This window comes from Pseudomonas sp. ABC1, assembly GCF_013395055.1.
Classification (GTDB): Bacteria; Pseudomonadota; Gammaproteobacteria; order Pseudomonadales; family Pseudomonadaceae; genus Stutzerimonas.
The window spans coordinates 3764423-3820695 of the sequence record NZ_CP058349.1 but is presented as its reverse complement, the minus strand read 5'-3'; the positions used below and the strand labels follow the sequence as shown (position 1 = coordinate 3820695).

General features: G+C 63.8%; 56 protein-coding genes and 1 riboswitch (2 of these 57 running past the window's edge). Of the genes, 37 read left to right on the top strand and 19 right to left on the bottom strand.

Annotation, left to right across the window (positions count from 1 at the left end; translation table 11 throughout):
• The 5 genes from HW090_RS16845 to HW090_RS16825 form a co-directional block, all read right to left on the bottom strand.
• A protein-coding gene (locus tag HW090_RS16845) for an RND family transporter (protein ID WP_179114613.1) crosses the window boundary here: on the bottom strand, window positions 1-50 show its beginning. Its footprint begins 2329 nt before the window's first position; 50 of the gene's 2379 nt are visible here — the first part of the coding sequence; the start codon lies at window positions 48-50; the stop codon falls past the left edge of the window.
• Window positions 51-69: 19 nt separating this feature from the next.
• The gene (locus HW090_RS16840) at window positions 70-1032 is read right to left on the bottom strand and encodes a YCF48-related protein (protein ID WP_256930690.1); all 963 of its coding nucleotides are present in this window, start codon (window positions 1030-1032) and stop codon (window positions 70-72) included.
• A gap of 230 nt (window positions 1033-1262) precedes the next feature.
• Window positions 1263-3926: an aminopeptidase N gene (pepN, locus tag HW090_RS16835; protein ID WP_179114612.1), complete on the bottom strand. Its 2664-nt coding sequence runs from the start codon at window positions 3924-3926 to the stop codon at window positions 1263-1265.
• A 50-nt stretch (window positions 3927-3976) separates the two neighbouring features.
• The gene (locus HW090_RS16830; protein WP_179114611.1) at window positions 3977-4825 is read right to left on the bottom strand and encodes a DUF2797 domain-containing protein; all 849 of its coding nucleotides are present in this window, start codon (window positions 4823-4825) and stop codon (window positions 3977-3979) included.
• Window positions 4825-5100, bottom strand: coding sequence for a YeaC family protein (locus HW090_RS16825; RefSeq protein ID WP_179114610.1), 276 nt, complete (start codon window positions 5098-5100; stop codon window positions 4825-4827). The genes HW090_RS16830 and HW090_RS16825 overlap by 1 nt, the downstream gene beginning before the upstream one ends.
• Before the next feature lie 880 nt (window positions 5101-5980).
• Here HW090_RS16825 and HW090_RS16820 point away from each other — a divergent pair.
• The 4 genes from HW090_RS16820 to pabB all read left to right on the top strand — a co-directional run bounded on the left by HW090_RS16820 (window position 5981) and on the right by pabB (window position 10468).
• Window positions 5981-6517 carry an ATP-dependent zinc protease gene (locus HW090_RS16820; RefSeq protein ID WP_179114609.1) on the top strand — a complete coding sequence of 179 codons (537 nt, stop codon included), beginning with the start codon at window positions 5981-5983 and terminating at the stop codon, window positions 6515-6517.
• A 5-nt stretch (window positions 6518-6522) separates the two neighbouring features.
• Window positions 6523-8049 (top strand): inactive transglutaminase family protein, encoded by a 1527-nt coding sequence (locus HW090_RS16815; protein ID WP_179114608.1) that lies wholly within the window; start codon window positions 6523-6525, stop codon window positions 8047-8049.
• A 3-nt stretch (window positions 8050-8052) separates the two neighbouring features.
• On the top strand, window positions 8053-9036 hold the full coding sequence (locus HW090_RS16810; RefSeq protein WP_179114607.1) for an alpha-L-glutamate ligase-like protein: 984 nt from the start codon (window positions 8053-8055) through the stop codon (window positions 9034-9036).
• Between the two features lie 85 nt (window positions 9037-9121).
• Window positions 9122-10468 carry an aminodeoxychorismate synthase component I gene (gene pabB, locus HW090_RS16805; protein WP_179114606.1) on the top strand — a complete coding sequence of 449 codons (1347 nt, stop codon included), beginning with the start codon at window positions 9122-9124 and terminating at the stop codon, window positions 10466-10468.
• Between the two features lie 73 nt (window positions 10469-10541).
• Here pabB and thrH read toward each other — a convergent pair whose 3' ends face one another.
• Entirely contained in the window at window positions 10542-11159 is a 618-nt protein-coding gene (gene thrH / locus HW090_RS16800) for a bifunctional phosphoserine phosphatase/homoserine phosphotransferase ThrH (RefSeq protein ID WP_179114605.1), read from the bottom strand.
• Between the two features lie 139 nt (window positions 11160-11298).
• On the opposite strand from thrH, the gene HW090_RS16795 reads away from it, so the two are divergent.
• From HW090_RS16795 to HW090_RS16785, 3 genes are all read left to right on the top strand, one after another.
• Entirely contained in the window at window positions 11299-11919 is a 621-nt protein-coding gene (locus HW090_RS16795; RefSeq protein ID WP_179114604.1) for a phosphoadenosine phosphosulfate reductase family protein, read from the top strand.
• A 384-nt stretch (window positions 11920-12303) separates the two neighbouring features.
• Window positions 12304-13329 (top strand): YjgN family protein, encoded by a 1026-nt coding sequence (locus HW090_RS16790; RefSeq protein ID WP_179114603.1) that lies wholly within the window; start codon window positions 12304-12306, stop codon window positions 13327-13329.
• Entirely contained in the window at window positions 13329-14345 is a 1017-nt protein-coding gene (locus HW090_RS16785) for a M48 family metallopeptidase (protein ID WP_179114602.1), read from the top strand. The genes HW090_RS16790 and HW090_RS16785 overlap by 1 nt, the downstream gene beginning before the upstream one ends.
• 30 nt (window positions 14346-14375) lie before the next feature.
• Here the strand turns inward: HW090_RS16785 and cysB are convergent, their stop codons facing one another.
• Together cysB and HW090_RS16775 are read right to left on the bottom strand one after the other, a co-directional pair.
• Window positions 14376-15350, bottom strand: coding sequence for an HTH-type transcriptional regulator CysB (gene cysB / locus HW090_RS16780; protein ID WP_179114601.1), 975 nt, complete (start codon window positions 15348-15350; stop codon window positions 14376-14378).
• Between the two features lie 159 nt (window positions 15351-15509).
• Complete coding sequence (locus HW090_RS16775) at window positions 15510-16451, bottom strand: putative 2-dehydropantoate 2-reductase (RefSeq protein WP_179114600.1); 942 nt, start codon at window positions 16449-16451, stop codon at window positions 15510-15512.
• Between the two features lie 203 nt (window positions 16452-16654).
• Between HW090_RS16775 and HW090_RS16770 the strand changes: the two genes are divergently transcribed.
• Window positions 16655-17731: a 3-deoxy-7-phosphoheptulonate synthase gene (locus HW090_RS16770; protein WP_179114599.1), complete on the top strand. Its 1077-nt coding sequence runs from the start codon at window positions 16655-16657 to the stop codon at window positions 17729-17731.
• A gap of 495 nt (window positions 17732-18226) precedes the next feature.
• Here HW090_RS16770 and HW090_RS16765 read toward each other — a convergent pair whose 3' ends face one another.
• Window positions 18227-18520 (bottom strand): GNAT family N-acetyltransferase, encoded by a 294-nt coding sequence (locus tag HW090_RS16765; protein WP_179114598.1) that lies wholly within the window; start codon window positions 18518-18520, stop codon window positions 18227-18229.
• Window positions 18521-18720: 200 nt separating this feature from the next.
• On the opposite strand from HW090_RS16765, the gene HW090_RS16760 reads away from it, so the two are divergent.
• Complete coding sequence (locus HW090_RS16760) at window positions 18721-18975, top strand: Lpp/OprI family alanine-zipper lipoprotein (RefSeq protein WP_179114597.1); 255 nt, start codon at window positions 18721-18723, stop codon at window positions 18973-18975.
• 71 nt (window positions 18976-19046) lie between these two features.
• Here HW090_RS16760 and HW090_RS16755 read toward each other — a convergent pair whose 3' ends face one another.
• From HW090_RS16755 to HW090_RS16745, 3 genes are read right to left on the bottom strand one after another with little or no spacing between them, the layout of a single operon-like run.
• On the bottom strand, window positions 19047-19994 hold the full coding sequence (locus HW090_RS16755; RefSeq protein WP_179114596.1) for a L,D-transpeptidase family protein: 948 nt from the start codon (window positions 19992-19994) through the stop codon (window positions 19047-19049).
• Between the two features lie 29 nt (window positions 19995-20023).
• Window positions 20024-20305: a hypothetical protein gene (locus HW090_RS16750; RefSeq protein ID WP_179114595.1), complete on the bottom strand. Its 282-nt coding sequence runs from the start codon at window positions 20303-20305 to the stop codon at window positions 20024-20026.
• A gap of 43 nt (window positions 20306-20348) precedes the next feature.
• Window positions 20349-20954: an arylesterase gene (locus HW090_RS16745; RefSeq protein WP_218673549.1), complete on the bottom strand. Its 606-nt coding sequence runs from the start codon at window positions 20952-20954 to the stop codon at window positions 20349-20351.
• Between the two features lie 10 nt (window positions 20955-20964).
• On the opposite strand from HW090_RS16745, the gene HW090_RS16740 reads away from it, so the two are divergent.
• Window positions 20965-21651: an ABC transporter ATP-binding protein gene (locus tag HW090_RS16740; protein WP_179114593.1), complete on the top strand. Its 687-nt coding sequence runs from the start codon at window positions 20965-20967 to the stop codon at window positions 21649-21651.
• Window positions 21648-24152 carry an ABC transporter permease gene (locus HW090_RS16735; RefSeq protein WP_179114592.1) on the top strand — a complete coding sequence of 835 codons (2505 nt, stop codon included), beginning with the start codon at window positions 21648-21650 and terminating at the stop codon, window positions 24150-24152. The genes HW090_RS16740 and HW090_RS16735 overlap by 4 nt, the downstream gene beginning before the upstream one ends.
• 83 nt (window positions 24153-24235) lie before the next feature.
• Here the strand turns inward: HW090_RS16735 and greB are convergent, their stop codons facing one another.
• Window positions 24236-24709 carry a transcription elongation factor GreB gene (gene greB / locus HW090_RS16730; RefSeq protein WP_179114945.1) on the bottom strand — a complete coding sequence of 158 codons (474 nt, stop codon included), beginning with the start codon at window positions 24707-24709 and terminating at the stop codon, window positions 24236-24238.
• A gap of 315 nt (window positions 24710-25024) precedes the next feature.
• Between greB and HW090_RS16725 the strand changes: the two genes are divergently transcribed.
• Together HW090_RS16725 and HW090_RS18025 are read left to right on the top strand one after the other, a co-directional pair.
• A complete protein-coding gene (locus HW090_RS16725; protein WP_179114591.1) occupies window positions 25025-25495 on the top strand; it encodes a Dps family protein in 471 nt (156 codons plus the stop codon).
• Window positions 25496-25733: 238 nt separating this feature from the next.
• A complete protein-coding gene (locus tag HW090_RS18025) occupies window positions 25734-26348 on the top strand; it encodes a cold shock domain-containing protein (protein ID WP_179114590.1) in 615 nt (204 codons plus the stop codon).
• Window positions 26349-26398: 50 nt separating this feature from the next.
• On the opposite strand, the gene HW090_RS16715 is transcribed toward HW090_RS18025, so the two are convergent.
• Both HW090_RS16715 and HW090_RS16710 read right to left on the bottom strand, forming a co-directional pair.
• Window positions 26399-26608 (bottom strand): SlyX family protein, encoded by a 210-nt coding sequence (locus HW090_RS16715; protein ID WP_179114589.1) that lies wholly within the window; start codon window positions 26606-26608, stop codon window positions 26399-26401.
• 1 nt (window position 26609) lies between these two features.
• A complete protein-coding gene (locus HW090_RS16710; RefSeq protein WP_179114588.1) occupies window positions 26610-27029 on the bottom strand; it encodes an HIT domain-containing protein in 420 nt (139 codons plus the stop codon).
• A gap of 280 nt (window positions 27030-27309) precedes the next feature.
• On the opposite strand from HW090_RS16710, the gene HW090_RS16705 reads away from it, so the two are divergent.
• The 3 genes from HW090_RS16705 to HW090_RS16695 all read left to right on the top strand — a co-directional run bounded on the left by HW090_RS16705 (window position 27310) and on the right by HW090_RS16695 (window position 31372).
• Complete coding sequence (locus tag HW090_RS16705; protein ID WP_179114587.1) at window positions 27310-28575, top strand: OprD family porin; 1266 nt, start codon at window positions 27310-27312, stop codon at window positions 28573-28575.
• Window positions 28576-28738: 163 nt separating this feature from the next.
• A complete protein-coding gene (locus tag HW090_RS16700; RefSeq protein WP_179114586.1) occupies window positions 28739-30454 on the top strand; it encodes a proline--tRNA ligase in 1716 nt (571 codons plus the stop codon).
• A 9-nt stretch (window positions 30455-30463) separates the two neighbouring features.
• Window positions 30464-31372, top strand: coding sequence for a hypothetical protein (locus HW090_RS16695; protein ID WP_179114585.1), 909 nt, complete (start codon window positions 30464-30466; stop codon window positions 31370-31372).
• Window positions 31373-31569: 197 nt separating this feature from the next.
• On the opposite strand, the gene HW090_RS16690 is transcribed toward HW090_RS16695, so the two are convergent.
• Window positions 31570-32022, bottom strand: coding sequence for a TlpA disulfide reductase family protein (locus tag HW090_RS16690; protein WP_256930689.1), 453 nt, complete (start codon window positions 32020-32022; stop codon window positions 31570-31572).
• A gap of 190 nt (window positions 32023-32212) precedes the next feature.
• Between HW090_RS16690 and arsC the strand changes: the two genes are divergently transcribed.
• From arsC to leuA, 4 genes are all read left to right on the top strand, one after another.
• On the top strand, window positions 32213-32566 hold the full coding sequence (gene arsC, locus HW090_RS16685; protein ID WP_179114943.1) for an arsenate reductase (glutaredoxin): 354 nt from the start codon (window positions 32213-32215) through the stop codon (window positions 32564-32566).
• Window positions 32563-33168 (top strand): NAD(P)H:quinone oxidoreductase, encoded by a 606-nt coding sequence (gene wrbA / locus HW090_RS16680; RefSeq protein WP_179114584.1) that lies wholly within the window; start codon window positions 32563-32565, stop codon window positions 33166-33168. The genes arsC and wrbA overlap by 4 nt, the downstream gene beginning before the upstream one ends.
• Window positions 33161-33571, top strand: coding sequence for a DUF2069 domain-containing protein (locus tag HW090_RS16675; RefSeq protein WP_179114583.1), 411 nt, complete (start codon window positions 33161-33163; stop codon window positions 33569-33571). Before wrbA ends, HW090_RS16675 begins: the two co-directional genes overlap by 8 nt.
• A gap of 269 nt (window positions 33572-33840) precedes the next feature.
• The gene (leuA, locus tag HW090_RS16670; protein WP_179114582.1) at window positions 33841-35508 is read left to right on the top strand and encodes a 2-isopropylmalate synthase; all 1668 of its coding nucleotides are present in this window, start codon (window positions 33841-33843) and stop codon (window positions 35506-35508) included.
• Between the two features lie 37 nt (window positions 35509-35545).
• Here the strand turns inward: leuA and rarD are convergent, their stop codons facing one another.
• Window positions 35546-36445: an EamA family transporter RarD gene (rarD, locus tag HW090_RS16665; RefSeq protein ID WP_179114581.1), complete on the bottom strand. Its 900-nt coding sequence runs from the start codon at window positions 36443-36445 to the stop codon at window positions 35546-35548.
• A gap of 349 nt (window positions 36446-36794) precedes the next feature.
• On the opposite strand from rarD, the gene HW090_RS16660 reads away from it, so the two are divergent.
• From HW090_RS16660 to HW090_RS16635, 6 genes are all read left to right on the top strand, one after another.
• Window positions 36795-39023, top strand: a complete 2229-nt coding sequence (locus HW090_RS16660; protein WP_179114580.1) for a TonB-dependent receptor domain-containing protein — start codon at window positions 36795-36797, stop codon at window positions 39021-39023.
• Window positions 39024-39163: 140 nt separating this feature from the next.
• Window positions 39164-39757, top strand: a complete 594-nt coding sequence (locus HW090_RS16655; protein ID WP_179114579.1) for a PepSY-associated TM helix domain-containing protein — start codon at window positions 39164-39166, stop codon at window positions 39755-39757.
• A 9-nt stretch (window positions 39758-39766) separates the two neighbouring features.
• The gene (locus tag HW090_RS16650; RefSeq protein ID WP_179114578.1) at window positions 39767-40276 is read left to right on the top strand and encodes a DUF2271 domain-containing protein; all 510 of its coding nucleotides are present in this window, start codon (window positions 39767-39769) and stop codon (window positions 40274-40276) included.
• 9 nt (window positions 40277-40285) lie between these two features.
• Window positions 40286-41149: a DUF4198 domain-containing protein gene (locus HW090_RS16645; protein ID WP_179114577.1), complete on the top strand. Its 864-nt coding sequence runs from the start codon at window positions 40286-40288 to the stop codon at window positions 41147-41149.
• A complete protein-coding gene (locus HW090_RS16640; RefSeq protein ID WP_179114576.1) occupies window positions 41149-42705 on the top strand; it encodes a sulfite reductase flavoprotein subunit alpha in 1557 nt (518 codons plus the stop codon). The genes HW090_RS16645 and HW090_RS16640 overlap by 1 nt, the downstream gene beginning before the upstream one ends.
• Before the next feature lie 198 nt (window positions 42706-42903).
• The gene (locus HW090_RS16635) at window positions 42904-43458 is read left to right on the top strand and encodes a DUF4136 domain-containing protein (RefSeq protein ID WP_179114575.1); all 555 of its coding nucleotides are present in this window, start codon (window positions 42904-42906) and stop codon (window positions 43456-43458) included.
• Window positions 43459-43499: 41 nt separating this feature from the next.
• Here HW090_RS16635 and HW090_RS16630 read toward each other — a convergent pair whose 3' ends face one another.
• The gene (locus HW090_RS16630) at window positions 43500-44444 is read right to left on the bottom strand and encodes an SdiA-regulated domain-containing protein (protein WP_179114574.1); all 945 of its coding nucleotides are present in this window, start codon (window positions 44442-44444) and stop codon (window positions 43500-43502) included.
• A 129-nt stretch (window positions 44445-44573) separates the two neighbouring features.
• On the opposite strand from HW090_RS16630, the gene HW090_RS16625 reads away from it, so the two are divergent.
• The 7 genes from HW090_RS16625 (at window position 44574) to uca (ending at window position 53340) form a co-directional block, all read left to right on the top strand.
• Entirely contained in the window at window positions 44574-44867 is a 294-nt protein-coding gene (locus HW090_RS16625) for a hypothetical protein (protein WP_179114573.1), read from the top strand.
• Window positions 44868-45047: 180 nt separating this feature from the next.
• Window positions 45048-45150: riboswitch (guanidine-I (ykkC/yxkD leader) on the top strand.
• A 58-nt stretch (window positions 45151-45208) separates the two neighbouring features.
• Window positions 45209-46276: a putative urea ABC transporter substrate-binding protein gene (locus HW090_RS16620; RefSeq protein ID WP_179114572.1), complete on the top strand. Its 1068-nt coding sequence runs from the start codon at window positions 45209-45211 to the stop codon at window positions 46274-46276.
• Window positions 46277-46348: 72 nt separating this feature from the next.
• Entirely contained in the window at window positions 46349-47164 is an 816-nt protein-coding gene (locus tag HW090_RS16615; protein ID WP_179114571.1) for an ABC transporter permease, read from the top strand.
• Window positions 47161-47967, top strand: a complete 807-nt coding sequence (locus tag HW090_RS16610; protein WP_179114570.1) for an ABC transporter ATP-binding protein — start codon at window positions 47161-47163, stop codon at window positions 47965-47967. The genes HW090_RS16615 and HW090_RS16610 overlap by 4 nt, the downstream gene beginning before the upstream one ends.
• Entirely contained in the window at window positions 47964-48695 is a 732-nt protein-coding gene (locus HW090_RS16605) for an urea amidolyase associated protein UAAP1 (RefSeq protein ID WP_179114569.1), read from the top strand. The genes HW090_RS16610 and HW090_RS16605 overlap by 4 nt, the downstream gene beginning before the upstream one ends.
• Before the next feature lie 136 nt (window positions 48696-48831).
• Entirely contained in the window at window positions 48832-49467 is a 636-nt protein-coding gene (locus HW090_RS16600; RefSeq protein ID WP_179114568.1) for an urea amidolyase associated protein UAAP2, read from the top strand.
• Between the two features lie 225 nt (window positions 49468-49692).
• Entirely contained in the window at window positions 49693-53340 is a 3648-nt protein-coding gene (uca, locus tag HW090_RS16595) for an urea carboxylase (RefSeq protein WP_179114567.1), read from the top strand.
• A 71-nt stretch (window positions 53341-53411) separates the two neighbouring features.
• On the opposite strand, the gene HW090_RS16590 is transcribed toward uca, so the two are convergent.
• Window positions 53412-53648, bottom strand: a complete 237-nt coding sequence (locus HW090_RS16590) for a glutaredoxin family protein (RefSeq protein WP_179114566.1) — start codon at window positions 53646-53648, stop codon at window positions 53412-53414.
• Window positions 53649-53790: 142 nt separating this feature from the next.
• Here HW090_RS16590 and minC point away from each other — a divergent pair, with 142 nt between their 5' ends.
• The 4 genes from minC to HW090_RS16570 form a co-directional block, all read left to right on the top strand.
• Window positions 53791-54525: a septum site-determining protein MinC gene (gene minC, locus HW090_RS16585; RefSeq protein ID WP_179114565.1), complete on the top strand. Its 735-nt coding sequence runs from the start codon at window positions 53791-53793 to the stop codon at window positions 54523-54525.
• 80 nt (window positions 54526-54605) lie between these two features.
• Window positions 54606-55421 carry a septum site-determining protein MinD gene (gene minD / locus HW090_RS16580; RefSeq protein WP_179114564.1) on the top strand — a complete coding sequence of 272 codons (816 nt, stop codon included), beginning with the start codon at window positions 54606-54608 and terminating at the stop codon, window positions 55419-55421.
• Entirely contained in the window at window positions 55418-55672 is a 255-nt protein-coding gene (gene minE / locus HW090_RS16575; protein WP_179114563.1) for a cell division topological specificity factor MinE, read from the top strand. The genes minD and minE overlap by 4 nt, the downstream gene beginning before the upstream one ends.
• Window positions 55673-55762: 90 nt before the next feature.
• Window positions 55763-56273, top strand: partial view of an RluA family pseudouridine synthase gene (locus tag HW090_RS16570; protein ID WP_179114562.1) — the 5' portion only. 125 nt of this gene lie beyond the right edge of the window; only the first 511 of its 636 coding nucleotides appear in the window; its start codon is at window positions 55763-55765; its stop codon lies off the right edge, out of view.

Genomic DNA, 56273 nt, shown 5'->3' with positions numbered 1-56273 from the left:
AAGATCAGGCGCTCGAGGAACGTGGCCTTGTCCTGGTGATGCTGGCTCATGCGGTTGCTCCCCGAGGAATTATTGTTGTGTTCTGTCCAGGCCGCTCGCTGCGGCGGTGCGCACACCGCCCTGCCCGACCAGGATCAGTTCGCCCGCGCGAGTGTCGACGACACCGGCCAGGGAGCGGCGGTCAGGGCGGTGGATCACACTGAAAGTGTGCCCCCGGTCGCTGCTGCTCAGCACCGACCCGGCATGACCCACGACCACGATACGGCCATCGGCCAGCAGGTTCGCACCAGAGAGCCCCGAGGCGAACGGCGCACCCTCGTCCGTCACCACGATGGAGCGCCAGGAAGCGCCGGCGTCGCTGGAAAACAACAGGTTGCCACGCAAGCCGTACACCAGCAGTTCGCCCGGCTGCCCGGTGGATTGCACGCCAAACAGCGAGCCCTCATAAGGCAGTTCGATGGACGTCCAGCTCTGCCCGTCATCCGTCGAATGGAACAGCGCACCCATTTCGCCGGCGATGAACAGGCCAGCCCCCTCGACCCTTGCGATGGCGTTCAGGTGATAACCGTCTTCATTGGCCAGGCGCTCGTCGATATCCAGCCAGTTCTGGCCGCCATCGCGGGTTTCCAGCAGGGCGCCGTAGGCACCGATGGCGATGCCGTGGTGGATATCCTCGAACCAGACGTCGAGCAGGGGAGCTTCGCGCTCCACGTCTTCGAACTGCAAATTCCAGGTTTCCCCGCCATCGCTGCTGGCAAGAATCGAGGCGTCATGCCCGACCGCCCAGCCGTGGCGGGCATCGACGAAGTCGACTGCGGTCAGCATCTGCCGGGTCGGCACCTTCGCCTGCGTCCAGTGCTGGCCGTCGTCATCGGAATAGAGAATATGGCCACGATCCCCAACGGCCACCAGGCGGTCGCCCGCACGCGCGATATCCAGCAGCAGGCTGCTGACGGCCTTGCTCGATTCGATGGCGTACCGAGGATGAATGTCCAGCGCGAGGACATTCCGGTGAAAGGCGAGTAGCAACATGCAGCACGCCATACCAGCGGCCATACCAGCGGCCATACCAGCGGCCATACGCCATGTGCCGCGACGCCATGAGACGACCTGCATACATACCCCCTTTTATTCTTGTCAGGTAAGGCCTGCGTAGAGCAGGCCCGGCCATGCTAGCCAGCTTACGGGAGCACTGACAATCGACGGGGCGTTATCTTTTGTAGCTGCAAGCGAGAAACCTGATGCCCGCTTGCAGCCAGGGGCTATGAAGCCAGGCTCTTGCTCACCACCTCATAGACATCGCTGGACAGCTCGCCCGAGGCCTGGATGCGCTCCAGTTCGGCCTTGAGCAGAACCTGGCGCGCCGTGTCGTACTTGCGCCAGCGGGTCAGCGGCGCCAGCAAACGCGCGGCGATCTGCGGGTTGAGGGCGTTGAGGGTGATGATCTGGTCGGCCAGGAAGCGGTAGCCACTGCCATCGGCCTGGTGGAAGTTGACCAGGTTCTGGTTGGCGAAGGCGCCGATCAGCGCACGCACCTTGTTCGGGTTCTTCAGGGTGAAGGCCGGATGCTGCATCAGCGCCTGTACCCGCGCCAGGCCACCGGGCTGTGTATTGCCGGCCTGGACGCTGAACCACTGGTCCATCACCAGCGGATTGTCCGCGAACTGCTCGGCAAAGTCCGCCAGGGCGGCATCGCGCTCTGCCGCGAAAGGCGAGTTGACCAGTACCGCCAGCGCGGTCAGGCGCTCGGTCATGTTGTCGCTGTCACGGAACTGCTCGACAGTCGCCTCCAGCACCTCGGCACGCTCGCTCAGTATCAGGTAGGACAAGGCGATGTTCTGCAACGCACGCCGGGCAAAATGACCGGCCTCGGCGACATAGGCCGTCTGCCGCGAGATTTCGCGATTGGCCTGGTAGCGTTGCCACAACGGCTCGAACAGCGCCTCGGCAATCGCCTTGCGGGCGAATTCACGGGCGGCATGGATGGCATCGACATCCGCCACATCGCTGATCTCGGTCAGGTAGGCCTCGCTCGGCAGCGACAGCACTTCCGCCACCATCGCCGGGTCCAGCGCCTCATCCGCCAGTACCGTGCGCAAGGCATCGAACAGACGCGGATCGAGGCTCAGCGCCTCGCCAGCACGGTATTGGCCGATCAGTTCCTGCAACACCTGCACCGCCAATTGCTGCCCTGCCTCCCAGCGGTTGAAACCATCGCTGTCGTGCTGCATGAGGAACAGCAACTGGTCGCGGCTGTAGGGGAACTCCAGCTTCACTGGCGCCGAGAAGCCACGCAGCAGCGAAGGCAGCGGACGCGCCTCTACGTCGACGAAGACGAAACTCTGCTCGGCCTCGGTCAACGCCAGCACCCGCGTACCGTTCACCGCGTGCGCCTCACCCTCGAGGCGCAGCGGCAGTTCACCGCCCTGCTCGTCCAGCAGGCCCAGGGCGACCGGGATGACGAACGGCAGTTTCTCCGTCTGCTGCGGCGTGGCCGGGCAGCTCTGGCGGAAGGTCAGCCGGTAGCGGCGATTGCTGGCGTCATAGTCTTCACTGACCTGCAGACGCGGCGTGCCAGCCTGGCTGTACCAGCGCTTGAACTGGGTCAGGTCGACGCCGTTGGCGTCCTCCATGGCCCGCACGAAATCGTCGCAGGTCACTGCCTGGCCATCGTGGCGTTCGAAGTACAGGTCGGAGCCCTTGCGGAAGCCCTCGGCGCCCAGCAGGGTCTGGATCATGCGCACCACTTCCGCGCCCTTCTCATAGATGGTCAGGGTGTAGAAGTTGGAAATCTCCATATAGGACTCGGGACGCACCGAGTGGGCCATGGGCCCGGCGTCCTCGGCGAACTGATGGGTGCGCAGGTAGGCGACGTCCTCGATGCGCTTGACCGTCGGCGAGTTCATGTCGGCGCTGAACTGCGAATCGCGCAGCACCGTGAAGCCTTCCTTGAGCGACAGCTGGAACCAGTCGCGGCAGGTCACGCGGTTGCCCGACCAGTTGTGGAAATATTCGTGGGCGACGATCGCCTCGACCCGCTGGTGCGCCGCGTCGGTGGCGGTCTCGGCGCGCGCCAGCACGGCACTGGAGTTGAAGATGTTGAGGCCCTTGTTCTCCATGGCGCCCATGTTGAAGTCGTTCACAGCGACGATCATGAAGATATCCAGGTCGTATTCGCGACCATAGGTTTCCTCGTCCCAGCGCATCGACTTCTTCAGGCTGTCCATGGCGTGCTGGCACTTGTCCAGGTTCTCCGGCTCGACATAGATACGCAGCGCCACCTCGCGACCGCTGGCGGTGACGAAGCTGTCCTCCAGCGCCCAGAGGTCGCCGGCCACCAGCGCGAACAGGTAGGCGGGCTTGCGGAACGGGTCTTCCCAGGTCACCCAGTGACGGCCACCCTCTTCCTCGCCGCTGGCGATCGGGTTGCCGTTGGACAGCAGAACCGGGTAGCGCTGGCGCTCGGCACTGACCGTGGTGGTGAAGCGGCTCATCACATCCGGGCGGTCGAGGTACCAGGTGATCTTGCGGAAACCCTCCGCCTCGCACTGTGTGCAGAACATCTTGCCGGACTTGTACAAACCCTCCAGCGCGGTGTTGTGCTCCGGATGGATCAGCACCGTGCTGTCGATGACGAAGGCCGCCTGGGTCGGCTGCAACGTCAGGCCGTCGTCACTCAACTGGTAGTCACCCTCGCTCAGCGAGCGGTCGTCGAGGGCCAGCGATTGCAGCTCCAGTTCCTGCCCATGCAGTGTCAGCGGCGGCAGCTCGGTGCCCTCGCACTCTGGGTTGCGACGCATGACCAGTTGCGCATGCACCAGCGTCCTGTCCTCGAACAGTTCGAAGGTCAGGTGGGTTTCATCTATCAGGTAGGCCGGTGCCTGATAGTCCTGCAGGCGAATGACTTTCGGTTGTTCGGTGTGCATGGGTGGCCTCTTCGGGACAGCTTCAGGTCTCGAGCTGCAAGTGGATGTGGTCAGCTTGCAGCTTGTTGCGACTCGCTGCTTATCGCTAATTGGTAAGCGGTGTATTTACGGATATTGATGACGCCGCAGTCGAGTATCAAGTACTGCCCCTTGATACCACGCAACACGCCTTCGATCACAGGCGTCTTCTCCAGGTCGAGGCTGGTGATCTTGGTCGGGTAGGCCTCGACCGGATAGCGGATTTCCAGCACCTCGGCCGTCGGCAACGGCTGGATGGCCTGCAGGCCGAAACGCTGTTGCAAGGCGAGGATGCCCTCGCCGCACTGTTCGAACAGGTTCTCGCGCACGGCCGGCAAGTCCAGCGGCTCGGCATCGCCCTTGAGCAGCGCGCGCCAGTTGGTGCGGTCGGCCACCTGGCTGCGCAGCAGGTCTTCCACCAACCCTGACTGCTGCCGCGTGGCGACGCGCAGGATCGGCAACGCCTGGCTCGCGCCCTGGTCCAGCCAGCGCGTCGGCAATTGCGTGGCACGGGTGATGCCCACCTTGATGCCGGATGAATTGGCGAGGTAGACCACATGGTCGGTCATGCAGAAGTCTTCGCCCCACTGCGGATCGCGGCAGGTGCCCAGGGCATGGTGGCACTTCTCCGGACTGACGATGCACAGGTCGCACTGGGGCAGCTTCTTGAAGCAGGGATAGCAATAACCCTGGCTGAAACTCTTGTTGGTGCGGCGGCCACAATGGGTGCAATGGATCGCCCCCAGGTACTCCAGCCGCAGGCGCTGGCCGATCAACGGATTGAGCGGCACGCCGGCATCGTCCAGCGGCAGCACGTACTGCGCCGACTCGCCCAGTTGCACGCGCATCTTGGCAAGTCGGCCACGGCCCAGTTCGATCATCAGTGGCGGGTTCCCGAAGCCGGGGTGAACAGGCTGGTGTCGATGGCGGCCTTGGCCTTGGTCTGGGAGGCACATTCCTGGCCACCCAGGTAGCCGGTGCGTTCTTCCTCGGGCAGGTTGCGCAGTTCCCAGGCGATCATCGCCTGCATGCAGGTTTCCTTCTGCTCGGCGGTCAGCTTGCGGCCATCGCCCCATTTGCCCAGCTCTACCGCACGCTTGAGGTTCTCGTAGATTTCAGGGGTGATGTTCTCGATTGCTTCGATAAAAGTCGACATGGCGGGCTCCCGGGAAAACGAAGCGGCATTCTAGCGGAAAAAAGCAGCGACACACTGCCTGGCACCGGCCACGGGCGGCCAAGCACGCTGTATCGTTTGGACTTTTTTGCGTACACCCGTGGCAGGTGTGGTGGCTGAGCCACCGATTGCGCCCTTACGGCGCCTCCCTTTCTTTGCTCGTGCAAAGAAAGGAAGCAAAGAAACACGCCCCCCAGTCATACGGCCCCTGCGCTCCGCTCCGGGGTTCCTTCACTCCGGCATCGCTCCGGGGGCCGGCGTACAAGGGCCGTCCTGGCCCTTTACGCCTCTCGTGGCATCCATGCCACTCGCTCCCCTACGCAATGCCTGCGTTCAGCCTTCTGAAAGGGGGGGGATGCTGCGTCTGTAACATCCTCTACCGTTTTAATATGAATATAAACTTCAATCAAGTTGGTTTAATTCGATCTTCCAGTCACCGCCCGCTTCACCACCCCCATCAGGAGGCCGAGCGGAATCGTCGTGTAAGGGGTTGAGCGGCAGGGATGCCGCGAGAGGCGCGATGGGCCATGGATGGCCCTTCGCGGCGTGCCCCTGGAACGGCGATGGAGCGAGGGAACCCCGGAGCGAAGCGCAGGGGCCGTATGCTGGGGGCGCATTCTCTTTGGTCACTTTCTCTTGTGCGAACAAGAGAAAGTGACTCGGCGTAAGGCCGAAATCGGTAGAACAGATAGATACATGGGCGGCGGGTGTACGCCAAAAGGCCAATCCAGTTTCAACCTCCATATGCGCAATCGCCCTGTGGCCTGCCACTCGTCGCTACTGCTAGAATCCTCGGCCATCCAATCCATGGGCCGCCGAGTGCGTGCCCATGACTCCCGCCCCTCGAAATATTCCCGGAACCATGAGAGCCAGACACTACCCCCTGCTCCTCAGCCTTCTTCTAGGTTCACTCGCCCATGCCGCGACCGAAAAAAGCATCTACGGGCTCAATGAGCGTGTCGCACTGCCCGATTTCGATCTGGAAGTCGCCGCGAAACTCGACACAGGCGCCCAGACGGCCTCGTTGAGTGCACGGGATATCGAACGCTTCACGCGCAAAGGCGAGCGTTGGGTGCGTTTCTACCTGGCCGTCGACGATGCACACGCGCACCCGATCGAACGCCCGATGGCGCGTATCAGCAAGATCAAGCGCCGGGCCGGAGACTTCGATCCGGACGAGGACAAGACCTACACCGCACGCCCGGTCATCGAGCTCGAACTGTGCATGGGTAAAACATTACGCACGGTGGAAGTGAACCTCACCGACCGAACCGCTTTCCAATACCCACTTCTGATCGGCTCCGATGCCCTCACCCGCTTCGGTGCACTGATCGACCCGAGTCTTACGAATGCAGCCGGCAAGCCTGACTGCACCACCGCATCCGACGCTGACGAGTAATATCCATGCGCTCTCTTACACTGCATCTGAAAGTCCTGATTTTCCTGCTCGTCACCCTGGGCGTGGCGATCACGGCCTACCAGATATTCATACTCGGCATACCCGTCACCGAGGACGAAACCGATGACCTGTGGAATATCGACGCCAAGATCGAGTTCCAGGCCAGCCCGCGCGAGCCGGTCAAGCTGCAGATGTACGTGCCGCCGCTCAACCAGGAGTTCGTCAGCCTCAACGAGAGCTTCATCTCCAACAACTACGGCGTCAGCATCAACCGTGCCGACGGCAACCGCCGCGTCACCTGGTCGGCCCGTCGCGCCAGCGGCAAGCAGACCCTCTATTACCGTCTGGTACTGACCAAGCGCTACAGCGGTGAGCAGCCCAAGCCCAGCGGCCCGATCTTCCGCGACAGCATCCCGGTCGAAGGCGCCGAGAAGATTGCCGCCGAAGCGCTGCTGTCGCCGATCCGCCAGCACTCGGCGGACGTCGAGACCTTCATCAGCGAAGCCATCAAGCGCGTCAACAACGCCAATGACGACAACGTGAAGCTGCTGCTCGGCGGCGACAACTCGGTCAGCAACAAGGCCCGCGTCATCGAACTGCTGCTGTCCATCGCCCACGTGCCGATGGAACGCGTACACACCGTGCGCCTGGTCTCCGAACTGCAACAGTCGCCGGAACTCTGGCTGCGCAGCTTCAACGGCAACAACTGGCTCTATTTCAACCCGGACAGCGGCCAGAAGGGCCTGCCCGCCGACCGCCTGGTCTGGTGGACCGGCGACGAGCCGCTGTTCAACCTCGAAGGCGGTCGCGCCGCACAAGTGACCTTCACGCTGAACAACAGCGAGATGAACGCTATCCGTTTGGCCAAGCTGACCGACGAGAACACCGACGCCGACTTCCTCGAATACTCCCTGTACGGCCTGCCGCTGCAGACCCAGATGACCTACCAGGTCATGATCATGATCCCCATCGGCGTGCTGGTGATCCTCATCCTGCGTAACCTCGGCGGCCTGCAGACCCTCGGCACCTTTACCCCGGTACTGATCGCCCTGGCCTTCCGCGAGACGCAGCTCGGCTTCGGTATCGCACTGTTCACCGTGATCACCGCCCTGGGCCTGTCGCTGCGCTCCTACCTGGAACACCTCAAGTTGCAGATGCTGCCGAGGCTGTCGGTGGTACTGACCTTCGTGGTGGTGCTGATCGCCGTCATCAGCCTGCTCAGCCACAAGCTCGGCCTTGAACGCGGCCTGTCGGTGGCGCTGTTCCCGATGGTGATCCTGACCATGACAATCGAACGCCTGTCCATCACCTGGGAAGAGCGCGGGGCCGGGCATGCCTTCAAGGTCGCGGTGGGAACGCTGATCGCGGCGACCCTGGCCTACCTGCTGATGAGCATTCCGCAACTGACCTACTTCATCTTCACCTTCCCGGCCGTGCTGATGGTCATGGTGGGCTTCATGCTGGCGATGGGTCGTTATCGCGGCTATCGCCTCACCGAACTCTTCCGTTTCAAAGCCTTTTTGAAGGACTGAGCCATGTTCGGCCTGATCAAGACCTGGAAAGCACTCGAAGCCAAAGGGATCATGGGCATCAACCGCCGCAACGCGGACTACGTGCTCAAGTACAACAAGCGCAGCCTGTATCCGATCGTCGATGACAAGATCATCACCAAGGAACGGGCCATCGAGGCCGGCATCCATGTGCCGGAGATGTACGGCATCATCGAGACCGAGCGCGATATCGGCAAACTCGCCGAGATCGTCAAGGACCACACCGATTTCGTCATCAAGCCGGCCCAGGGTGCCGGTGGTGACGGCATCCTGGTGATCGCCGACCGCTTCGAGGGCCGCTACCGCACCATCTCGGGCAAGATCCTCAGCCATGAGGAGATCGAGCACCAGATCTCCAACATCCTCACCGGCCTCTACTCCCTCGGCGGCCTGCGAGACCGTGCCCTGATCGAATACCGCGTCACCCCGGACCCGATCTTCAAGAGCATCAGCTACGAAGGCGTACCGGACATCCGCATCATCGTGCTGATGGGCTACCCGGTGATGGCCATGCTGCGCCTGCCGACCCGCCAGTCCGGCGGCAAGGCCAACCTGCACCAGGGCGCCATCGGTGTCGGCGTCGACCTGGCCACCGGTATCACCCTGCGCGGCACCTGGCTGAACAACAAGATCAGCAAGCACCCCGACACCACCAATGCGGTGGATGGCGTGCAACTGCCCAACTGGGACGGCTTCATGAAGCTCGCCGCCGGCTGCTACGAACTGTGTGGCCTGGGCTACATCGGCGTGGACATGGTGCTCGACCAGGACAAGGGCCCGCTGATCCTCGAACTCAACGCCCGACCCGGCCTGAACATCCAGATCGCCAACGACTGCGGCCTGACGCACCGCACCCATGCGATCGAAACACGCCTGGCCGAGCTCAAGGAAAAGGGCCTTCAGGAAACACCGGAAGAACGCGTGAAGTTCTCCCAGGAACTGTTCGGCCACGTACCGACGAACGCCTGACGTCGACCGCCCACAGGAGCAGGCCTGCCTGTTCCTGTGGGCGGTCCGATGACACGCCACCAGGGCCGAACCTGCCTCCCCCACCATGTCCCTCTGCACGATCCACCCCATCCCCTACCGCAGCGATCCCTGTGAATCGTTCGAACGCATCCGCCAGGCACCAGGCGCCATCCTGCTGGACTCCGGTCGCCCGCAAGCCTTGCGTGGGCGCTACGACCTGCTCAGCGCCTGGCCTCGACAACAACTGCGGACAACCCCCGGCGAGCCCGCCAGCGCCTACTTCCAGCGCCTGCGCCTGGCCCTGGCAACGCTTGGCCCCGCCGAGTTGCCGCCGGGCTTTCATTCGCCCTTCGCCGGCGGCCTGATCGGCCTGCTCGCCTATGACTTCGGCAAACGCCTGGAGCACCTGCCCGCCAGCGCACTGGACGACCTGCACTTGCCTGACGGACAAATGGGGCTGTACGACTGGGCACTGGTCAACGATCACCAGGAACAGGCCAGCGCCCTGGTGTTCCACCCCGCCATCGACAGCGACGAGTGCCAGCGCATCATTCGCCTCTTCGAAGACAGCCCCCAGGCACTGCCCGGACAGGATGACTTCCACCTGCGCGCGCCCTTCCAGGCGGACCTGCCGAAAGACGACTATCGCCAGGCAATCCAGCGCATACAGGACTACATCCGCGCGGGCGACTGCTACCAGGTGAACTTCACCCAGCGCTTTCGCGCACCCTGCCAGGGCGACCCCTGGCAGGCCTACCGGGCCCTGCGCCAGGCCTGCCCGACGCCCTATGCCGGTTTCGTCAGCCTGACGAGTGGCGCCATCCTCAGCGCCTCCCCGGAGCGTTTTTTGCGCTTGAGCCAGGGCCAGGTGGAAACACGCCCGATCAAGGGCACCCGCCCACGCAACCCGGAGCCACAGGCTGACGCGGCGGCGGCCAGGGAACTGCTGGAAAGCCGCAAGGACCAGGCCGAGAACCTGATGATCGTCGACCTGCTGCGCAACGACCTGGGGCGCAGTTGCGAGATCGGTAGCATCCGCGTGCCGGAACTCTTCGCCCTGGAGAGCTACCCCAACGTCCACCACCTGGTCAGCAGCGTGGTCGGCCAACTGCGCGACGGACTGGATGCGCTCGACCTGCTGGCCGGCAGCTTTCCCGGCGGCTCGATCACCGGCGCACCGAAGATCCGCGCCATGCAGATCATCGACGAGCTGGAGCCGACCTGCCGCTCGATCTATTGCGGTTCGTTGCTGTACCTCGACGTGCGAGGCGAAATGGACAGTTCCATCGCCATCCGCACCCTATTGGTCGAAGACGGCCAGGCCAGTTGTTGGGGCGGCGGCGCCATCACCCTCGACTCCGAATGGCAAGCGGAATACCAGGAGTCAGTGGACAAGGTGAAGGTGCTGATGGAGACGCTGGAAGGGCTTTGAGCGGTGAAGCGAGGCCCGCCATGAGCGCCTGAGGGGTTATCCCAGGCGGCCCTTCGGCGGTTTCGATGATTGCTTACAGTTCCAGCTTACGGTTCGACGCCTTGATGAACTCGCGCTTGAGGTCTTCATAGGTGTGTACGGCTGGGAACTGCGGGAACTCGTCGATGACGTTCTGCGGCGCGTGGAACAGGATGCCGGCATGCGCTTCGGAGAGCATGGTGGTGTCGTTGTAGGAGTCGCCCGCGGCGATCACGCGGTAGTAGAGGCTCTTGAAGGCCAGCACCGACTGGCGTTTCGGGTCCTTCTGGCGCAACTGGTAGGACACCACGCGATCGCTCTCGTCGGTGATCAGGCGGTGGCAGAGCAGGGTCGGGAAACCGAGCTGGCGCATCAGCGGCTGGGAGAACTCATAGAAGGTGTCGGACAGGATCACCACCTGGAAACGCTCGCGCAGCCAATCGACGAACTCCACCGCCCCTTCCAGCGGCTTCAGCGTGGCGATGACTTCCTGGATATCCGAAAGCTTCAGCCCATGCTCGTCGAGAATGCGCAGGCGCTGCTGCATCAGCACGTCGTAATCAGGAATATCCCGGGTCGTCGCTTTCAGCGATTCGATGCCGGTTTTTTCCGCGAAGGCGATCCAGATTTCCGGAACCAAGACACCTTCAAGATCAAGACAAGCGATTTCCACAGGCTGCTCCTATCAACGGATACGAATGAGGCGGCAACTCTATCCGCTCGCCACGAGCCACGCAATGAAAGGTCAACAGCCACGGGCGCTTTTGCTACCATCGCCCACCTCACGCACACGAGCCCCTGGAGCCTTTGCAATGGACCTCGACCTGGAACGGATCAACGCCGAATTCGCCAACCAACCGGAAAAGCTCATCGCCTGGGCGCTGTCGCTGGGCAAGCCGGCGATCTGCACCACCAATTTCCGGCCTTTCGAAGCGGTCATCCTGCACATGGTCACCCAGGCCCAGCCGGACCTGCCCATCGTCTGGATGGACAGCGGCTACAACACCGACGCCACCTACCGCTTCGCCGATGAAGTCGCGCGCAAGCTCGACCTCAACCTGGTCACCTACCTGCCCAAGCGCAGCCGCGCACACCGCGAAGCCCTGGAAGGTCCGGTGCCGGGCCTGGACGATCCGCGCCACGCCGCCTTCACCGAAGAGGTCAAACTGGAACCCTTCGCCCGTGCCCTGCGCGAAACCGCGCCAGGCGTCTGGTTCACCGCACTGCGCGCCACCGACACTGCCGTACGCGCGCAGATGGATCCGGTCAGCATCAACCCGGACGGTCTGATCAAGGTCGCCCCGCTGCTGCCCTGGACCTCCAAGGACCTCTACCAGTACCTGACGGCCCACGACCTGCCGAACAACTTCGACTACTTCGACCCGACCAAGGGCGAAGAGAACCGCGAGTGCGGCCTGCACCTGAGCCATTGATGTTCCGGAGTCTGGCTGCCTGGCCGCCAGACTCCAATAAACGATCTATTGAATGAACTACCGAAGTTGCCGATGCAACTTCGCTGATGGCAATACATCGACTTCGCAACAATAGCCAATTGCCACTCAATCAATTGCTGAGCAAGTTCCGCCGCGCAATCTCGCGAAGTTCCGTAGGCACCGGCTGACACTTGAGCCCTGCCCTCACTGCGCGCGACGCCCTGCATGCCGCCGTCCTTGTGACGACAACCCTCTCTCCACCCCACTCAGCACTGCCGGATAAGCCCTTGTAATTATTGTGTTTTTAAATAATTAGATTTGTAACAGCATGCAATTATCATTAAGATCCGTCGCCTTCTTTTACTGAACTTCCTGGGGTCTTCAATGAGCGATGCGGGCAATACCGTGCCGAACACGACATATAACGAGAAAACCGAACGGCCCCTGGCCTTCAGCTTTTCCGGAGAGGGTTTCGAATTCTTCCGTATATGGATCGTCAACCTGGCGCTGACCATCGTGACACTGGGGCTTTATTCGCCCTGGGCCAAGGTGCGTACCCATCGCTACTTCTATGGCAACACCCACCTGGACGGCAGCAGCTTCGAATACCTGGCCGACCCGATACGCATCCTCAAAGGCCGCCTGATCGCCATCGCCTGCCTGGTCGTCTATGTCGTCGCCGAACGGCTCCTGCCGCTCCTGGCTCTGGCCCTGGCGTTGATCTTCGCCCTGCTGATGCCCTACATCATCGTTCGCGCGATCGCCTTCCACCATTACTACTCGGCCTGGCGCGGCATCCGTTTCGGTTTCAACGCCCCCATGGGTGGCGCCTACAAGGTGTTCCTGCTCTGGCCGCTGCTGGCGACCCTGAGCCTCGGCCTGCTGTTCCCCTATGTCCTGTGCCTGCAAGAGCGCTTCATCATCGGCCATAGCCGCTACGGCAAGCAGCACTTCGACTTCTCGGCCAAGCCGGGCGCTTTCTACCGCGTATTCCTGATCCTGATCGGCATCATCCTGCTCGCCGCCGTGGCGGGTGGCATCCTCAGCCTGCTGTTCGCACCGCTGATGGTGGTGGCGATCACCGCCGGCTACCTGTTCGTCTTCGCCCTGGGCAGCGTCCTGCTGGTCAACCTGCGCTTCAACCACATGACCCTGGGCGAGCAACGCTTCCACGCCAACTACCAGGCCGGCTCCTACGCCTGGCTGATGCTGAGCAACACCCTGTGCCTGGTCCTGACCCTGGGGCTGTTCTACCCGTGGGCGCGCGTGCGCACCGCACGTTATGCCGCCCAGCACGTCAGCATGACGGTCACTGGCGACCTCGATGAGTTCGTTGCGGCCAGGCAGCAGGAGCAATCCGCCCTGGGCAGCGAAATGAGTGATGTCTTCGACGTGGACCTGGGTCTCTGATGCGTATCGCCGGGCACTTCATGGACGGCGTCAGCTCGGCGCGCCAGCCGGCCACGCTGCTTGTCGAGGGCGTGCAGGCACGCCTGCTGGACGCGGATGGCCAGCCGTTGCACACGCCATTCCCCGCCACGCAACTCAAGTGCTCCTCACGGGTCGGCAGCACGCCGCGCTTCGTCTATCTCGCCGGCGATGCACGCTTCGAAACCCAGGACAACGACGCGCTGGACGCCCTATTGGAGGCGCACAAGCCTGCCACCGGCCTGGCGCATCGCCTGGAGTCGAAACTGCGCTATGCCGTCCTGGGCCTGCTGCTCAGCGGAGCGTTCATCTTCAGTTGCGTGCAATGGGGCGTTCCGGCGCTGGCCAAGGTAGCGGCGTTCGCCCTGCCGGTATCGGTCAACCAGCAAGCGGATCGCCTGGTCATGCAACTGCTCGACCGGCAGTTCTTCGAGCCCAGCACCCTGCCCGCCGCCGAACAGCAGCGCCTGCTACAGGTCTTCGCCCCGGTCATTCAGGAACACGCGCCCGAGACACCTATCGACGTGCAGTTCCGCGATGCGGAGAAGACCATCGGCCCTAACGCGCTGGCATTGCCGGCCGGTACCGTGGTGTTTACCGACCAGTTGATCCGGCTGGCCCAGCACGATGAAGAACTGATCGCTGTGCTGGCCCACGAGGCAGGCCATGTCGCCAATCGCCACGGCATGCGCAGCTCGCTGCAAGCCTCGGCTGTCGGCGTGCTGGCCGCGCTGGTGGTGGGGGATGTGTCGTCGGTGTCGTCAGCGGTGACCGCGTTGCCATTGATCCTCACCGAACTGGGCTACTCGCGGGGCTTCGAGCAGGAAGCCGACCGTTATGCATTGGAGACGCTGGAACGGCATGGGATAGCCAGCCAGCGCTTCGCCGACATCCTGCGGCGGCTGGACGGGAACGAGGAAGAGGCCGGTGTCGGCGCTTATCTTTCCAGTCACCCGCCCACGGTCGAACGCACGCGACTGATCGAACAGCAGAAGTGAACATGGCGCCCTCGGGCGCCATGTTCGTTTTCAGTGTTCGGGCAGTTCGACGCCCTGGAACAGTTCTTCCAGCTCCGCCTTGTTACGGCACTGGATGGCCTGCGCCAGTATCTTGCGCTCCAGATGAGGCGCGAAAGCCTCGATGAAATCGCACATGAAACCGCGCAGGAAAGTGCCACGACGGAAACCGAGCTTGGTCACGCTGGACTCGAACAGGTCGCCGGCATCGAGCATGACGAGGTCGGAATCGAGCTTCGGGTCCACCGCCATCTTGGCCACGATGCCAACGCCCAGCCCCAGGCGCACATAGGTCTTGATCACGTCGGCATCCGCCGCGGTGAACACCACCTTGGGCGATAGGCCGCGCTGACTGAAAGCCTCGTCCAGCTTGGAGCGGCCGGTGAAACCGAAGACATAGGTCACGATCGGGTGTTCGGCCAGCGCCTCCAGGGTCAACTTGCCCGCCTTCGCCAGCGGGTGGCCCTGCGGGACGATCACACAGCGGTTCCAGCGGTAGCACGGCATCATCACCAGATCGCCGAACAGTTCCAGGCCTTCGGTGGCGATGGCGAAGTCGACGGTGCCGTCTGCCGCCATCTCGGCGATCTGCGTCGGCGTACCCTGGTGCATGTGCAGGGAAACGTCCGGATACTGGCGAATGAAATTACTGATCACCGGCGGCAGCGCATAACGCGCCTGTGTATGGGTGGTGGCGATGCTCAGGGTGCCCTTGCGCTCGTTGGAGAACTCCTGGGCGATCTGCTTGATGCTTTCGCACTTGCGCAGGATTTCCCCCGCGGTATTGATGATCCGCTCACCGGCCGGCGTCACGCGGGTCAGGTGCTTGCCACTGCGGGCGAAGACTTCTACGCCCAGCTCGTCTTCCAGCAGACGGATCTGCTTGCTGATGCCGGGCTGGGAGGTGAACAGGCTCTGAGCCGTGGCCGAGACATTGAGGTCATGGTGGGCCACCTCCCAGATATAACGCAGTTGCTGAAGCTTCATAGGTCATCCTCAAAGGAATGGCATCACGACGAACGCCACGACGCTTATAACTTTATTGTTTATCAGAAACCTATTCTAGTACTTTTTATAAGATCGCTAGAAATCCCGAGGCGCCGGCATACCAGGCGCGCCCAGCGCGCACCACGGGAGTTGTACCGATCAGCGCGACGAGATGAACAGCAAGGCCCGGTAGAGCGCTTCGGTCCTCGGCATCTCGAGCCCCAGCCGGGCCGCCTCTGCCAGTGGAGCGGCATAGATGGCGTCGAGTTCCATCGGCCGCCCCTGGGCATGGTCGTGGTACATGCTGGGCAGGTATTCAGGCATGTAGCGGGTGGTCTTGAGCATCTTTTCCACCAGTCCTTCCGGCAGGGCATGCCCGGCGGCCTGGGCGACCGCCACGACCTCCTCCATGATCGACGCCACCAGCGCGACACCGTCCGGGTTGTCCATCAAGGCCTTGGTACTCGCCCGCAGCAACACGGAAAGCCCGTTGTAGGGCGCATTCCAGACCAGTTTCTGCCAACGCGCCTGCTCCAGGCTGGCAGCGGCATGGCTGTCCAGCCCGGCCTCGCGGAACATCGCCACCCCCTCGTCGATCACGGCCTGCCGTGCCGATGCGGATGCCGGCCCCGAGTGATAGCCGAGGCTGATCGCACCGAGCGACTGATGCTCGATCACACCCGGCGCATCGCGGTGTACGCAAATGAAGCAGAGGCCGCCGATCAGGTGCAGGGTGTCCGGCAACAAGGGCCGCAGGGCCTCCTCCACCCCAAGACCGTTCTGCAACAGCACGACCTTCGCACCCGGCGCTGCCGCCTGCGCGATCAAGGGCGCCAGGGCGGCATTGCTGGTGGTCTTGGCCCCCACGAACAGCCAGTCGCAGGCAGGCATGTCGGCCACGTCGCGATACGCCTGGACGCTCTCCAGATGCAATGCGCCATGGGGCACGCTGTGGATGCGCAGGCCATGCTCACGCACGGCCTCGTATTCACTGCGCAGCAGGAAGTGCACATCGAACCCGGCTTGCGCCAGCATCAACCCATAGAAACCGCCAATGGCGCCAGTGCCGAGGATGCCAATGCGGGGACGAGATTCATGCATGCGGAACTCCAGTTCATGTCTGTAGGGTGATCCTGCCGGTGGCTTCCGAGGCTGCCAGCCGACAATCAATGCCCACAGCTTATCAATGTCATTGTCGTGCCAGCGAGTACGCGCTAAGGTTCGTCTCCCCGTTGCGCTCACAGCCCTGATCCGCCGCACCGGGATAGCTGGCGGATGGCATCCGTGACCTGATTGAGAACATGATGGCTGATTTACCGATCGACGACCTCAACGTAGCCTCCAACGAGACCCTGATCACCCCCGAGCAACTGAAGCGCGAACTGCCCCTGACCGCCAACGCGCAGAAGACCGTCTCGGATGGCCGGCAGGTCGTTCGCGATATCCTCGACGGCAAGGACCACCGTCTGTTCCTGGTCATCGGCCCATGCTCCATCCACGATCTGAAAGCGGCCCATGAGTACGCCGAGCGCCTCAAGGTCCTCGCCGAACAGGTGTCCGACACCCTGTACCTGGTGATGCGGGTGTATTTCGAAAAACCACGCACCACCGTCGGCTGGAAGGGGCTGATCAACGACCCCTACATGGACGACTCCTTCAAGATCCAGGACGGCCTGCACATCGGCCGCAAGCTGCTGCTGGAACTGGCGGAAATGGGCCTGCCCACCGCCACCGAGGCCCTCGACCCGATCTCCCCGCAATACCTGCAGGACCTGATCAGCTGGTCTGCCATCGGCGCACGCACCACCGAATCCCAGACCCACCGCGAGATGGCCTCGGGCCTGTCTTCGGCGGTCGGCTTCAAGAACGGCACCGACGGCAGCCTGACCGTGGCCATCAACGCCCTGCAATCCGTCTCCAGCCCGCACCGCTTCCTCGGCATCAACCAGGCCGGCGGCGTGTCCATCGTCACCACCAAGGGCAACCGTTATGGCCATGTGGTGTTGCGCGGCGGCAATGGCAAGCCCAACTATGACTCGGTCAGCGTCGCGGTCTGCGAACAGCAACTGAACAAGGCCGGCATCAGTCCCAACATCATGGTCGATTGCAGCCACGCCAACTCCAACAAGGACCCTGGCCTGCAACCGCTGGTCATGGACAACGTGGCCAACCAGATCATCGAAGGCAATGAGTCGATCATCGGCCTGATGGTCGAAAGCCACCTGGGCTGGGGCAACCAGCCGATTCCTGACGACCTGTCGCAGTTGCAGTACGGCGTGTCCATCACCGATGCCTGCATCGATTGGGCGACCACTGAAAAGGCCGTACTGGGCATGCACGCCAAGCTCAAGGATGTCCTGCCCCGCCGCCAGCGCGGTTGATACCGGGTACGCTTCCGGCTCATCGTTCCTGTGCGAATGCCAGGTGGCGAGACGGGGCACGCGTGAATACATCCCTGTAGCTCTTCGCCGCCATCCCTGGCGGCGAAGGCCCCGTCCCGCCACCTGGCATCCGCACAGCCGTCTTATGCGGTGACTGTAGGAAAAAGCCCGCCAGCCTTAGCCTTGCACACCTGGGCTCCCGCCTACGCGGGAGCGACGGGGTGAGCTTTTCCCTGGGTCACTTCGGTATTGACTGCGAGCCCGACCAGCCCCTTGGAGCAACCTTCGCCGACAGGACGTCGGCGAAGAGCCCCATGGATGGGTTCATGCGTGTTGCGTAGAGGGGCTGGTCGGGTTCGCGATGCGCGAACGACAGGTCAAGCGTGCGAGATCGAGTCGGCAGAACAAGCCTCGAACCGCACATCCAGAGGCTTTACAAGCCTTTCAGCCCGCCAGAGGTAAAAGACGTAGCGAACAGCGTGCTTTCCTGTCGCCTCAGTCGCCCTCTTCGCTCCGCTGCTCTGCCCGCCACAGGTCATCCATATAGCGCTCCACATAGGAGCAGGATGCGATGACCTCGTAGCCTTCGCGCTGCGCATAATCGAGTGCGTGCTGGGCAAGGCTGGCGGCGATTCCCCGGCCGCGCAGGGCGTCGGGAACGAAGGTGCGGTAGATATCCAGAGTCCGCTTGCCCAGGTCCATGTAGGCCAGGTAGGCACGTTGCCCCTCCACCGTGACCTCGAACTGGTGCGCGGACTTATCATGATGAATGGCTGACGTATCGCTCACTTCCAGTTCCTCCGGTGATTGTTATTGTTCTCTGTGATTGCATCCAGACTGGATGGCGCGTACTGCGACTCTAATCAATTGACCGGGATCACGCACTTATACGCCTGGCTCAGTTTACTTGTCCGAACTTACGGGTAGTATGTGGGCGCAAACTTTCGATGGCGGAAGTTGCTATGGATTTCCACTTCAAGGGGAACACGATGAACAACGTTCTGAAATTCTCTGCTCTGGCACTGGCAGCTGTCCTGGCTACCGGTTGCAGCAGCAGCATCACCAAAGAAAGCGAAGCTCGCCTGACCGCAACCGAAGACGCCGCCGCCCGTGCCCAGGCCCGTGCCGACGAAGCCTACAGCAAAGCCGACCAGGCCCTGACCGCCGCTCAGAAAGCTCAACAGAGCGCTGACGAAGCCAACGAGCGCGCCCTGCGCATGCTGGAGCGCGCCAGCCGCAAATAAGCGGTTGCCGCCTGACGAAAAAGCCGAACCCAAGGGTTCGGCTTTTTCGTATCCGCCATGAGCTAGCGCACCTAAAACAGCGAGTCACCTTCCGGTTCCAGCACGGCCTGTACATCAGCGATCTCGATGGGCAACCCATCCTCTCCCGCGATGATGCCGCGAATCACCTCCCAGTCGAGGCGCAGGTTGCGCGTCATGGCTTCCTCGCGCAGCAAGGCATTGGCCACCTTCGCATGCTTGTCCAGCAAGGACAATTCGCCCTCACCCGGCAAGGGCGCATGCACCTCCAGGTAGACACGCCCGCCACTGATACCGAGCTTGTACGGCTCGTCGATGATCCGCACCGGCGTACCGACCTTGACCATCCGCGCCAGCTCCAGGACGTTCTCGTTGAGCATGCGGAAGCAACCATGGCTGACCTGCATGCCAATGCCGAACTTCTTGTTCGAGCCATGGATCAGGTAACCCGGCATCGACAGGCTCATCTTGAACGGCCCGAGGGGATTGTCCGGCCCCGCCGGCACCACGCTCGGCAGCGGATCGCCCGCCTCGGCATGTTCCTGGCGGATGGAAGCCGGTGGATACCAGGCCGGGTTCGGCGTCATCGCCGTGATCCTTGCGTTGCCCAACGGCGAGCCCCAGCCCTCGCGACCGATGCCCAGCGGATAGGTATGCACCACCTGCTCGCCGGGCGGGTAGTAGTACATGCGGTATTCGGAGAGGTTGATGACGATGCCTTCACGCGGCCCGGACGGCAGGATGAAGCGGGTCGGCAAGATGATGTCCGTTCCAGCCCCCGGCAGCCAGGGATCGACACCGGGATTGGCCGCGACCATCTCCAGGTAACCCAGGTCGTTGTTCTCGCCGATCAGGGCGAAGGTATCTTCATAGCGCGCCTTGACCACGCGGATCTCGCCGACGACATCCTCGCCTTCCGGCGGCAATGGAAACTCCAGGGCCATGCTTCTGCCAGCCAGCAACATGGACAAGAGACACAGGACGGATAAGCGAACGAGCATGGGAAACCCTCGGCGACGGCCTGGAAACCCTACCAATAGCAGGTGGCGGACGGAAGTCCCCGCCGACGGGCCTGCAATGCCTTGCGGCACAACGGGCAAAGGCGCGGGTCCTTGAGAATGTCCTGAGGGAGGTCACGCCAGCGCGGCATGGCCGGCAACAGGCTGTCGCACAGCGTACGGTCCACATGGCCGTTCAGCTCGAGCTGGCGGGCGACGATATGCAGACGATTTTCGCGGCAGGCGAACAGATCGAACTGCTCGTCCGGCACGATCATACGGTAGGCAAACAGGGTCCTGGCGGTACACGACATCGGCGGCTCCAATCGAGGGCGCGACAGTAGCCGCGCACACGGATCAAAGCAAGGGGACAAGCGCCGGCAGCACGTTATCCAGTAGCAGCGGTTGAGCCTCCGCCGTGGGATGGACACCGTCGCGTTGCATCATCCCTGCCACGCCGCCAACCCCCTCCAGCAGGAAGGGCACATAAGCCAGTTGGCGTTCCCGCGCCAGGCTGTCGAACGCCTCAGCAAAGGCCGAGGTGTAGCGAACGCCCAGGTTGGGCGGCAGGCGCATGCCCAGCAGGAGCACCTGGGCACCTGCGGCCTGGGCCTTGTTCGCCATGGCGGCAAGATTTCGTTTCAATTCTTCAGGGGGCTGGCCCCGCAGGCCATCGTTGCCGCCCAGCTCTAGAATGACCACTTCAGGGCGGTGCTCCTGCAGCAGCCGAGGCAACCTGGCGAGCCCGCCAGCACTGGTGTCGCCACTGATCGAGGCATTCACGACACGGTACTGTCCAGGCCGCTCATCCAGGTCTTTCTGCAACAAAGCGACCCAGCCCTGGCTGGTTTCCAGCCCGAAAGCGGCACTGATACTATCGCCGACCACCAGAACGGTCCCGGCAAGCGCGCCCTGCGACCAGAGCAGCGCCACCAGGCAAACCCCTTTCCACACCTTACCCATCGGACTCTCCATGAGCGCCAGCATTCTCGTTGCGCGGAACCTTAGCAAAGTGGTCAGCAGCGCGGAAGGCGAGCTGAGCATACTCGCCGACCTTTCCCTGGACCTGGACAAAGGCGACAGCCTGGCCATCATCGGCGCCTCAGGCTCGGGCAAGTCGACGCTGCTCGGCCTGCTCGCAGGCCTCGACCTGCCGACCTCCGGCAAGGTCGAACTGGCCGGGCACGACCTGTCGGCGCTCGACGAGGACCAGCGGGCGCAGGTGCGTGCCGAGCATGTCGGCTTCGTCTTCCAGTCGTTCCAGTTGCTCGACAGCCTCAACGCCCTGGAAAACGTCATGCTGCCGCTGGAGCTCGAAGGCCAGCGCGACGCACGCCGCCAGGCACAGCACCTGCTGGAGCGGGTGGGCCTGCAGGCGCGCCTGGGCCACTATCCGCGTCAGTTGTCCGGTGGCGAGCAGCAGCGCGTCGCGGTGGCCCGTGCCTTCGCCGCCAACCCCGACGTACTGTTCGCCGACGAGCCGACCGGCAACCTCGACAGCCAGACGGGGGCGCATATCACCGAACTGCTGTTCGAACTCAACCGGGAACATGGCACCACGCTGGTGCTGGTCACCCACGACGAACGCCTGGCCCGCCGTTGCAGGCGCCAGCTCCGCCTGGAAGCCGGACGCCAGGTCGTCGACGGGCGCTCGGCATGACGCGCCTGCCTTTCTTCAGGCTGCTCTCCCTCGCCGCCCGCCAACTCCTGCGCGAAGCCCACAGCGGCGAAATACGCGTGCTGTTCTTCGCCCTGGTGATCGCCGTTGCCACCAGCAGCGCCATCGGCTACTTCGGCGCCCGCCTGAATGCGGCGATGTCGCTGCGCGCCGGGGAGTTCCTCGCGGCTGACCTGGTTCTCGACGGCAGCGCGCCGGCGACCCAGGCACAACAGGAACTGACGCGGCAGGCCGCACTGGAACGCAGCCAACTGGTGGAATTCTCCAGCGTGGTCGCCACGGACGAGGCCATGCAACTGGCCAGCGTCAAGGCCGTCGCGGACGGTTATCCACTGCGCGGCCAGTTGCGCAGCGCAGCCGAACTCTACCAACCCGAACGCAGCGGTGGCGCACCGGCCAGCGGTGAAGCCTGGGCCGAGGCGCGCCTGTTCGCGGCGCTCGACCTGCAGGTTGGCGACAGTATCGAGGTCGGCCACAAGGTGCTGCGCCTGACCCGGGTACTGACCTACGAACCGGACCGCGCCGGCGACTTCTACAGCCTTACCCCCAGGGTGCTGATGCACCTGGACGACCTGGAGGCCACCGGCGTGGTGCAACCCGGTAGCCGGGTGCGTTACCGCGAGCTGCTCGCTGGCGGGGCCGATGATCTGGCCCGCTACCGTGCTGCGCTGGAAGTGACCCTGCAACCGCACCAGCACATCGAGACGGTGAAGGATGGCAACCGGCAGATCGGCGGCGCGCTGCAACGTGCCGAACGCTACCTGAACCTGGCCAGCCTGGCCGCCATCCTGCTGGCGGGCGTCGCCGTCGCCTTGTCCGCGTCGCGCTTCGCCAACCGGCGCCTGGACAGCAGCGCCCTGCTGCGCTGCCTGGGCCTTTCCGCGCGCCAGGCGCTGCTGCTCTACACGACCCAGCTCGGCCTGCTCGGCGCACTGGCCTGCCTGATCGGCGCAGGGCTCGGCTGGCTGGCACAAAACGGCCTGTTCTTCCTGCTGCGCGACTTGCTGACGGGCGTCATCCCACAGGCCGATCTCTGGCCCGCGCTGGGCGGTATCGCCACCGGCCTGGTGGCACTGGCCGGCTTCGCCCTGCCGCCACTCGCAGCGCTGGGCAAGGTCCCACCTCTGCGGGTACTGCGGCGCGACCTGCTGCCCCCGGCGACGGCCACCTGGCTGGTATACGGTACGGCCATCCTGGCCTTCGGCCTGATCATGTGGCGCCTGAGCCTGGACCTCGGCATGACCCTGGCCCTGCTCGGCGGCGGCCTGGTGGCCTGCCTCGCACTCGGCGCACTGCTGCTCCTCGGCCTGTCCGGGCTGCGCCGGCTGCTCACCCATGCCGCGCTGCCCTGGCGCCTGGGCGTGGGGCAACTGCTGCGCCATCCCGTGGCGGCGGCCGGGCAGTCCCTGGCCTTCGGCATGATCCTGCTGGCCATGGCACTGGTCGCATTGCTGCGCGGCGAACTGCTCGATACCTGGCAACAGCAACTGCCGGAAAACGCCCCCAACCATTTCGCCCTGAACATCCTCCCCGACCAGCGCGACGCCTTCCAGCAGCGCCTGACGGCCCTGGACGCGCATGCCGCGCCACTCTACCCGGTGATCCCGGGGCGTCTGACCGCCATCAATGGCGAGGCCGTGCAGGAGCGAGTCAGCGAAGACTCCCAGGGCGAACGCGCGATCCGCCGCGACCTCAGCCTGACCTGGGCGGCCGACCTGCCAAATGGCAACGAGCTGAGCGAAGGTAAATGGTGGGGCACTGAGTCTGCCGGGCAATTGCCTGGCGTCTCGGTGGAAAGCGAGCTGGCCGACAGCCTGGCACTGAAACTGGGCGACCGCCTGCTCTTCAACGTCGGCGGCATCGAGCGGGAGGCGCAGGTGAGCAGCTTGCGCGAGGTCGACTGGAACAACTTCCAGCCCAACTTCTACATGGTCTTCGAGCCGGGCACCTTGCAGGACCTGCCAACCACCTACCTGACCAGTTTCCACTTGCCAGCCGGCCATGAACGGGAACTGAGCGAGCTGGCCAGGGCCTTCCCGGCCATCACCCTGTTGCAGGTCGACGCGCTGCTGGAGCAGTTGCGCAGCATCCTCCAGCAGGTCTCGCTGGCGGTCGAATACATCCTGCTGTTCGTGCTGGCTGCCGGGTTGGCCGTGCTGTTCGCCGGACTCCAGGCCACCCTCGACGAACGCATGCGCCAGGGCGCGCTGCTGCGGGCGCTGGGGGCTCGCCGCAACCTGCTGCTCAAGGCCAGGGCCGGGGAGTTCGGGCTACTGGGCGCCAGCAGCGGCCTGCTCGCGGCCATCGGTTGCGAGATCGTCAGTGCCCTGCTCTACCGCTTCGCCTTCGAACTGGCCTGGCAACCTCACCCCTGGCTGTTGCTGCTGCCCCTGCTGGGCGCCGTACTGGTGGGCGGAGCCGGGCTGCTGGGCACCCGGCGCACCTTGAGTGCCAGCCCGTTGAGCATCCTGCGCGAGGGGTGAGGACAGCGGAGGCTTTCGCTATTGCCCCCTCTCCCGCTTGCGGGAGAGGGGGCAATACGTGCGCTACGCGGTATCCATACCGCTCACTTCTGGTAAGTGATACCCACCACATACCAGGTCGCCTCCCCACCCGGCGTCTGCACCACGACCTCATCGTCCACCTGCTTCTTCAGCAGTGCGCGGGCCATGGGCGAGTCGATGGAGATGTAATCCTTGCGCTCGTAGATTTCGTCATAGCCGACGATCCTGAAGCGCATGCGCGCCTCTTCGAGGTTTTCGATCTCGACCCAGGCGCCGAAGAAAACCCGGCCTTCCTGCTGTGGCGAATACTCGACGACCTGGACGTCCTCCAATCGCTTGCGCAGATAGCGCACGCGCCGGTCGATCTCCCGCAGCAGCTTCTTGTTGTACTGGTAATCGGCGTTCTCGCTGCGATCGCCTAAGGATGCCGCCCACGTCACTTTCTGCGTGACATCGGGCCGCGTTACCCGCCAGAGCTGGTCGAGTTCCGCCTTGAGGGCGGCATGCCCTTCCTGGGTGATGATGTTCGTTGGCAAATCCGCTGACCCCACGATCATTCAGGTTCTTGAGTGCGATGCAGTATCTCGCGATGACGGCGCGGCGCAACCCGCGTAGGCGGAGTTTACAAGCGCCAGGCGGGCATGGCCCATCCCTGTAGGAAGCCTCTCGCCCGAACAGGGAACCTCTTGCGCACAAGGGCTTTCAATATCCCATGCATAAAGGACGAGTGGTCACATCCCATCGACTACGCTCAAGAACATGCCTTGGGTCCACGTTCAGCGTCTTGCCTCGAGAAAGCAGGGGCAAGATGCGACACACAGAATCGCCAGACATCCATAGAGGAGAAAACCATGAAAATCGATATAGGTATCGCGGAGAAAGACCGTGCAGCCATTGCCGATGGCCTTGCGCATCTGCTGGCGGACACCTACACCCTGTACCTGAAAACCCACAACTTCCACTGGAACGTCACCGGGCCGATGTTCAATACGCTGCACCTGATGTTCGAAACCCAGTACACGGAACTGGCACTGGCGGTCGATGCCATCGCCGAGCGTATCCGCGCCCTGGGCTTTCCCGCACCTGGCACCTACTCGGCCTATGCACGCCTTTCTTCCATCAAGGAGGATGAAGGTATCCCGAGCGCCGAGGACATGATCAAGCTGCTGGTCCAGGGCCAGGAAGCGGTCGTGCGCACCGCGCGTGGCATATTCCCGCTGCTGGAAAAGGTCAGTGACGAACCCACCGCCGACCTGCTGACGCAACGCATGCAGATCCATGAAAAAACCGCATGGATGCTACGCAGCCTGCTGGCGAAGTAACGCACTACCCACCCTCCCCGGCGAGCTTCTTTCGCCGGGGCCCTTCCCCCTCAACGAAACATACCTTCGACAAGCTCATTTGAGCCACGACGCCCTTTGCTGTTAAATACGCCGCGCTGCACGCCCCCGGGACGCCTTTTCATCCAGGCTTTTTCTCTCCGACTGATCGAGCCGTCATATGGCGTACTCGGCGGCGGCCGTCATTACCTGTCGTGTCACCAACCGTGAGTCATCAAAAATGTTGAAAATCGTTCATGTGCTAACGGGCATCGTCGCCCTGCTGTTGTCCTTCATCCCCAGCCTGCGCGGAGAGATACCGCTGCTGTTTCAACCCGAAGCACTCTGCCTGTTCCTGCTGGGCCTTCTGAATATTCAGTTCATCACCTCGAAACACCTGAACACCGACCGCAAGACCCGTCCGGTGATCACCGCGGTATCCGTGCTGCTGGTACTGTCGGTCGCGATCCAGGCGCTGATCGTACTGGTGCCCTTCGGCTTCCTCGCGGGCCAGCCGGCCACCCTCGCCAGCCTGCTGCTGGCCGTGGTCGCGACCCTGCTGCACCTGTGCGCCGACCAGGTCAAGGGCCGTCGCGTCAGCGCCGCGCGCACCCGCAATGCCGCCCCGGCAGCATCTGGCGGCAGCGCCGCAGGCAGGGAGCAAGGCACGGTGAAGTGGTTCAACACGTCCAAGGGCTTCGGCTTCATTTCGCGCGACAGTGGCGATGATGTCTTCGTGCACTTCCGTGCGATTCGTGGTGAAGGGCATCGCATTCTTGCCGAAGGGCAACGTGTCGAGTTCACCATCATGATGCGTGACAAGGGCCTGCAGGCCGAGGACGTCAGCATCCTGTAACGACAAGGGGCAGCCTGCCGATGCAGGCTGCCCCTTTCACTCACGCCCCGTCAGTAGTGCGGCGGCGGCGCTTCTTCCTCGTCCACCCCGCCAACCCGGCTGAGAATTTCTTCCTGCCGCCGGAGCAACAGCTCCATCTGCCTTTCAAGGCGCGCGATCACCCGTTGCTGGCTGGCGATCACATCGCTCAGTGTCTGGATAGTGTCGTCCTGGAACGCCAACCGGCTCTCGAGATCGTCGACACGGGCCTGAATATCCATCTCAGACTCCAAAATCGCAGTCGGTCAGCACCAAGCGCAACTTGCTCCTGATCGCCTCGATCTGCTCATCCGTGTAGGCAAGTGCGGCATGCCGCCCCCAGACAGGTGCCGGCCAGGCTGCATCGTCCTTGCGCCGGGCAATCACATGCACATGCAGTTGGCTGACCACGTTGCCCAGCGTCGCCACGTTCATCTTGTCCGCCGCGAAGGTGTCCTTCAGCGTCTCGGCCAGGCTGCCCGCTTCGTGCCACAGGGACCGCTGATCGGCGCTGTCCAGTTGGAACACTTCACTGACATCTTCGCGCCGGGGCACCAGGATGAACCACGGGTAATGCGCGTCCTTCATCAGCAGCAGCCGGCACAGGGGGAAATCGCCAAGCACTACGGTGTCTTGCTCCAGGCGTGAATCGAGAACGAACATAAAGGCAACTCCTTCGAATGGCGACGCGGCATGGTGTCGAGAAAACCCTTCACAGTCAAAAGCATCAAGGGCTGCGTGCTCTACGACCAAAGCATCGCTTCGCGAGACAAGACCGAAGACGAAAGTCGGAAGGTGTGAATATAATGCCCGCCGAGTGCCTGGGACCCAGTCCCGCACAGGCACAGCAAGACCTGCATGGAACCGCGTGTATACGACAAGGCCGCTTGCAAAACAAAACCGATAATAAAGCTACCGATAAACCGAAATGGAGCACCCAATAATGAAACTGATGAAATGGAGCGTCATGGCACTCGCTGTTGCAGCGGGCACCTCGCAAATCGCAGTCGCCGCTCAATCCGAAGCCAAGGGCTTCGTCGAAGATGCCAAGGCCGATGTGCTGGTGCGCAACGCCTACTTCCTTCGCGACCGTGCCGATGGCCTCAAGAACCAGTCCCGCTGGGGCCAGGGTTTCATTGCCAACTTCGAATCAGGCTTCACCCAGGGCACCGTCGGGGTCGGCGTGGACGCCTATGGCCTGCTCGGTATTCGCCTCGACACGGGCCATAGCCGCAATGATGGCGGCATCTCCTTCTTCGGCACCGACAGCAAGGGCGATGCCTACAAGGACATTTCCGAAGCTGGCGCCGCCATCAAGTTCCGCGTCTCCAACACCGTGCTCAAGTACGGCAACCAGTTGCCGCTGCTGCCGGTGCTGTCCTACGACATGACCCGCCTGCTGCCGCAGACCTTCACTGGCACCCTGCTGACCAGCAATGAAATCGAAGGCCTGGAAGTCAACGCCGGTCGTTTCACCGCCCAGAACGACAACAACCGTTCCGGCTGGGACAGTGTGCGCAAGCTGAAGTCCATCGACGTCGTCGGCGGTAAGTACACCTTCAATGAAAACCTGAGCGCGGCGCTGTACTTCTCCGATGTCGAAGACGTCTACAAGAAGCAGTATGCCAACGTCACATACGGGATTCCCCTGGCGTCGGAACAGTCCCTCGGCTTCGACTTCAACATCTACCGCACCAAATATGACAACGGTTCCGCAGCCGCGCTCGATTGGGGTGGAGATGGTGTAGGCGACCGCAACACCATCTGGAGCCTGGCAGCCAAGTACTCCTTCGGCGCCCATGCGCTGATCCTGGCTCACCAGCGCAACACTGGCGATGCAGGCTATGCCTATGACTACGGCGACGGCGGCAGCGCCATCTACCTGGCCAACTCCTTCCTGTCCGACTTCAACTCCAAGGACGAACGCTCCTGGCAGGCCAGCTACGAGCTGGACTTCGCTGGCTACGGCGTACCCGGCCTGGCCTGGAAATCGGCCTATATCCGCGGCAGCAACATCGACCTCGGTGCGGGCAAAGGGCGCGGAACGGAGCGCGAAATCTTCAACCAGGTTTCCTACGTGATCCAGAGCGGCCCGGCCAAGGACCTGTCCTTCAAGCTGCGCAACTCGATCCTGCGTACCAGCAATGGCTACTGGAACGACATGAGCGAAATCCGCGCATTCGTCGAGTACCCGCTGAGCATCCTGTAATCCGGGAAGCCTGATCGTTCGCGACACACAGAACCCGGCCTGCGCCGGGTTCTCTCGTTATGGGCGATCAGTTTCCAAGTCGCGTCTCCTGTACGCGCCCCTGCCGGGGCCGTACAATGCCGCCCCATTCCCAAGTCACCCCGCAAGGACATCACGGCCAGCCATGCGTACCAGTCAGTTCCTGCTCTCGACCCTGAAAGAAACCCCGTCCGACGCCGTCGTCATCAGCCACCAGTTGATGCTGCGCGCCGGCATGATCCGCAAACTCGCCTCCGGGCTCTACACCTGGATGCCGATGGGGTTACGGGCGCTGCGCAAGGCCGAGGCCATCGTGCGCGATGAAATGAACAAGGCGGGAGCCCTGGAAGTGCTGATGCCGGCCATCCAGCCTGCCGAACTCTGGCAGGAATCCGGTCGCTGGGTGCAGTACGGCCCGGAACTGCTGCGTGTGAAGGATCGCCATGACCGCGAGTTCTGCGTCGGCCCGACCCACGAAGAGGTCATCACCGACCTGGCCCGCAACGAACTGAGCAGCTACAAGCAGTTGCCGATCAATTTCTTCCAGATCCAGACCAAGTTCCGCGACGAGATCCGTCCGCGCTTCGGGCTGATGCGTGGCCGCGAGTTCCTGATGAAGGATGCCTATTCCTTCCACCTGGACCAGGATTCCCTGCAGCAGACCTACGACCGCATGCACACGGCCTACTGCAAGGTGTTCACCCGCCTAGGGCTGAACTTCCGCCCCGTGCAGGCGGACACCGGCTCCATCGGTGGCACCGGCTCCCACGAATTCCATGTCCTGGCCGACTCGGGCGAAGACGATATCGCCTTCAGCGATACCTCCGACTACGCAGCCAACATCGAGAAAGCCGAAGCCATCCCACGTGAAACCGAGCGCAGCGCGGCCACCGAAGCCCTGCGTCTGGTCGATACACCCGACGCCAAGACCATCGCGGCACTGGTAGAACAGTTCGGCCTGCCGGTCGAGAAGACCGTCAAGACCCTGGTCGTGCAGGGTGCCGAGGCAGGCACGCTGGTTGCCCTGGTAATCCGTGGCGACCACGAACTGAACGAGATCAAGGCCGCCAACCTGGAGCAAGTCGCCAGCCCACTGGTGTTCGCCTCCGAAGCCGAGATACGTGCCGCCATCGGTGCCGGCCCCGGCTCCCTCGGCCCGCTGAACCTGCCGATCCCGGTCGTCATCGACCGCTCGGTCGCCCTGCTCGGCGACTTCGGCGCCGGCGCCAATGTCGACGACAAGCACTACTTCGGCATCAACTGGGAGCGTGACCTGCCGCTGCCGCCGGTCGCCGACCTGCGCAACGTGGTGGAAGGCGACCCGAGCCCGGACGGCCAGGGCAAACTGGTGATCAAGCGCGGCATCGAGGTCGGGCACATCTTCCAGCTTGGCACCAAGTACAGCGAAGCCATGAACTGCACCGTTATGGGCGAGAACGGCAAGCCCGCGACACTGACCATGGGCTGCTACGGCATCGGAGTGTCCCGCGTGGTCGCGGCTGCCATCGAGCAGAACCACGACGTACGCGGCATCATCTGGCCGGACGCCCTGGCGCCCTTCCAGATCGCCCTGGTGCCGATGAAGTACGACAACGACGTGGTACGTGAGGCGACCGACAGGCTCTATGCCGAGCTGAGCGCCGCCGGTTACGAAGTCCTGCTCGACGACCGTGACAAAAAGACCAGTCCGGGCGTCAAATTCGCCGACATGGAGCTGATCGGCATACCGCATCGCATCGTCGTCGGTGAGCGCGGCCTGAATGAGGGTGTCCTCGAATACAAGCACCGCCGTGACGAAGAAGCCCAGAACGTTGCGCTGGCCGAGATCCTGTCGTTCATCCAATCGCGAGTCCAGCGCTGACAGGAAACCATGCCTACCCCACGTTCCATTGCCTCAGTCTGTGTGGCGCTGACCCTCGCCGGGTGCGCCAACCAGTTGCCTCAGCGCAGCGAGTACGAAACCCGTGCAGAACGCACGCTGGTCGATCACAACCTGCGCATGGAAATCGGCGAGCCGGTATTGCAACTGCCCCAGCGGCGCATCCGTATCCAGGACCAGAAGACCTTCGAAGTCACCGACTTCGAGGTCACGCGCCGCTATGACCGATACACGCCCTACCAGGCCTGGCGCGAGCTCTATGAAATCCCGCTGGGCGCGGTGGCGGTCGTGGCCGGTGTCGGCGCCAATATCATCAACGTGTTCCTGCTCGGCACCCTGCCCGAGAGCGTGACCCGGGGCTGGATCGACTACGGTTTCGCCGGGCTCAACCCGTTCATGAACGTCGAGTCCAACGGTCGCTCGCAACAGAATCTGGCCAGCCTGGAAGAACAGCGGCGCGCCGCGCGCCTGGAGTATTCCAGCCTGCCCTGGGCCGAGCGCCCGGTCGCCGTCAGGACCGGCTCGCAGCACTATGAACTGCTCACCGACCGAGGCGGGATACTGCACCTCAACCTGCTGGACGAAGACATCGGCCAGGCCGACAGGCTGCACCTGAGCGTCGAGGACCCGCAGGATAACGTCAGGGCAGACGAAGTATTGCTGGTCAACCGCGACCTGCAGCAGAAACTGCAAGAAGCGCACGAACTGATCTTCAGCGACCTGGAAAGCGATGACGTCCGGCAGTGGGTGCACCGTGTCGACCGCCTGGAAGAACTGGGGCTGGAAGAAGAAGCCAGTGAACTGGAACTGAGCCTGATCGAACTGACGCGCCACGACCCTGAGCTACAGCGGGAATTCCTCGACTTGCTGAAGCTGCAGACCGGCCGCTCGGCGCTCTGACCAGAGCTCGGCCACTCGCCCCGGAGCGGGTTAGAACCGTGCCTTTCAACGTCGTTGAACAACAGCTCATGGCATTCGCGCGAACTCCAAGCGAATGGGTAGGATGGGGGGAGCGCAGCGATACCCATCGAGCGCATGCCCTGGGTGTCGCTGCGCTCGACCCAGGCTACGGGCGAAGACGTTGAGAGGCATGGTTCTTACCGCTCCGCCTGCCAGGTAGCCAGGATGCCCTCGCGGGTCTGCTCGCCCACCAGCGTCTGGCGCAACACGCCCTTGTCATCGATCAGGTAACTGACCGGCAGCACTTCGCTGCGTGGCAATTTCAGGCGCTCGGCGGGGTCGTCGCTCAGCACGGTGAATTCGATACCCAGCGCCTTGGCCGCCGTCGCCAGTTCCTCGCCCTGCAAGCCATCGAAATTCACCCCGAGCACACGCAAGGCATCGTCGCTGCCGGCCAACGCATTCAACTCGGGTATTTCGGTACGGCACGGTCCGCACCATTCAGCCCAGTAGTTGACCAGCAACCAGCGCCCATCGAGTTCGGCGGCCGTGACTGTCCGCCCCTGCTGGTCGACACCCCAATCCCCACCACAGGCGCCCAGCAGCAACGCCGCGCCCAACACCATCCCCCTGAAACCATACCCAGCCATCACACGCCTCCCGTTGCCGATCGTTGCCATACAGACAGCGGCGAGGCTATCAGTAAACAGCCTGGCCTGCCTCTGCGTACTGACCACGGGCCGATAGAGCCAGCCCTGCATGCGCGTCAGTTCACCACAGCAGCCAGGCATCACCCATAGACGCTAGAATGCCCGCCTGGACTGGACCGACGTGAGCGCTATGACCGAACTGACCCTCTATCACAATCCGCGTTGCTCGAAATCGCGCGGTGCCCTCGAACTGCTGCAGGCGCAAGGGCTGCAACCCAGCATCCGCCTCTATCTGGAAACGCCGCCCAGCACCGACGAGTTGACCGGGCTGCTGGCGAAACTGGGCATTCCCGCCCGCCAGTTGCTGCGCACCTCGGAGGATGAGTACAAATCCCTCGGGCTCGGTGACGACAGCCTGGACGACGAACGACTCATCGCCGCGATGGCCGCTCACCCCCGCCTGATCGAACGCCCCATCCTCGTCACCCCCGACAAGGCAGTGATCGGACGGCCACCGGAGCGTGTACTGGAGATACTGTCATGAGTGCCGCCTACGTCCTCGTGCTGTATTACAGCCGCCATGGCGCCACGGCGGACATGGCCCGGCACATCGCCCGCGGCGTGGAAATGGTTGGACTGGAAGCGCGGCTGCGCTGCGTGCCGGAAGTCTCCGCCGAATGCGAAGCCGTGGCCCCGGCCATTCCCGAGCAGGGCGCGACCTATGTCACCCTGGACGACCTCAGGCACTGCTCGGCCCTGGCCCTCGGCAGCCCGACGCGCTTCGGCAACATGGCGGCACCGCTCAAATACTTCCTCGACGGCACCAGCAACCTGTGGCTGACCGGCGAACTGGTCGGCAAGCCGGCCGGCGTCTTCACCTCGACTGCCAGCCTGCACGGCGGCCAGGAAAGCACCTTGCTGTCGATGCTGCTGCCGCTGCTGCACCACGGCATGCTGGTCACGGGCCTGCCCTACAGTGAGAGCGCACTGGTAGAAACCCGTGGCGGCGGCACGCCCTATGGCGCCAGCCATCACGCCGGCGCAGACGGCAAACGCCCGCTGGACGAGCACGAAATCGCGCTGTGCCGCGCCCTGGGGCAACGCCTGGCGCACACTGCCAGCAAGCTGGAGAAGAACCTTGGCTAGAAAGCCCCGTCCCCTGCCTCCCCTGAAATGGCTGAGCCCCAGGGTCACCTTCAGCCGCTGGCTCAGCCTGTTCAGCTTCATCGCACTGGCCTTGCTGCTACTGGGCTGGAACCTGCTGTTCGCCGACCTCCACGGCGCACGCACCTGGGTTGTCCTGAGCATCCAGTTGCTGCCACTGCTGCTGATGGCGCCCGGCATCATCGCCGGTAGCCCGAGGGCACACGCCTGGACCTGCTTTATCGTCAACCTGTACTTCATCCAGGGCGTCCTGGCCTGCATCGACCCGGCCCGCCAGCTCTATGGCGCGCTGGAAGTGCTGCTCAGCCTGACGCTATTCGTCTCGGCGCTGCTCTATACCCGCTGGTGCTACCAGTACCAGCGCAGGATCAACGGCGAAGTCTGAACCCGGTCATGCGCGCATGCGCCCCTCTTCCATTCATGGAAGAGGGGCTGGGGGAGAGGGAACCGATCGCCACTACGCAAAACAGCCGGCCTTTTTCGCACCAACGCAGTAAAAAATTGCGCTTCCAGGAATTTATTGGATGAAAACACCAATTTTTCAGCAGCTATTGCCATGCGCATGCACAAGGCACTAGATTTCGACCATAAATTCTCTGACACCCCTCGATCACGGCCTTGCCCGATAGGCACAAGACCGACAGGAAACCGACGATGAGCATGCTCAAAGACCCTTCGAAGAAATACCGCTCCTTCACCCAGATCCATATCCCTGACCGCACCTGGCCGGACAAGGTGATCGACCAGGCGCCGATCTGGCTCAGCACCGACCTGCGCGACGGCAACCAGTCGCTGATCGAGCCGATGGACGCCGAGAAGAAGATGCGCTTCTTCAAGACCCTGGTTCAGGTCGGCCTGAAGGAAATCGAAGTCGGCTTCCCCTCCGCCTCGCAGACCGATTTCGACTTCGTGCGCGAACTGATCGAGGGCGGCCATATTCCGGATGACGTGACCATCCAGGTGCTGACCCAGGCCCGCGACGACCTTATCGAACGCACCTTCGAGTCGCTCAAGGGCGCCCGCAGCGCCATCGTCCACTACTACAACGCCTGTGCGCCGAGCTTCCGCAAGATCGTCTTCAACCAGGACAAGGCCGGCGTCAAAGCCATCGCCGTGGCCGCCGGCAAGACCATCAAGCGCCTGGCCGATGCCGCGCCGGAAACCCGCTGGGGCTTCGAGTACTCGCCGGAGGTGTTCAGTTCCACTGAAGTCGACTTCGCCGTCGAGGTGTGCAACGCGGTGATCGACGTGTTCCAGCCGACCCAGGCCCGCAAGCTGATCCTCAACCTGCCGGCCACCATCGAGTGCGCCACGCCGAACAACTACGCCGACCAGATCGAGTGGTTCGGCCGCCACATCGACAAGCGCGACAGCGTGCTGATCAGCGTGCACACCCACAACGACCGAGGCACCGGTGTGGCCGCGTCGGAGCTGGCGGTGATGGCCGGTGCCGACCGTGTCGAAGGTTGCCTGTTCGGCAATGGCGAGCGCACGGGCAACGTCTGCCTGGTGACCCTGGCCCTGAACCTCTACACCCAGGGCGTCAACCCGCAACTGGACTTCTCCGACATCGACACCGTGCGCAAGGTGGTCGAGGAGTGCAACCAGTTGCCGGTGCACCCGCGTCACCCCTACGTCGGCGACCTGGTACACACCGCCTTCTCCGGCTCGCACCAGGACGCCATCCGCAAAGGCTTCTCCCAGCAGAAGGCGGATGCCCTGTGGGAAGTGCCTTACCTGCCGATCGACCCAGCCGACATCGGCCGCGACTACGAGGCGGTGATCCGCGTCAACAGCCAGTCCGGCAAGGGCGGCATCACCTTCCTGCTGGAGCAGGAGTACGGCATCAGCCTGCCGCGCCGCCTGCAGATCGAATTCAGCCAGGTCGTGCAGAAGGAAACCGATCGCCTCGGCCTGGAAATGACCGCCGCGCAGATCCACGCCCTGCTCGACAAGGAATACCTGCAAGCCAATGCGCCTTACGCGCTGAAGAGCCATCGCCTGCAGGAAGAGAACGGCACCAGCGCGGTCGACGTGGAAATCGCCGGCCAGGGTGAAAGCCAGCGCTGGAGCGGCATCGGCAAAGGGCCGCTGGAAGCCCTGGTCGCCGCCCTGCCGGTCAAGGTGGAAATCATGGATTACCACGAGCACGCCATCGGCGCCGGCAGCAATGCCAAGGCCGCGGCCTATATCGAGATTCGCCAGGAAGGCGGGCGTTCGCTGTACGGCATCGGCATCGACGAGAACATCACCACCGCCAGCTTCCGCGCCCTGCTCAGTGCGCTCAACCGCACCCTGCGCGAGTCGGCCCAGGCCGCCTGACCACCACGCCCCCTGTCCAGGCAGGGGGCGTCTCTTTCTACGGGCTCTCGACCCGTATCTGCCGCCGTCGCGCACGCAAGTGCAGCACACCCTCCATGACCAGCAACGCCACGGCCAGCCAGATCGGCACATAGGTCAGCCACTCATGGGATGCGATGGTCTCGCCCAGCAACAACGCTACCATCACCAACAGCACCGGCTCCACATACCCGAGCAGTCCGAACAGACCGAAGCTCAGCATGCGGCTGGCCAGGATATAGCTGATCAACGCCAGCGCGCTGATGGCACCGAGTAGCGGCACCAGTCCATACAGCTTCGGATGATCGCTAAACAGTTGCCCGACAGCGCCGCCACTGGCCACCAGGTAGATGGCAGCGGGCAACATCAACAGCATGTCGAACCACAACCCGCCAAGGTGATCGGTGCCGAGCCGCCTGCGCAGCATGAAATACAGCGGATACCCCAGGGCCACCACCAGGCACTCCCAGGCGAAGCTGCCCACCTGCCACAGTTCGTTGCCCACCCCGACCACCGCACAGAGCACCGCCAGTTTCTGCAAACGCGACAAATGCTCGCGATAGACCAGAAAGCCTGCCAGCACCATGGTCAGCGGCAACATGAAGTACCCCAGCGAAACCTGCAGCCCACGCCCATGCAGTGGCGCCCACATGAACAACCACAATTGCACCGCCAGCAATAAAGCGCTCAGGACCAGCAATGGCAGCAACACCGGCTGGGCGCGTATCCGGGCGAACAACCCACTGACCAGCTTCCATTCCCCGGAATAGACGATGAACAGCGTGGCGAACGGGAATGTCAGCAGCATCCGCCAGGCGAATACCGACTCGCCGCCCAGGGGCGACAGCAGTGTCGAGTAGTAATAAAGAACCCCAAACAGGCATGACGCCAGAACCGATAGAACGACACCGCGGGCCACGACAACTCCTTGACTGGAAATCCCACCACGAAGGGCACGTTGATATCCCATAACGCGCCCAAAGGCGAATTCAATTGCGGCCTCAGAGACGAATACCACCCTCCGTCACAGCATGTTCGCATACGAACGATGACCACTTGCGCGCCATTTCCCACGCAGGCATCCATCATACGTATTTGCGAGCGATCATCACTTACAAAGTTAACAAATTGAATGAACGCCTCTAGATCGGTACTTTCATAGCACTTTTCCTGCCAGGAAATATTTTGAAACCGGCAAAAAGAACAAACCGCATTTGATAATGATTACCGTCCTTTCGCCAAAAATTAACGGAAGGAGCTGTTCATCAATGTCCCCTCATGCCTCTCGCACCCTGCTGGCGACCGCCATCACCCTGGCGACCAGCCTGCATGCCAGTGCCAATACACTGGATCTCGGTAACGTCGTCGTCAGCGCCTCGGGCTTCGAACAGAAGATCACCGAAGCGCCCGCCAGCATCAGCGTCATCAGCCAGGAAGATCTGCAACAGAAGCGCTATAGCAACCTGGCCCAGGCCCTGGAAGACGTGGAAGGCATCGATGTCCGGCAGGGGACCGGCAAGACCGGCGGCTTGAACATCAGCATCCGAGGCATGCCCAGCGACTACACACTGATCCTGATCGATGGCCGCCGGCAGAATGCGGCCGGGAACGTGACCCCCAACGGCTTCAACGAAACCTCCACCAGCTTCATGCCGCCCATGTCGGCGATCGAACGCATCGAAGTGATTCGCGGGCCAATGTCGACGCTTTATGGCTCCGACGCCATGGGCGGGGTGGTGAACATCATCACCAAGAAAGTGGCCGCGGAATGGGGCACATCGATCAGCCTCGATCACACCTTCCAGGAAAACCGGGACTACGGCGAGTCCAGCAAGACCAGCATCTACAGCAGCGGTCCACTGATCGAAGGCCTGCTCGGCCTGTCGCTGCGCGGTAGTCTCTACGACCGTGGCGAGTCGGACCTGGCCTTCAGCGACGATTCGACCGTGAGCAAGCGCGGCGCCTCCCCCGTCGAAGGCCGCAACAACACCCTCGGCGCCCGCCTGACCCTGACGCCCCATGAGAACCACGACTTCTCGCTGGACTTCGAGCGGGGCCGGCAGGTCTATGACAACGACGACTGCCAGCTCGGCAACCTCGACGGCAAGAACGGTGGCAGCGCCACGGCTGGTTGCACCACCAACGCGCCGACCCGTGCCAACGGTTACAAGGACGAACTGCGCTTCGAAAGGGACCAGTTCGCACTGACCCACACCGCCCGCCTGGGCTTCGGCACCCTCGACAGCAGCCTGACCCACAGCACCACGGAAACCCTGGGCCGCACCATCCCCGGGATTCCCATCGGCAACTCCTACGTCGGTTTCCCGTCGATCGTGATCGGCAACGACCGCAAGCTGAAATCGACCGACCTGATCCTCGATAGCAAACTGACCAGCTCCATCGGCGACGCCCATACGGTCACTGTCGGTGGCCAGTACTGGGACGCAGAAGTCGAGGACGGCATCGCATCCGAAAAATTCCAGCAAACCTCCTGGGCACTGTTCGCCGAAGACGAGTGGCGCCTGCGCCACGACCTCGCCCTGACCCTGGGCGCACGCTACGAAGACCACGAAGCCTTCGGGGGTCACGTCAGCCCGCGCGCCTACCTGGTCTGGAACACCACGGACAACTGGACCCTCAAGGGCGGCGTAAGCCGAGGCTACAAGACCCCGACCCTCAACCAGTTGCACGACGGCATCAATGGCGTGACCGCCCAGGGCGCGACCATCACCATTGGCAGCCCGGGTCTCGACCCGGAAATCTCCACCAACACCGAGTTCGGCGTCTACTACGACAACCTGGCCGGCTTCGACGCGAACGCCACGCTGTTCCACAACAAGTTCAAGGACAAGATCGACAGCGGCACTCCACTGCCCAACTGCTTCTCGTCCGGATCACCGAACCTGCCAGGCTGCGTCAGCTACGGTTCAGGCTTCACCCAAGATGAGTTCTCCCAGAGCACCAACATCGGCAAGGCGCTGACACAGGGCGTCGAAGTCGCCGGACACTGGGCGTTCGCACCGGCCTGGGCCCTGGCCGTGAACTACACCTACACCGACAGTGAGCAGCAAAGTGGCAACAACAAGGGCGCGCCGCTGAGCAACCTGGCCAAGCACATGGCCCATGCCCGCCTGAGCTGGAACACCACCGACCGCCTGACCCTGTGGTTCAAGGGCGAATACCGGGGCGACCGCTCGCGCTTCACCGATCGCTATGCCCAGCTCTCCGCCGCGAACAAGGCCGTGCAGGATCAGGTCGGCGACCTGAAAGCCTACGAGGTCTTCCACCTGGGCGGCTCCTTCAAGGCATCCGACAACGTGACCCTGAACGCCACCCTCTACAACATGTTCGACAAGGACTTCACCAAAGGCACCTACTACACCACCAACACCGGCACCACCGGCTGGGCTTCGCACTATATCCAGGCAGCCCAATCCACGTCCGGCACGCTGGAAGAAGGCCGCCGCCTCTGGCTGTCGGCAACCATCGACTTCTGATGAAAGAACGTCCGACTGGCCGGATTCCGGCCAGTCGGACCATCACTGGAGCCGAAAGTGTATAGGCCATGTAAATTTCCGCCCGCCCCACTGCCAGCCCATTAACATCCCGCTTCCCGCAAGATACGCCAAGGCTTCGTATGCGACTCTGGCTCGGCACCCTACGCCAATGGCACTGGATCAGTTCGGCACTCTGCCTGGTCGGCATGCTGCTGTTCGCCATCACCGGTATCACCCTCAACCACGCGGCACAGATCGAGTCCCGGCCCAGGATCAGCCAGCATGAAGCCCGCTTGCCGGGCGACCTGCAGGCCCGACTGCTGGAGCATCCGCCCACGCAGGGGCTGCCAACCGAGCTGCGCACCTGGCTGGAGGATGAGGTCGACGCTGCACTCCTTGCCGGCGAAGCCGAGTGGAGCGACGGTGAACTCTATATCGCCCTCTCCCGCCCAGGCGGCGATGCCTGGCTGAGCCTTGCGCTCGAGTCCGGCGAGCTGGAATACGAATCCACCGACCGTGGCTGGGTCGCCTACTTCAACGACCTGCACAAGGGACGCCACAGCGGCACGGCCTGGAGCTGGTTCATCGACCTCTTCGCCGTGGCCTGCGTGATCTTCAGCATCACCGGCCTGCTGCTGTTGCAGCGGCATGCCGCCGGACGCCCGAGCACCTGGCCTCTGGTCGGCCTGGGCCTGGTGCTGCCGCTGTTGCTGGCCCTGCTATTCATCCACTGAGGACACTCCATGCGTAAACATCTGTTGCTGCCATTGGCGCTGTTCAGCGCCCCGCTGTGGGCCGCCAGCCTGGAGGTGACGGTCGAGATACCGCGCCTGCAAGTCGCCGAATACCACCGCCCCTACGTCGCCATCTGGCTGCAGAACGCCGACCAGAGCCATCGCGCCAACCTGGCCGTCTGGTACGACGTAAAGATGCAGGACAAGGAAGGCGAGAAATGGCTGAACGACCTGCGCCAGTGGTGGCGACGCAGCGGTCGCAGCCTGGAACTGCCGGTCGATGGCGTCAGCGGCGCCACCCGGCCGGTGGGTAGCCACAGCCTGACCTTCGATGACAGCCGCGCGCCCCTCAAGGACCTGCCCGCAGGCGAGTACTACCTGGTGGTGGAAGCGGCCCGTGAAGTCGGCGGCCGCGAACAGGTGCGCATCCCGTTCACCTGGCCCATCGAGCAACCCCAGCAGCACGGCGCCCAGGGCAACAGCGAACTGGGTGCGCTCTCCCTCGAACTGACCCCATAAGGAATACCCATGAAACCCATCATCAAATGGACCGCGGTGGCCCTGGCCGCCTGCCTGCCCTTCTCCGCCCAGGCCCACCGCGCCTGGCTGCTGCCGTCGGCGACGGTGCTTTCCGGCGAGGCGCCCTGGGTCACCGTGGATGCCGCCGTGTCCAACGACCTGTTCTACTTCGAACACTTTCCGCTGCGCCTGCAAGGCATTGGCAATCTCGACCAGCAAGCACCGGGCGCCCGTCCGCGCCCGGCGGCACAATTGCAACTGTTCGCACCCGATGGCAGCCCGGCCAAGGCGGAAAACGGCAGTATCGGCCGCTACCGCAGCACCTTCGATGTGGAACTGAAGCAGAAAGGCACCTACAAGATCGCCGTGGCCAACAGCGGTCTGTTCGCCTCCTGGAAGGAGAACGGCGAGCACCGCCGCTGGATGGGCAGTGCCGAGCGCTTTGCCAAGGAAGTCCCGAGCAAGGCCAGCGACCTGAAGGTCAGCCAGAGCGACACCCGCATGGAAGTCTTCGTCACCTCCGGCAACCCGACCGAAACCGTCCTCAAGACCACCGGCAAGGGCCTGGAACTGGCACCGATCACCCACCCCAACGACCTGTTCGCCGGTGAAACCGCCGAGTTCGCCTTCCTCCTCGACGGCAAGCCGGCGGCCGGCGTCGAGATCAGCGTGATCCCCGGCGGCAACCGCTACCGCGACGACCTTGGCGAAATCAACCTGAAGACCGACGCCCAGGGCAAGGTTGCCATCACCTGGCCAACGGCAGGCATGTACTGGCTGGAAGCCGAGCTGAAAACCAGCGCGGGTGTGGTCAAGCCGGCCAGCGAACGCCGCGCCAGCTACAGCGCAACCCTGGAAGTGCTGCCGCAATAATGCCGGCGAGCCGTACCTGGACACGCCACGTCCCCTGGGCAGCCTGCCTGCTGCTGGGCGTGGTGCTGCTCGTCTGGCAACCCGCGCGGGAAATGTCGGCCAGCCTGGTCGTCCTGGCCTATCTTGGCCTGTGCCTGGACACCTGGCGTCGCCATCGTCGGCCACCCGTGCCGGCAACGGGAGGCGACCTGTTGATCGCCTATGCCAGCCAGGGTGGCCAGGCCTTGCAGATTGCCCGCAACAGCGCGGCACAACTGCAAGACGCTGGGGTCTACAGCCCTGTACTGTCGCTGGAGCAACTGGAGCCGCGACAGCTACGCGACTACCGTCAGGTGCTGTTCATCGTCAGCACCTATGGCGAAGGCGAGGCACCGGACAGCGCCGCCCGCTTCGAGCGTCAGCTACAGGCAGGCAAGCACGCATTACGCGACCTGCACTACGCCGTACTGGCCCTTGGCGATAACCAGTACACACACTTCTGCGCCTTTGGCCGCCGCCTCGACACCGAGTTGCGCGCCCAGGGCGCCCTACCGCTGTTCGACCGGCTGGAAGCCGACCGCTGCGATGCCGGTACCCTCAGGCACTGGCAGCAACAGTTGGGCCACCTCAGCGGCAGCCAGGACTTCAGCGACTGGCAAGCGCCCGACTACCAGCCCTGGACACTGGTCGAACGCCGTTGCCTCAACCCCGGCAGCGCAGGCGCCCCCCTGTACCTGCTGACCCTGCAAGCCAAGCATGGCGACTGGCAGGCGGGCGATATCGCGGAAATCGGGCCACGCCATGCCGAGGCCGACGTCCAGGCCTTGCTGCAGCGCCTGGAGCACGATCCCCTGGCCGTGCTGAAAAACGGCGAAACACTGGGCCAGGCCCTGGCCCGCCGACGCTTACCCACGGACATGGACAGCCTGCGCGGGCTGTCGCCGCAGGCACTGTTCGACCACCTGGAACCACTGCCACACCGCGAATACTCCATCGCCTCGGTGCCTGCCGATGGCCATCTGCAACTGCTGGTCCGCCAGGTACAAGGGCGCAACGGTCACCCCGGCCTGGGTTCCGGCTGGCTCTGCCTGCATGCCCCGGTCGGTGGCGACATCGATTTGCGCATCCGCAGCAACCCGGGCTTCCACGGCCCGGCATCGACAACCCCCATGATCCTGATCGGCAACGGCAGCGGCCTGGCCGGATTGAGAGCTCACCTGCGCGAGCGCCAGCGCAGCCAGAACGCCGCGCCCAACTGGCTGCTGTTCGGCGAGCGCAATCGTGCCCATGACTTTCTCTGCCAGCAGGAACTGTGCGACTGGCTACGCGACGGCCACCTGCAACGCCTGGACCTGGCTTTCTCCCGCGACCAGCCGGAGCGCCGCTATGTCCAGCACGTGCTACGCGACAACGCCGACGAACTGCGCCGCTGGGTCGACAAGGGCGCCGCCCTCTACCTGTGCGGCAGCCTGGAAGGCATGGGGCGGGAGGTTCAGCAGATACTCGCCGGCGTGCTGGGGGAAGCCAAACTGCAGCAGCTGGACAACCAGGGACGCTATCGGCGCGACCTCTATTGAAGAGCCGCCCGAGAAAGATGCACAGGGATTCGCCCCCTCTCCCGCTTGCGGGAGAGGGCTGGGGAGAGGGCTGCAGATACAAGCACCGTCTCCCATGAACGTGCGAAGGAAGTTGCCCAGGAAATATGCACGGCCCAGGATGGGCCACAGCCATTTTCGGCGTAGACTGCCAAGGTCAGAATTTTCAGGAGAACGACCATGCTACGGCAACTTCTACTGATCCCCGCGCTGTTGCTGCTCGCCGCGTGCCAGAGCCAGACCGTGCAGCGTGACTTCGATCCGACCCGGGACTTTTCCGCCTACCGCACCTGGAGCTGGATGGAGCCCGCCGTGCAGTTCCGCCCAACTGATCCGCGCATCCAGAGCGGCCTGACCGAGCAGCGCATCCGCGAAGCCGTGGGCGAACAACTCGACCAGCATGGCTTGCGCCCGGCATCCGGGGCTGCCGACCTGCAGGTCCGCGTCTGGCTGATCGTCGACAACCGGACCCAGCAGTTCAGCAGTGGCGGCGGTGGCTACTGGGGGAGTCCCTGGAACCCCTACTGGGGCCCGTCGATCTATGCCGATAACCGCATCATCGAATACCAGGTCGCCACCTTGCAGATCGACCTGCACGATGCCCGCGACGGCAAGCTGGTCTGGCGCGGCAGCGCCGAGCAGACCCTGAGCGACCGCCAGCTCAGCCCGGCGGAGCGCGCCAGCAGGATTCGCCAGATCGTCACCAGGGTGCTGGCGCAGTACCCGATGCGTTAACGCAACATCACCGCAAGCCACGGCCCCGTGGCTTGCTTTCTCTAGCCTTCCTGCTTGCGCTCGAAGGCATAGAACAGATTGGGCTCGCTCACCAGGTACAGGTTGCCATCATCATCGAAGGTCAGTCCTTCCGCCTGGGGCACGCTGTCCTCGAGGCCGGCGAAGCCACGCCAGAGCGAACGGAAGCTGACCATTTTCCCTTCGGCATCCAGCTCCAGCATCATGTTCGCTTCTTCACTGAGCAGTACCAGGTGGCCGGTACGTTCATCGAAGTGCACGGACGCCAGGTCGGTCGCCATGTCCTTGTCGGCGATCCAGCTCTCCCGGTCGATGATGTTCAGCGACAGATGCCCCGCCAGCGTGCGGCGCAGCCCCTGGATTTCATAGAGCTTGCGAGGGCTATGCTCCTTGACCACGAACAGCCGGTCGCCCCGGCGGTCGTAGCCCAACCCTTCGAAACCGTTGTTTTCCTCGGCGTGCAGCCCCAGCGTGATCGACTGGTAGTCCTCGCGCTGCAACGGCCCTGGCGTCTTCGGCACCGGCACGATGACCAGGGACTGGCGGCGCTCCTCGGCGACCACCAGCAGACCGTCGCCCAGGTAGGTAACGCCCTCCACATCGGAGAAGCCCTGCAACGGATAGCGCGCGATAAAGCGCCCATCCTTGCCGATCGCCAGCAACTCTTCCGGGTTGTTGACCACCGCCCAGAGGTGGTCGGCACTGTCATCGTAGGTCAGGCCGGAGAGGTTGTCCTGCACCGACGCGACGGGCACGGCGTCGATCTTCACCTCGTATTCGGGCAGCCACAGACTGCGTTCCGACCAACTGTGCTCATGCCAGTAGGTCTTGAGCGAGAACAGCAGCCGGTCATCCAGATGGAACGTCGCCGCCAGATACATCAGCCCCGCAAGGCCCGCCACCGATAACCACATCCATGGGCGTACCACGGGTAGCCGTCCGAGCATCCCCTTGGCAATTGAAATCATCGTTATCTCTATCGTCGAAATGAAGCCCGACGCTACACCAGCAGCGTGGCAATTGCTTTACACGATTGAACTCGCCTCACCCCAGATCATCGGATGGTTCAGGCGAATCAACGGCTTGGGAAGACCACGATGCGAACGGAAAGTTTTTTCGAATGGCTGGGACAGATACTGGGAAGCTTCATCCGTACCCTTATCACGGCGCTGGAAGGTCTCTTCGACCTGCTGAGCGGCGCGGGTCATCAGTTCCTCGGGGGGTTGTCCGGAGCGCTGGGCATGGAGCGCTCCTGGCTCAGCCTCGTCGCACTGGCAGTGGGCCTGTGGCTGTTGTACTGCGCCTTCCGTGCCTTCATGCGCCGCGCCTTCATCGCCGGCCTGATCTGGCTGCTGCTCGGCCTGTGGCTGTTGAGCTGGCTGATCCACTGAGCCCGACACGATGCACCCGAATGGCCCGAGCGCACCGCAACGGTGCGCATCACCCTGTCGGTCCTTCCTGAAAAACCTCGCACACCGCGTATTCACAAGGCTCCAGGCCACTTCGGGGGACTTGGCACGCTATTCGCTCTATCACAGGCAGAGACCCACAAGGGTGCGGTACGACAATTTGCAATGGCTGACTAGGGTTCCGGCCCGCCCGTGAGGCGAGCGTCTGGTCCGAGAGTTGGCGACCTCGTTCGGGGTTACACGGCGGGACAAAAGCCCGGGAGAACGCGCCATGCACGGTCGCGCCGTTCCCTGCCCGCATTCCTACGAACCCGGAGGTTCCCATGCGCAAATCCCTGTCGAGCACCCTGGCCGCCGCCGGCCTGACCGCCCTCCTCAGCATTCCCGCACACGCCGAGACCAAGGACAGCTTCAGTGTCTGCTGGAGCATCTATGCCGGCTGGATGCCCTGGGAATACGGCGCCACCCAGGGCATCGTCGACAAATGGGCGAAAAAGTACGGTATCGACATCGAGGTGGTGCAGATCAACGACTACGTCGAGTCGATCAACCAGTACAGCGCCGGCCAGTTCGACGGCTGCACCATGACCAATATGGACGCGCTGACCATCCCGGCAGCCGGTGGCGTGGACAGCACGGCGCTGATCGTCGGCGACTTCTCCAACGGCAACGACGGCATCGTCATCAAGGGCGAAGGAAAACGCCTGGCGGACCTCAAGGGCCTGCCGGTCAACCTGGTCGAACTCTCGGTCTCCCACTACCTGCTGGCCCGTGGCCTGGAAAGCGTCGGCCTGAGCGAACGCGACCTGAAGGTGGTGAACACCTCGGATGCCGACATGGTCGCGGTGTTCGGCACCGCCGACGTCAAGGCCACCGCCACCTGGAACCCGCTGCTGGCCGAGATCGAAGCGCAACCCGGCGTCAGCAAGGTGTTCGACTCCAGCCAGATCCCTGGCGAAATCATCGACCTGATGGTGGTCAACAGCGACACGCTGAAAGACAACCCGGCCCTCGGCAAGGCATTGACCGGCGCCTGGTACGAAATCATGGCGCTGATGAGCGAAGACTCCGAGCGCGGCAAGGCCGCACGCACGCACATGGCCGAGGCCTCCGGCACCGACCTGCCCGGCTATGAAGCGCAACTGGCCAAGACCCGCATGTTCTATTCGGCCAGCGAAGCCGCCGCCTTCGCCAACGGCGAGCAACTGCCACAGACCATGGCGCGCATCGCCGCCTTCTCCTTCGAGCACGGCCTGCTCGGCGCCGGTGCCCAGAGCGCAGAGGCGGTGGGCATGAGCTTCGCCAACGGCGTCAGCCATGGCGATACCGGCAACATCAAGCTGCGCTTCGACCCCAGCTACATGCAGCAGGCCGCCGACGGCACGCTCTGAAGGCTGCGGAGGGCGTACTGCTCTCCGTTCATGGTGCGCACAGCGCACCCTACGCCAGCCATGAGGTAAGTCATGCGCCTGATCAACCGCACACCCACGCGCAGCACACGCCTGAGCCTGGTCCTGCTGCCCTTCGCCCTGCTGCTGTTCGCCTACTTCAGTGGCTCGGCCAGCCGCCTGGCGGAGAACCCCAACGACAAGCTGCTGCCCAACGCCAGCCAGATGGCCTCGGCCATGGAGCGCCTGGCCTTCACCGAGGACCGCCGCAGCGGCGACTACCTGTTCTGGCAGGACAGCGCCTCCAGCCTCAAGCGGCTCGGCCTGGGCATCGGCATCGCCGCATTGTGCGGCCTCAGCCTGGGCCTGGCGGCCGGCACCCTGCCGCTGTTCGGCGCATCGCTGTCGCCGCTGCTGGCGGTGCTGTCGATGGTGCCGCCGCTGGCGATCCTGCCGATCCTGTTCATCGTCTTCGGCCTCGGCGAGCTGTCCAAGGTGATGCTGATCGTCATCGGCATCACACCGATCCTCGCCCGCGACATCGAGCAGCGCGCCCGGGAAATCCCCCGCGAACTGCTGATCAAGGCGCAGACCCTCGGCGCCAGCACCTGGACGCTGATCCTGCGCGTGGTGCTGCCGCAATTGCTGCCGCGCCTGCTGATCGCCCTGCGCCTGGTACTCGGCGCCGCCTGGCTGTTCCTGATCGCCGCCGAAGCCATCGCCAGCACCGACGGCCTGGGCTACCGCATCTTCCTCGTGCGGCGCTACATGGCGATGGACGTGATCCTGCCCTACGTGCTGTGGATCACCCTGCTCGCCTGGCTGATGGACCTCGGCCTGCGGCAACTGACGCGGCTGGCCTTTCCCTGGTACGAAGGAGCCAAGGCATGAGTGCGCTTCCCTTCATTCGCGTGCGCAATATCTGGCAGCAATACGGCGACCAGGTGGTGCTGGAACGCCTCAACCTGGACATCGCCGAAGGCGAGTTCTGCACCCTGGTCGGCGCCTCGGGTTGTGGCAAATCCACCTTCCTGCGCCTGCTGCTGGGCCAGGAAACGCCGAGCAAGGGGCATATCCTGCTCTCCGGCGCGCCGCTGCCACACGAACCCGACGCCAGCCGTGGCGTGGTGTTCCAGCGCTATTCGGTGTTCCCGCACCTGTCGGTACTGGACAACGTCGCCATCGGCCTGGAATTGCCACGCTCGCCACTGCTCGGGCGACTGCTCGGCAAGGCCAAGCGCGAGGCCCGCGAACAGGCGGCGGCGATGCTGGTGCGGGTCGGCCTCGGCCATGCCCTGGACAAGTACCCGAGCCAACTCTCCGGTGGCATGCAGCAACGCCTGGCAATCGCCCAGGCGCTGATCATGAAGCCGCGCATCCTGCTGCTGGACGAACCCTTCGGCGCCCTCGACCCGGGCATCCGCAAGGACATGCACGCCCTGCTGCTGGAGCTGTGGAACGAGACCCGGCTGACCGTGTTCATGGTCACCCACGACCTCAGCGAAGGCTTCAGCCTCGGCACCCGCCTGCTGGTGTTCGACAAGGTTCGCCACGACCCCCATGCGCCAGGTGCCTTCGGTGCCCGCATCACCTACGACATTCCCCTGAACAGCGGCCGCCGCGCCGCCATCGAGCTGTTGCCGAGCCATCTCGCCGACAGCCTGCGCACCGATTCCCAAGGAGCCCGAGCATGACCGCTTCCCTCGCCCTGCGTCCGACCCTCTACGAAGAAACCCTGCCTGGTGGCGGCCACACCTCGTTCGTCCTCAAGCGCGGCCAGTTACTGCGCATCAGCGACATCGAAGGCGGCGCCAACGTCAGCCTGCTGCTGTTCAACGCCGCCGAGAAAAGCGAGCGCCTGAACCTGCCCGACACCCTCAAGGGCCAGCACACCGCCAAGCTCACCGTCGGCCACTGCCTGTACTCGGACATGGGCCGCGTACTGGCCGCCATCACCGCCGACACCTGCGGCTGGCACGACAGCTTCGGCGGCGTCCTCAACGCCGAGGAAGTCGCCGAAAAATACGGCCAGGGCCGCTACCAGGAACTGCGCAACGGCTTCTTCCGCAACGGCATGGACAACCTGCTGGTGGAAATGGGCAAGTGGAACCTGAACCTGCAAGACCTGCTGATGAACCTCAACCTGTTCAGCCGGGTGGACGTCGACGCCAACGGCGCCTTCCACTTCCAGCCGGGCAACAGCAAGGCCGGCGACGCCATCGAGCTCTACGCACCGATGGACACCCTGGTGATGCTCACCGCCCTGCAACACCCGATGGACCCGAACCCGCACTACGCGCCCAAGCCGGTCAGGCTGAGCTGGAGCAAGGTCGAGAGCGACGGCATCAGCGTGCTCTGCCGCACCTCGCGCCCGGAGAACGGCCGCGCCTTCCAGAACACCGAACGGCTTTATCTGGCATGACGGGTTCATCCCTGAACCCGTCATGCGACGCCATTCGCGGCGCATGTCCGCGAATGGCTCCCGTCGAATCGCCAGCGATTCGCGGGTCGCACATCCTGCACGACACAGTGGCCGCGGCCACCTAATGGAGCCCGACATGCATCTCACCGCCAGCGAAAAACACGCCGCCACCGCCCACTTCCGCCACGTCATCCCGGCCGGCGAGCCCTACCTGTTCGAGGTCAAGGCCGGGCAGACCCTGCGCCTGCTCGACCTGGAGGGCAACCAGGCGGTGGACACGCTGTTCTTCAGCGCCGCCAACCCGCGCGAACGCTTCGACCCGCAGCGCACCCTGCGCCGGCAGAACAGCGTCTACCTGACCACCGGCACCGTGCTCTACTCCAACCTAGGCCAGCCGCTGCTGACCATCGTCGCCGACACCTGCGGCCGCCACGACACCCTCGGCGGCGCCTGTGCCCAGGAGAGCAACACCGTGCGCTATGCCCTGGACAAGCGCTACATGCACAGCTGCCGCGACAACTTCCTGCGCGCCAGCCTGCACGACGGCCGCCTGGAGAAGCGCGACATCGGCGCCAATATCAACTTCTTCATGAACGTCCCGGTAACGCCCGAGGGCGGCCTGACCTTCGAGGACGGCATCTCCGCCCCCGGCAAATACGTCGAACTGCGCGCCGAGACCGACGTCATCGTGCTGATCTCCAACTGCCCTCAGTTGAACAACCCCTGCAACGGCTGGAACCCGACACCGGCGGAGGTGCTGGTATGGGCGTGAGTCGACACCTGCGTCGCTGGCTGTTCCTGCTCTGCCAGAGCCGTTCAGGGCAATGCCTGAATGCAGCCCTTCCCCCCTCTCCAGCCCGCGGGAGAGGGGGGAAGGGCTGCCATTGACTGTCCCCATGAGCGGGAAAGAGACAAGCGGCATCGATTCCAGCCACGGACGACCGTGGCCCAGACCGAATACCGGCGGGACGGCCCGCCTCCTTCGAGGACACCTCGAATGTTTGAAAAACTGCTGATCGCCAACCGTGGCGCCATCGCCTGCCGCATCCTGCGCAGCCTGCGCGAACTCGGTGTGCAAGGCGTCGCCGTCTACTCCGAGGCCGACGCCGCCAGCCTGCACCTGCAACAGGCCGACGAAGCCTTCTCCCTCGGCGAAGGCCCGGCCGCACAGACCTACCTGATGGTGGACAAGATTCTCGCCGCTGCCCGGAGCAGCGGCGCCAAGGCCATCCACCCCGGCTATGGCTTTCTCTCGGAAAACGCCGCCTTCGCCGAAGCCTGCGAAGCAGCCGGCATCGCCTTCGTCGGCCCGACGCCCGAGCAACTGCGCGTCTTCGGCCTCAAACACACCGCACGCGCCCTGGCCAAACAGCACGGCGTGCCGATGCTCGAAGGCACCGAACTGCTGGAAAACCTCGACGCCGCGCTGCTGGCGGGCGAACAGGTCGGCTACCCGGTAATGCTGAAAAGCACCGCCGGCGGCGGCGGCATTGGCATGCGCGTATGCCGCTCCGCCGAGGAACTGTCCGACGCCTTCGAGGCGGTCAAGCGCCTCGGGCAGAACAACTTCAGCGACAGTGGCGTGTTCATCGAGAAATACATCCAGCGCGCCCGCCACCTGGAAGTGCAGGTGTTCGGCGACGGCCAGGGCGAAGTCCTCGCCCTCGGCGTGCGCGACTGCTCGGTGCAGCGGCGCAACCAGAAGGTGCTGGAAGAAACCCCGGCGCCCAACCTGCCGGCCGGCATGGCCGAGGCGCTGTGCGCGGCGGCGATCAAATTGGCCAGCGCGGTCCGCTACCGCAGCGCCGGCACCGTGGAGTTCGTCTATGACAGCGAGGCCGAGCGCTTCTACTTCCTCGAAGTGAACACCCGCCTGCAAGTCGAGCACGGTGTCACCGAGCAGGTCTGGGGCGTCGACCTAGTGCGCTGGATGATCGAACTGGCGGCCGGCGAACTGCCGCCCCTGGCCGAACTGGGCAAAGCCCTGAGCCCCAGCGGCCACGCGATCCAGGCACGGCTGTACGCGGAAGATCCGGGCCGCGACTTCCAGCCCAGCCCAGGCCTGCTCACCGCCGTGCAATTCCCACCCGCTGATGGCCGGGCGCTGCGCATCGACACCTGGGTCGAAGCCGGCTGCGAAATCCCGCCCTACTTCGACCCGATGATCGCCAAGCTGATCGCCTGGGCGCCCAACCGCGAACAGGCCAGCGCGGCACTGGACAAGGCACTGGCCGACGCCGTGCTGTACGGCGTGGAATGCAACCGCGACTACCTGCGGCAGATCCTGGCCGACATGCCCTTCGCCAGCGGCAATCCCTGGACCCGCTGCCTGGAACAACTCGTCTATCGCGCCGACACCGTCGAAGTACTCGGCGGCGGCACCCAGACCAGCGTGCAGGACTACCCCGGCCGTCTCGGCTACTGGGCCGTTGGCGTACCGCCTTCGGGGCCGATGGACAGCCGCGCCCTGCGCCAGGGCAACCGCCTGTTGGGCAACCCGGAAGGCGCCGCCGGCCTGGAAATCACCATGAGTGGGCCGAGCCTGCGCTTCAACACCGACGCCGTGGTGGCGGTGACCGGTGCGGCGATCCCGATCAGCCTCGACGGCAACCCGCAACCGATGAACACCGCGCTGTCGATCGCGGCGGGCAGCACCCTGGTCCTCGGCACCATCGCCGGCGCCGGTGCGCGCAGCTACCTGAGCCTGCGTGGCGGTCTGCAAGTACCGGACTACCTGGGCAGCAAGAGCACCTTCACCCTCGGCCAGTTCGGCGGTCATGCGGGCCGTGCCCTGCGTGCCGGCGACGTGCTGCATATCCCCGCACTGAGCGACCGCAGCGCCGGCGACAGCCTCCCGCCAGAGCTGCTCGCGCCCCTGCCTGCCGTGCGCGAAATCCGCGTGATCTACGGCCCCCACGGCGCACCGGAATACTTCACCCCGGCGTATATCGAACGCTTCTTCGCCACCGACTGGGAGGTGCACTTCAACTCCAGCCGCACCGGCGTGCGCCTGATCGGGCCGAAGCCCGAATGGATGCGCGACAGCGGCGGCGAGGCCGGGCTGCACCCATCGAACATCCACGACAACCCCTATGCCATCGGTGCCGTCGACTTCACCGGCGACATGCCGGTGATCCTCGGCCCGGACGGCCCGAGCCTCGGCGGCTTCGTCTGCCCGGTGACGGTGATCGAAGCCGACCTCTGGCAACTCGGCCAACTCAAGGCCGGCGACAGACTGCGCTTCCTGCCGGTGGATATCGCCACCGCACGCCGGCTCGCGTATCTCTCCCCTCTCCCGTATGCGGGAGAGGGGCTGGGGGAGAGGGCTGATGCAAACGCCCAAAGCCCCTCTCCCCAACCCTCTCCCATAAATGGGAGAGGGAGCGACTCGGCGCTGACTTCGCCCATCGTTCTGGATATCGGCCAGGGCGATACCCGTCTGGTCGCACGCCTCTCCGGCGACACCCACCTGCTGCTGGAAATCGGCCCGCCCGAACTGGACCTGGTGCTGCGCTTCCGGGGCCATGCATTGATGCAGGCGCTGGAAGCCAAGCGGCTCGACGGTGTGATTGACCTCACCCCCGGCATCCGCTCGCTGCAGGTGCACTACCAGCCAGAGACCCTGGCACTGCAGGAACTGCTCGATACCGTCGCCGGCGAATGGGACGCCGTGTGCGCCGCCGGCGACCTGCGCGTGCCCTCGCGTATCGTGCACCTGCCACTGTCCTGGGACGATCCGGCCTGCCAGTTGGCCATCGAGAAATACATGACCACGGTGCGCAAGGACGCGCCCTGGTGCCCGAGCAACCTGGAGTTCATCCGCCGCATCAACGACCTGGAGAACCTCGACGAGGTCTATCGCACGGTATTCGACGCCAGCTACCTGGTGATGGGCCTGGGCGACGTCTACCTCGGCGCCCCCGTGGCCACCCCGCTCGACCCACGCCATCGCCTGGTCACCACCAAGTACAACCCGGCACGCACCTGGACCGCCGAAAACTCGGTGGGCATCGGCGGCGCTTATATGTGCGTATACGGCATGGAAGGCCCGGGGGGCTACCAGTTCGTCGGCCGCACCCTGCAGATGTGGAACCGCTACCGCGCGGTCGAGGCATTCGACGGCAAACCCTGGCTGCTGCGCTTCTTCGACCAGATCCGCTTCTACCCGGTCTCGGCCGGCGAATTGCTGCGCATCCGCCGCGACTTCCCGCTGGGCCGCTATCCGCTGCGCATCGAACACAGCGAACTGGCCCTGGCCGACTACCAGGCGTTCCTCGACGCCGAGGCCGACGGCATCGAAGCCTTTCGCCACCAACAGCGAGCAGCCTTCGACGCCGAGCGCCAGCGCTGGATCACCGCCGGCCTGGCCCACTTCGACAGCGAGGAGATCGCGGCTGAACTCGGCGAGGACGCGCCGCTCGCAGCGGGCCAGCACGGTATCGACAGCCATATCGCAGGCAATCTCTGGCAGGTGCAGGTCGACGTCGGCGACAGGGTCAAGGCTGGCGACCCCCTGGTGATCCTCGAATCCATGAAAATGGAAATCCCCCTCCTCGCGCCAATCGACGGCGTGGTCCGCGAGGTCCGGGCACAACCCGGCTGCTCGGTGCGTGCCGGTCAGTGCGTCGTGGTACTGGAGGAGTAGCCGCTACGACGGCGCAAGGCTGGACCTGGCCCGTACCTCGTCCAGCCTCGATCCGTTGCATATGTGCCCGCTCAATGAGCAAGGAAAACCAGCGCCTGCGGCAGGTCGAACGGCCAGCCCAGTTCGGCGCCGGTGTCCAGCCGGCGCAGTACCGGGATGCGCAGCCCATAGGCCTCGACCCACTGCTCGCGCTCGGCGATATCCACCAGCTCGATCGACAGGCCCTGTGCCGCCAGCGGCATCAACACGGCCTCGGCCTGTTCGCACAGGTGGCATCCCAGGGTTCCGAACAGTTGGCACTCGGGCATCGTCGGGCACTCGCAAGAAGGAAAGGGACGCAGTCTATGCGACGGGACAGCGCATCGGCCATCGCTCGCAAGCTGATTAAACCCTTGCAGGCCAGGCGAGGCATCGCTATAAGTCCATCGCATTTACCGCCGTAGCCAGACCATGACTCAAGCCGACCTCCTCGACCAGACGCCCGCCTTCCAGCTCAAGGGCAGCATGCTCGCCATCACCGTACTGGAACTGGCCCGCAGCGACCTCGAATCCCTGGACCGGCAACTGGCCGCCAAAGTCGAGCAGGCGCCCGACTTCTTCAACAACACGCCGCTGATACTCGCCCTGGACAAACTGCCCGAGGGCGAACGGCAAGTCGACCTGCCGGCGCTGGTCGCACTGTGCCGCCAGCACGGCCTGCGCACCCTGGCGCTGCGCGCCGCGCTGGCCGAGCACATCCAGGCCGCCGAGGCGCTGGACATGCCGGTGCTGCCGCCCTCCGGCGCCCGCGAGCGCCCCGTCGACCTTGCCAGCAAGGCCCCCGTGAAGGAAAGCAAACCCGCCGAACCGGTCTACCGCCCGACCCGCATCGTGCGCACGCCGGTACGCAGTGGCCAGCAGATCTACGCCCAGGGCGGCGACCTGATCGTCATGGCCGCCGTCAGCCCCGGTGCGGAACTTCTCGCCGATGGAAACATCCATGTGTACGCGCCTTTGCGCGGCCGAGCCCTGGCCGGCGTCAAGGGCGACACCAATGCGCGGATATTCTGCCAGCAACTGGCGGCGGAACTGGTTTCCATCGCCGGCCACTACAAAGTGGCGGAAGACCTGCGCAGAGAGCCGCTCTGGACAGAGGCGGTACGGGTCGAACTGGCTGGCGATCTGTTGAACATCACCCGTCTTTAACGGATACTTCCGCCAATTTTCAGACCGCTACGGGCTCCCGGAACACCGGCCCCGCACTAAACATTTTGGGGTGAATCACCTTGGCCAAGATCCTCGTAGTCACTTCCGGCAAAGGTGGCGTTGGTAAAACCACCACCAGCGCCGCCATCGGTACCGGACTCGCCCTGCGCGGGCACAAGACCGTCATCGTCGATTTCGACGTCGGCCTGCGCAACCTCGACCTGATCATGGGCTGCGAACGCCGCGTGGTGTATGACTTCGTCAACGTCATCAACGGCGATGCCAGCCTGACCCAGGCCCTGATCAAGGACAAACGCCTGGAAAACCTCTACGTGCTGGCCGCCAGCCAGACCCGCGACAAGGACGCGCTGACCCAGGAAGGCGTCGGCAAGGTCATCGAAGAGCTGAGCCAGAACTTCGACTACGTAATCTGCGACTCCCCCGCCGGTATCGAGAAGGGCGCACACCTGGCCATGTACTTCGCCGACGAAGCCATCGTCGTCACCAACCCCGAGGTGTCCTCGGTACGTGACTCCGACCGCATGCTCGGCCTGCTGGCGAGCAAATCGCGCCGCGCCGAAAACGGCGAGGAACCCATCCGCGAGCACCTGCTGCTGACCCGCTACAACCCGGAGCGCGTCACCAAGGGCGAAATGCTCGGCGTCGAAGACGTCGAGGAAATCCTCTCCATCCGCCTGCTCGGCGTGATTCCCGAGTCGCAAGCCGTACTCAAGGCATCCAACCAGGGTATCCCGGTCATCCTCGACGACCAGAGCGACGCCGGCCAGGCCTACAGCGACGCCGTAGAACGCCTGCTGGGCAAGGAAGTGGCGCACCGCTTCCTGGACGTCAAGAAACCTGGCTTCCTGCAACGACTGTTCGGAGGTCGCGAATGAACCTTTTCGACTTCTTTCGTGAGCGCAAGAAAGAAACCCCTGCCGCCATTGCGAAAGAGCGTCTGCAAATCATCGTCGCTCACGAGCGCGGCCAACGCACGCAACCCGACTACCTGCCGGCCCTGCAGAAGGAACTGGTCGAAGTCATTCGCAAATACGTGAATATCGACAAGGACCAGGTGCAGGTCGCGCTGGAAGACCAGGGCGGCTGTTCGATCCTCGAACTGAACATCACCCTGCCCGACCGCTAAGCGGCCCTGCGGCACACTGCGGCGGCTCCCACGAGCCGCCGCTCGCGTTTTGGCCCCTCCAATTCAGCAACCCCCGAAAAGCGATACCCCATGCCCCTGAGCACGATCCGGATCATCCACCAGGACGACGCCCTGCTGATGATCGACAAGCCCACGCTGCTGCTGTCCGTTCCTGGCCGCGCCGAGGACAACCGCGACTGCCTGGTGACCCGACTGCAGGAAAACGGCTACCCGGAAGCCCGCATCGTGCACCGCCTGGACTGGGAAACCTCCGGCCTGATCGTGCTGGCCCGCGACGCCGACAGCCACCGCGAACTGTCGCGGCAGTTCCATGACCGGGAAACCGAGAAGGCCTACACCGCACTCTGCTGGGGGCAGCCCGAACAGGACAGCGGTCGCATCGAACTGCCGCTGCGCTACGACCCGCCGACCAAGCCCCGGCACGTGGTCGATCATGAGCAGGGCAAGCATGCCCTGACCTACTGGCGCGTCCTGGAACGCAACGGCCATTACAGCCGCGTGGAGCTGACCCCGATCACCGGACGCTCGCACCAGTTGCGCGTGCACATGCTCTCCATCGGCCATCCGCTGCTGGGCGACC

Excerpts from the sequence above, each read along its gene's own strand:
- HW090_RS16840 (WP_256930690.1), bottom strand. The coding sequence starts at position 1,032 with ATGTTGCTACTCGCCTTTCACCGGAATGTCCTCGCGCTGGACATTCAT.
- pepN (WP_179114612.1), bottom strand. The coding sequence starts at position 3,926 with ATGCACACCGAACAACCGAAAGTCATTCGCCTGCAGGACTATCAGGCA.
- HW090_RS16830 (WP_179114611.1), bottom strand. The coding sequence starts at position 4,825 with ATGATCGAACTGGGCCGTGGCCGACTTGCCAAGATGCGCGTGCAACTG.
- HW090_RS16825 (WP_179114610.1), bottom strand. The coding sequence starts at position 5,100 with ATGTCGACTTTTATCGAAGCAATCGAGAACATCACCCCTGAAATCTAC.
- HW090_RS16820 (WP_179114609.1), top strand. The coding sequence starts at position 5,981 with ATGAGAGCCAGACACTACCCCCTGCTCCTCAGCCTTCTTCTAGGTTCA.
- HW090_RS16815 (WP_179114608.1), top strand. The coding sequence starts at position 6,523 with ATGCGCTCTCTTACACTGCATCTGAAAGTCCTGATTTTCCTGCTCGTC.
- HW090_RS16810 (WP_179114607.1), top strand. The coding sequence starts at position 8,053 with ATGTTCGGCCTGATCAAGACCTGGAAAGCACTCGAAGCCAAAGGGATC.
- pabB (WP_179114606.1), top strand. The coding sequence starts at position 9,122 with ATGTCCCTCTGCACGATCCACCCCATCCCCTACCGCAGCGATCCCTGT.
- HW090_RS16795 (WP_179114604.1), top strand. The coding sequence starts at position 11,299 with ATGGACCTCGACCTGGAACGGATCAACGCCGAATTCGCCAACCAACCG.
- HW090_RS16790 (WP_179114603.1), top strand. The coding sequence starts at position 12,304 with ATGAGCGATGCGGGCAATACCGTGCCGAACACGACATATAACGAGAAA.
- HW090_RS16785 (WP_179114602.1), top strand. The coding sequence starts at position 13,329 with ATGCGTATCGCCGGGCACTTCATGGACGGCGTCAGCTCGGCGCGCCAG.
- cysB (WP_179114601.1), bottom strand. The coding sequence starts at position 15,350 with ATGAAGCTTCAGCAACTGCGTTATATCTGGGAGGTGGCCCACCATGAC.
- HW090_RS16775 (WP_179114600.1), bottom strand. The coding sequence starts at position 16,451 with ATGCATGAATCTCGTCCCCGCATTGGCATCCTCGGCACTGGCGCCATT.
- HW090_RS16770 (WP_179114599.1), top strand. The coding sequence starts at position 16,655 with ATGGCTGATTTACCGATCGACGACCTCAACGTAGCCTCCAACGAGACC.
- HW090_RS16760 (WP_179114597.1), top strand. The coding sequence starts at position 18,721 with ATGAACAACGTTCTGAAATTCTCTGCTCTGGCACTGGCAGCTGTCCTG.
- HW090_RS16755 (WP_179114596.1), bottom strand. The coding sequence starts at position 19,994 with ATGCTCGTTCGCTTATCCGTCCTGTGTCTCTTGTCCATGTTGCTGGCT.
- HW090_RS16750 (WP_179114595.1), bottom strand. The coding sequence starts at position 20,305 with ATGTCGTGTACCGCCAGGACCCTGTTTGCCTACCGTATGATCGTGCCG.
- HW090_RS16745 (WP_218673549.1), bottom strand. The coding sequence starts at position 20,954 with ATGGGTAAGGTGTGGAAAGGGGTTTGCCTGGTGGCGCTGCTCTGGTCG.
- HW090_RS16740 (WP_179114593.1), top strand. The coding sequence starts at position 20,965 with ATGAGCGCCAGCATTCTCGTTGCGCGGAACCTTAGCAAAGTGGTCAGC.
- HW090_RS16735 (WP_179114592.1), top strand. The coding sequence starts at position 21,648 with ATGACGCGCCTGCCTTTCTTCAGGCTGCTCTCCCTCGCCGCCCGCCAA.
- HW090_RS16725 (WP_179114591.1), top strand. The coding sequence starts at position 25,025 with ATGAAAATCGATATAGGTATCGCGGAGAAAGACCGTGCAGCCATTGCC.
- HW090_RS18025 (WP_179114590.1), top strand. The coding sequence starts at position 25,734 with ATGTTGAAAATCGTTCATGTGCTAACGGGCATCGTCGCCCTGCTGTTG.
- HW090_RS16715 (WP_179114589.1), bottom strand. The coding sequence starts at position 26,608 with ATGGATATTCAGGCCCGTGTCGACGATCTCGAGAGCCGGTTGGCGTTC.
- HW090_RS16710 (WP_179114588.1), bottom strand. The coding sequence starts at position 27,029 with ATGTTCGTTCTCGATTCACGCCTGGAGCAAGACACCGTAGTGCTTGGC.
- HW090_RS16705 (WP_179114587.1), top strand. The coding sequence starts at position 27,310 with ATGAAACTGATGAAATGGAGCGTCATGGCACTCGCTGTTGCAGCGGGC.
- HW090_RS16700 (WP_179114586.1), top strand. The coding sequence starts at position 28,739 with ATGCGTACCAGTCAGTTCCTGCTCTCGACCCTGAAAGAAACCCCGTCC.
- HW090_RS16695 (WP_179114585.1), top strand. The coding sequence starts at position 30,464 with ATGCCTACCCCACGTTCCATTGCCTCAGTCTGTGTGGCGCTGACCCTC.
- HW090_RS16690 (WP_256930689.1), bottom strand. The coding sequence starts at position 32,022 with ATGGCTGGGTATGGTTTCAGGGGGATGGTGTTGGGCGCGGCGTTGCTG.
- arsC (WP_179114943.1), top strand. The coding sequence starts at position 32,213 with ATGACCGAACTGACCCTCTATCACAATCCGCGTTGCTCGAAATCGCGC.
- wrbA (WP_179114584.1), top strand. The coding sequence starts at position 32,563 with ATGAGTGCCGCCTACGTCCTCGTGCTGTATTACAGCCGCCATGGCGCC.
- leuA (WP_179114582.1), top strand. The coding sequence starts at position 33,841 with ATGAGCATGCTCAAAGACCCTTCGAAGAAATACCGCTCCTTCACCCAG.
- HW090_RS16660 (WP_179114580.1), top strand. The coding sequence starts at position 36,795 with ATGTCCCCTCATGCCTCTCGCACCCTGCTGGCGACCGCCATCACCCTG.
- HW090_RS16655 (WP_179114579.1), top strand. The coding sequence starts at position 39,164 with ATGCGACTCTGGCTCGGCACCCTACGCCAATGGCACTGGATCAGTTCG.
- HW090_RS16650 (WP_179114578.1), top strand. The coding sequence starts at position 39,767 with ATGCGTAAACATCTGTTGCTGCCATTGGCGCTGTTCAGCGCCCCGCTG.
- HW090_RS16645 (WP_179114577.1), top strand. The coding sequence starts at position 40,286 with ATGAAACCCATCATCAAATGGACCGCGGTGGCCCTGGCCGCCTGCCTG.
- HW090_RS16640 (WP_179114576.1), top strand. The coding sequence starts at position 41,149 with ATGCCGGCGAGCCGTACCTGGACACGCCACGTCCCCTGGGCAGCCTGC.
- HW090_RS16635 (WP_179114575.1), top strand. The coding sequence starts at position 42,904 with ATGCTACGGCAACTTCTACTGATCCCCGCGCTGTTGCTGCTCGCCGCG.
- HW090_RS16630 (WP_179114574.1), bottom strand. The coding sequence starts at position 44,444 with ATGATTTCAATTGCCAAGGGGATGCTCGGACGGCTACCCGTGGTACGC.
- HW090_RS16625 (WP_179114573.1), top strand. The coding sequence starts at position 44,574 with ATGCGAACGGAAAGTTTTTTCGAATGGCTGGGACAGATACTGGGAAGC.
- HW090_RS16620 (WP_179114572.1), top strand. The coding sequence starts at position 45,209 with ATGCGCAAATCCCTGTCGAGCACCCTGGCCGCCGCCGGCCTGACCGCC.
- HW090_RS16615 (WP_179114571.1), top strand. The coding sequence starts at position 46,349 with ATGCGCCTGATCAACCGCACACCCACGCGCAGCACACGCCTGAGCCTG.
- HW090_RS16610 (WP_179114570.1), top strand. The coding sequence starts at position 47,161 with ATGAGTGCGCTTCCCTTCATTCGCGTGCGCAATATCTGGCAGCAATAC.
- HW090_RS16605 (WP_179114569.1), top strand. The coding sequence starts at position 47,964 with ATGACCGCTTCCCTCGCCCTGCGTCCGACCCTCTACGAAGAAACCCTG.
- HW090_RS16600 (WP_179114568.1), top strand. The coding sequence starts at position 48,832 with ATGCATCTCACCGCCAGCGAAAAACACGCCGCCACCGCCCACTTCCGC.
- uca (WP_179114567.1), top strand. The coding sequence starts at position 49,693 with ATGTTTGAAAAACTGCTGATCGCCAACCGTGGCGCCATCGCCTGCCGC.
- HW090_RS16590 (WP_179114566.1), bottom strand. The coding sequence starts at position 53,648 with ATGCCCGAGTGCCAACTGTTCGGAACCCTGGGATGCCACCTGTGCGAA.
- minC (WP_179114565.1), top strand. The coding sequence starts at position 53,791 with ATGACTCAAGCCGACCTCCTCGACCAGACGCCCGCCTTCCAGCTCAAG.
- minE (WP_179114563.1), top strand. The coding sequence starts at position 55,418 with ATGAACCTTTTCGACTTCTTTCGTGAGCGCAAGAAAGAAACCCCTGCC.